Raw genomic sequence first — 54,707 nt, 5'->3', positions numbered from 1 at the left:
GCGTCAGGTTTGTTTGGCACACGGGACATGTGTGCCAAACAAACCTGACGCCAGTGGCCCAGCGGCAAAACCTGACGCCAGTGGCATGCGCCAAATAAGCCTGACGCCAGTGGCACGCCAGCGCCGGCGGCAAAAACGGGTACACAAAGCGTATCGCGACATGTCGCGCGGCTTACCCGCCGCTGACGGGGCGGACGTACCGTAGGGCCCCGTCAGGAGAAGGAGGCATCATGGCAGACGAGAAGAACCTCGACCAGCGCCCCACTCCCGAGGAGCCCCTCGGGCAGACCTACCACCGCGGTCCCGTGATCATGCGCGGGCCCATGATCCCGGCCGACACCACCACGGGCAACCTCCTCGCGCCCGAGGCCTCCACGGACTGGCTGCACATGGACCCGTGGCGCGTCCTGCGCATCCAGGCCGAGTTCGTCGACGGCTTCGGTGCGCTCGCGGAGCTGGGGCCCGCCGTTACCGTCTTTGGCTCGGCGCGCACGCCGCGCACCGACCCGATGTATCGTGCCGCGCGCCACGTGGGCAGAAAGCTCGCCGAGGCGGGCGTGGCCGTGATCACCGGCGGAGGCCCGGGCATCATGGAGGCCGCCAACAGCGGGGCGGCCAAGGCGGGCGGCAAGTCGGTGGGGCTGGGCATCGAGCTGCCGCACGAGCAGGGCATCAACAAGTGGGTCAACCTGGGCATGACCTTCCGCTACTTCTTTGTGCGCAAGACGATGTTCGTCAAGTACTCGAGCGGGGCGATCATCTTCCCGGGTGGCTTCGGCACGCTCGACGAGGCATTCGAGCTGCTCACGCTCGTCCAGACGCACAAGGTGGCGCGCGTCCCCGTGGTGCTCTTCGGCTCCGAGTATTGGGGCGGCCTCATGGACTGGCTCGAGGGGACCGTCCGCGAGTCGGGCAACATCTCGCCGCTCGACCCCGAGCTCGTGGTCGTGACCGACGACGAGGACGAGGCCGTCCGCGTGGCCCTCTCCGAGCTGCGGCGCTAGGCCCTCCCCGCGCGGCGGGACGCGGCGCGGGGAGGCGGGAATCTTACCAAAGCGTCACCCGGCAGTAAGTCCAATCGATTGGTTCCATCCTTCTGAGCTGCAAGAATGGAGTCACCCTCCCAGGAGCGGGCACGCAGGCGACTCGGCGTGCCCGGTCCCTGGGGGGAGGGGCGGCAACGAGGAAGGGGGGCACCATGTTCAAGAGAATGTCCGAGAAGGCCGTTCTTCTCGGCTGCCTGGTAACCTCGACGCTCCTGGGCAGCCTCGCGCTCGCGATGCTCGTGCACGCGGCGACGCTCTAGGCCCGTCTCGCCGGCCTCGGAGCGTGTCCGTTCCGGCTGGCTGTGTAAGGGCGGCGCAAGCATCGGGCAAGGGTTCCCGCTGAGGGCCGCCCGGTGGTGCCCCCGGATGGCAAGATGGACGGGAGGGGGTGCGCATGGGCGAGAAGAACCGGCATGACGTCGCGGATCGCGACCTGAGGGCAAGAAGGGCGCTCGACATCTGCGCGCTTGTGGCGGTGGGGGTCGCGCTCGCGGCCATCTGCCTGCGCTGGGCGCCCGAGGCCTACGCCTGGGCGAGCGACCCCGTTGCGGTGCGGTCCTTCGTCGCTGAGCACGCGATCCTCTCGCGGCTCGTCATCGGCGGCGTCAACGCGCTGCAGATCGCGCTCGCCTTTCTCCCCGGGGAGCCCGTCGAGCTGGCGAGCGGGTACGCCTTCGGCTTCCTCGAGGGCACGCTCGTGTGCATGGCCGCGAGCGCCGTGGCGTCGAGCGCCATCTTCTGGGCGGTGCGTCGCTGGGGCTGGTCGCTCGTGGGCGTCTTCTTTGACCGCTCACATCTCGACCGCTTCTCGTGGCTGCATGACGCCCGGCGGCTCGAGCTCGTGATGCTCGTCGTCTTTCTCATTCCGGGGACGCCCAAGGACTTCCTCACGTACTTTGCCGGGCTCACGGACATGCGCTTCGGGGCGGTGCTGGCCATCACCACGCTCGGCCGCATCCCCTCCATCGTGACGTCCACGGTCGCCGCCTCGGCCTTCGGGAGCGGAGACTACGGGATCGCCGCCATGGCCGTCGTCGTGGCGGTGGCGCTCGCCGCGGCGGGAGGGCTGCTCTATCGCCGCTTCGAGGCCCTCGCCCGCCCGTGACCTGACGGGGGCGACGGGGTCTGGCTTCAATCTTCTGGCTTCAATCTGCCTTTGGCAGAGTGACGGGTTCTGAACGGATGGCCCCGGTCCAGAGGCCGCATTCGTCCAGAACCCGTCACTGAGTCGGGCGCGCCACTGATTGGGCGCGTCACTGAGCTGGGCGCGTCACCGAGTCGGCCGCGTCACAAATCGGGCGCGCCACCGAGTCGGCAGCGCCAGGCTACTCGGCGAGGAGGGCCTCCACGTCGGCGCGCTCCGGCATCGCGGGGATGGCGCCGCGCTTGCGGACGCAGAGGGACGCGACGGCGTTGCCCAGGCGCGCGAAGTCGGCGGCGTCCTCGACGGTCACCTCCGCCGGCGCCTTGCCGCTCTCGCAGAAGCCTGCGAGGAAGCCGCCCCAGAAGGAGTCCCCGGCGCCCGTGGCGTCCACGGCGTCCGCGGGGAAGCCCGGCACCGTGGCGCCGCCGTCGGCAGTGCGCACGTAGGCGCCGCCCGCGCCGAGCGTCACGGCCACGACCTTGGGGCCCTGCGCCAGGAGCGCCGCCGCGGCGGCCTCCGGGTCGGCCTCGCCCGTGAGCAGCTCGCACTCCTCGTCGGAGAGCTTCATGAGGTCCATCTGCGGCACCACGGCGCGCATCTGCTCCACGGCGGCGTCCACCGAAGGCCAGAGGTTCGCGCGGTAGTTGGGGTCGTAGGAGAGGGTGCAGCCGGCCTCGCGCGCGCAGGCGAGCGCGGCGAGCGTGGCGGAGCGGGCGGGCTCGTCGGTGAGCGAGAGCGAGCCCACGTGGAAGACCTTGGACGCGGCGATCACATCGCGCGCGAGCTCATCCTCCGTGATGCGGGTGTCCGCGCCGGGCTTGCGCGCGAAGGAGAACTCGCGCTCGCCGTCCGGAGAGAGCGCCACGAAGGCCAGGGTGGTGAAGGCGTCGGGGTCGGAGATGAGCCCCGTCGTGTCGATGCCCTGCTCCTCGAGGGTGGCGCGCAGGAACTCGCCGTGCATGTCGCAGCCCACCTTGCCCAGGAAGGCGGTCTTGTGGCCGAGCTTCTCCAGCGCCACGAGGACGTTGGCCGGCGCTCCGCCGGCGTTGCGCTCGAAGAGTCGCTGGCCTCCAGCTGAGGTGCCGGCGTCGGTGAAGTCGATGAGGAGCTCGCCCAGTGCGGAGACGGAGAACATCGCGGTGTCCTTTCGCTTGTGTGCGGAATCGATTCCACACCCATTATGCCGCGGCGCGGCCGAGCGCGCCGCTCTTCTCGGCAAGCGGTCCGTGCGGCTACTCGTACGTGCCCGCCACGCCGTCGCCCATCTCCCAGGCGTGCAAAAGTGCCTGTCCCTTTTGCACGTTTTGCACGAGCGTGAGGGTGGGGGAGCGGGGGAACCAGCGGGTGGCAAAGGTGAGCTCGCCGTCGTTGGCAAACACCTCGACGGCTGAGCTATCGACAAGAACGCGTAGATCGCGAAGGCATTTGCAGGGTGCGGTCCTCACGGTCCGCCCGCAGCCGACGGCGTCGTCCGCAAAGCGCAGCGCAAGCTCCGCGCCGTCCCAGGTAATCGCGAGCGCGTCGTCCAGCCAGAGCTCGAGCGGCCCCTCGGGGTGGGCGAGAAGGACGTCGGCTCGATGCTCCCCCAGCGTGAGCGACCCGCCGCCGGCCAGCTCGCGCCGCGCGCCGCGCAGCGCCTCGAGCTCGCGCACCGGCCGCTGGAGCAGCGCCCCGTCCGCGCCGGCCGTAACCTCGCGCGGAACCGTGAGGCAGTGGCACCACGTCATGCCGCCGGGCGCCCCCGCGAAGTCGGCGTCGGGCATGCCCATCCAGCCGATCAGGATGGCGCGGCCGGACTCGTCCACGAAGCTCTGCGGCGCGTAGAAGTCAAAGCCGTGGTCCCAGCGCCGGAACGCCCGGGGGTCGACCTCGGCGTCCGCCGCCAGGCGCTCGCCTGCGGGGAGCGGGACGTAGCCGGACTGGTCGTCCACGCCGTCGGCCCAGGGGCGCTCGGCCATGCCCTGCGGGCAGAACGAGAGCCACTCGCGCCCGTCGAGCTCGATGCGGTCCGGGCACTCCCACATGTAGCCGAAGGGGGACGTCGGGCGGACGGCCCCGGCGTTCTCCCACGCCCGGCCGTCATTCGAGCGCAGCACGAGCGCGAGCCCCCGGTCGTCGAGGTCGCGCGCGCCGAGGAGCATCCACCACGCGCCCCCCTCGCGCCAGACCTTGGGGTCGCGCACGTGGCACGAGCAGAATGTGGGGTAGTCGGCGTTTCTCAGCAGCACGTCCTTCTCGCCGAGCGCAAGGCCTCCGGACGCGGCAGGGTCTGCCGCGGCCTCGACGAGGACCTGTGCCGCGCGCCGTCCCGCGCGCACGTAGTCGAAGTCTCCCGGCTCCTTGACGTTGCCGGTGTAGTAGAGGCGCACGCCGCCCTCGAAGGGGACGGCGCAGCCCGAGTAGGCGCCCGATGCCTCGTCGGGGGTGTCGGGTGCGATGGCCAAGCCCCGGCCGCCCCCCTGCCAGTGGACGAGGTCGCGGCTCCAGAAGTGGCCCCACCCGCGCGGCGCGTCGGGCGCGGGCCAGTCGGGGCTGTACTGGTGGAACACGTGATAGGTGCCGCCCAGCTGGCAGAGGCCGTTGGGGTCGTTGAGCCAGCCGACGGGCGGCATGAGGTGAAAGCCCATTCTCCAGGGATCGTGTGACATGATGGCTCCCGAGTGTGAGGCGGGGCGGCCCGTCCGGCGCGGGCCGCCCCTGTGCGAGGAGGGACGGTCAGGAGAGCTCGACGAGGCTCTCGCCGGCGCGCACGGTCGTGCCAGCATGCGGTGTGACCCTAGTGTAGGCCTCGGCGTTGGTCACGATGACCGGGGTCACCGGGTCGAGTCCCGCGGCGCGGATGGCGTCGAGGTCGACGTCCATGAGGAGCTGGCCGGCCTTAACGTGGTCGCCCACCTTGACGTGCGCGGTGAAGGGCCCGCCCTCGAGGGTCACGGTGTCGATGCCGATGTGCATGAGGACCTCGGCGCCCGCGTCGGTGGTCATGCCGAGGGCGTGGCCGGTCTCGGCGAGCACGGTGACGGTGCCCGCGGCGGGCGCGCAGAGCCTGCCCTCGGTGGGGCGCACGGCGGCTCCGGGACCCATGGCCTCGCTCGCGAAGACAGGGTCGGGGACCTCGGTCATCTTGATGGCGGTGCCCGTCATCGGGGCGAGAAGGACCTCGGCCTGCGCGGCGGGTGCGGCGTCGGCCACCGCGGGGGCGTCCGCGGCCTCGGGCGCGGCCTCGACCGCGGGCTCGGCGTTCTTCTCGCCTGCCGCCTCAGGGTCGCGGTAGAGCGCGTAGGAGATGGCGAAGGCCACGACGCCGGCGATGGCGAACATGATCACGTACTGCACGGGCTGGTTGAGGCAGAGCAGGATGCCAAAGACGCCGGTGACGCCGGAGCCCGCCGCGGCGAGGCCCACGATGGAGGCGAACATGGCGCCCAGGCCGCCGCCGATGCAGCCGGCCACGAAGGGCTTGAAGAAGCGGAGGTTCACGCCGAAGATGGCGGGCTCGGTGATGCCCATGAACGCGGAGAGCGAGGAGGGGAGGGCGAGCGAGCGGACCTTGACGTCCTTGGTCTTGAGCGCCACGGCGAGCGCCGCGCCGGCCTGGCCGATGTTGGCGGCGCTGGCGAGCGGCAGCCAGTAGGTCACGCCGTACGTGGCGATCTGGCCGAGGTCGATCGTGGTGTACATCTGGTGGATGCCGGTGACGACGGTGGGGGCGTAGAGGGCGCCCATGATGAGCGAGCCCAGGCCGAGCGGCAGCGTGAGCAGGAACTGGATGCCGCCGAGGATGGCGTTCTCGGCCCAGACAAAGACGGGCCCGACGGCGAGCATGGTGACATAGGCCGTGACGGCAACGGAGACGAGCGGCGTCACGAAGAGGTCGAAGGCCTCGGGCACCACCTTGTGCAGGCGCTTCTCGATGAAGGCGAGGATGCCGCAGGCGATGACGATGGGGATGACGTGGCCCTGGTAGCCGGTCCACTCGATGGAGTAGAGGCCGGGGATGACGGGGTAGGTCTGGAGCACGCCCTCGGTGGCCACGGTGTTGGCGTTCTGCAGGCCCGGGTTAATGAGCAGCATGCCCACGACCGCGCCGAGGTAGGGGTTGGCGCCGAAGGCCTTGGCCGCGGAGAAGCCGATGAGGATCTGCAGGAACGTGAACGCCGTGTTGGAGACGAGGTTCAGGATCTGGTACCAGGCGTTGTTGGTGTCGAGCGCGATGAAGCCGTTGGAATCCATGAAGGAGAGCGCGCTCATGATGCCCAGGAGCAGGCCGGAGGCCACGATCGCCGGGATGATGGGCACGAAGACGTCACCCAGCAGCTTGATCGCGCGCATGAAGGGGTTGGCCTGCTGCTGCGCGGCGGCCTCCTTCACCTCCGCCTTGGTGGCGGCCGTGATGTGGCCGAGGGCGATGAACTCGTCGTAGACCTTGTTCACTGTGCCCGTGCCGTAGATGACCTGGAGCTGACCGGACGCCTTGAAGTTGCCCTTGGCGCCGGTCGCGTTGTCCACGGCCGCCTGGTCCACCTTGGCGTCGTCCGCGAGCACGAGCCTCAGGCGCGTGGCGCAGTGCGCCGCCGAGACCACGTTGCCCGGACCGCCGATGGCGTCCAGAATCTCCTGAGCCGCCTGCCGATAGTCGAGTGCCATGTGCCCACCTTTCTCTCCGCCTCATCATACCATGTGAGAACGTTCCCATATGGAATCGTTCTCACAATACGGCGAGAAGAACGTGCTGGAGGGGAGTTGCCGCAGACGGCGGGGTTTTGTCGGCGAGCGGTGGTCTGGTCGAGCATGCCCCCGCGCACGGATTTCCGCCGGCGGGGCCGCAGTCCGTGCGCGGGGGCATGCTCGGTCGCACGTTCTTCTCGCCCTGCCCGCGGGGCGCTCGGGATGGCGGGTCGCTGCGGAAAGAGGGGTTATGGCAATCTGGCGCGTCCGCGCGTTGCGCGGACGGGGCCTGTGGCAATCGGCGAGAAGAACGACCTGCGGTTCTTCTCGCCCCTGTTGCGAAAAGCGGGGTCGTGGCAGCCCAATCACTGCCACGACCCCGCTTCTCGCAACGCCCCGCACGCCGCTGCTGCCATAACCCCGCAAATGGCAACGCGGCGTCGGCGCGCGTCCTAGCGCGTGGAGTTCCTCGCCACCACCTCGTAGTCCATCTTGACCTTGCGCGCCACGTACTCCTCGCCGGTCATGAAGCCCACGAGCATCCGGGCGGTCTGCGCGCCGGAGGACTTGTAGTGAAGGTGCACCGTGGTCAGCGTCGGCGTGACGATCTGGGAGATCTCGGAGTCGTCCATGCCCGTCACCACCACGTCTTCGGGGACGCGGTGGCCGTACTCGCGCAGGCAGGTGAGGGCGCCGTAGGCGATGGAGTCGGTGGCGCACACGATGCCGTCGAGCTCGGGGTAGGTCTCGAGCAGGGCCTCCGCCTGCTCGTATCCGGAGTCAACGGTGAACTCCGCGATGCGCATCGCGCGCTCGGGCACCTCCACGCCGGCCTCGACGCATGCGGCGAGAAACCCCTGGCGGCGCATCCGCCCGACGGCGACGTCCTCCTCGAAGACGCCGATGTAGGCCGGACGCCTGGCGGAGCGCAGCGCGATCGAGGCGACCTCCCGCATGCCCTCGTAGTCGTTCTGGAAGACGCACGAGCGGAAGTCCACGTCCTGGTCGAGCACCACGATGGGCACGGGAAGGGAGGAGATCGCCTCCCGATGCTCCTCGGTGATGACGGTGGCGATAAGGATGACGCCGTCCACCTGGTTCTTCTCAGAGAAGAGGCGCAGGAAGTCCACCTCGCGCGAGGCGTTGTTGTCCGTGTTGGCAAGCAGCACCTGGTAGCCGGCGGCGTTGAGCACGGGCGTGATGCCCGCGACCATCCGGCTCACCGAGGCGGAGTTGATCTTGGGGATGATGATCCCCACGACGTTGGTCTTGCCCGTGCGCAGGGTCTTGGCGTGCTGGGAAGGCACGTAGCCGGTCTTCTCGATGACGCGGCGGATGGCGGCGCGCTTCTCCTGGCTGACGTAGCCGTCGTTGAGATAGCGCGAGACCGTCGCCCGCGAGACGCCTGCCATCTGCGCGATCTGGTTGATGTCCATCCTGGGGGACTCCCTTCAACGTAACGAGTGTAGCGCGGGTGGGACCCTTCTCACCAAACACCCATGAAAGGGCAGGTTGAGGCCGCAGGTGGCGCCTCGGGGCGCTATGCTCGTGGCATGGCAGACTACGAGCACATAGTCCACGAGTTCGACCCAGTCTTCGACGAGCGCTCCCGCGTGCTCGTGCTGGGCTCGCTCCCCTCGGCGCTCTCGCGCGAGAACCGCTTCTACTACGGCAACCCGCGCAACCGCTTCTGGCGCGTCGTCGCCGCGTGCGCGGGCGAGCCCGTCCCGGCGGACGGCGACGTCCCGGCCAAGCGCGCGCTGCTCCTGCGCCACGGCATCGCCCTTTGGGACGTCATCGAGAGCTGCGACATCCGCGGGTCGTCGGACGCCTCCATCAGGAACGTGGTTCCGGCCGACGTCCCCCGCATCCTGCGCGCGGCGCCCGTCGAGGCCGTGATCTGCAACGGCGGCACGGCGGGGCGGCTCTATCGGCGGTGGCTGGAGCCCGCGTGCGGCCTTCCTGCGCGGGTGCTGCCGTCCACGAGTCCCGCCAACGCGGCGTGGTCACTCGACCGGCTCGTCGCGCGGTGGAGAGAGGAGCTCGACGGGCTGCTGGGCTGACGGCCGGACGTTCTTGTCGCCTTGGCCCCGCACGGCAGGTCTGCGGGGCCAAGGCGACAAGAACGCCGGGCGCCCGACTCCCCGCGCTAGAACGTCCGCGTGATCTGCCGGATGGCCCCGGCGGCGGTGTCCTCGTCCGGCCCGCTCACGGTCACGACCACGTGCTCGCCCGTGCGCACGCCGAGCATCAGGAGCTGCATGAGCTGCTTGGCGTCCACGACGCGCCCCGCGTGCTCCAGGGTGACGTCGCTCCTCCAGCGCTCGGCCTCGCTTGCCAGCAGGACGGCGAGCTGGATGTGCAGGCCCAGCGGGTCTGTGATGTCGCAGGGTATCTCGTGCATGGGGCGTCCTCTCGGGGGGCGGGGGAAACGGGCCGCCTTGCCCCCACACGATAGCTCTCAACCCTCGCCGAGGGAGAGGGGCTTTCGGCGCGTGGCGAGAAAACCCGCGCAAATGGGGGCGGCCTTCCGAGCGGAGGGAGATGGCGTTACGTCAACTCCGCTTTGAGGAGGGGGCGCATGTTCTCCGTCCGAAATGCTCCTGTGACAAACTAGCCATATATCGCTGATGTATCACCAGCTCTCGGCAGCGCGTCTCGCAGGGAGGCTCGTTCGTGAACATAAAGCAGCTCAGATACGTCGTGGCGATTCTCGCCACGGGGAGCTTCTCTGCCGCTGCCGCGCGTGAGGGCGTCTCGGTCCAGGCGGTCTCCAAGGCCATGTCCGAGCTCGAGGGGGAGACGGGCGCCCCGCTCTTCAACCGCGCGAGCTCCGGGGTGACGCCCACGCCACTCGGCCGCGCCTTCGGCGCACGTGCCAAGCGGGTGCTCGCGGAGTACGACGCGCTCGTAAGCTTCGCCCGGTCAAGCGCTCGCGAGGCCGGCGTCTCGCGCGCCCTGCGCCTCGGTCTCTGCGTGCCCAGGTTCCCTGGCATCGAGCGCATCTGCACGATGATCAGCGTCGTGGCCGGCCGCGCCCTCGGATGCGAGGTCGACGTCGTGCTCACGACCTGCTCGGCCTGCATCGACGAGCTCAGGGAGGGGCGCTTCGACGCCCTCGTGACGGTCGGATCGCTGAAGGAGCGGGGCGTCGTCACGGGGAGCCTCGGCACGATGTCCCCCTACGTGGTTATGGCGGGGTCCAACCCGCTCGCCAAGAAGAGCGAGCTCACGCTCGAGGACATCAACGCGTGCCCCGTCGCCCTCGCGCCGGAGTTCGACCACTTCAACGAGTCCGTCTGCCGCGCCTACGCGGCGCACGGCATGACCTCGGAGCTCGTCGAGATTCCCACGCTCGAGTCGTACGGCGACCTGATGGAGCACAGAAATGGCCTCTCGCTCATCGTGGGAGGAGAGTTCATCGGCCCCTTCGACGGCTGCGTCATGAGGCCGATCGCGCAGAAGGACCGGCTTGCGATCCCCATCTGCCTCTCCTCGCTCGAGGGGGCGAACTTCAGCTACCTCGAGCTCAGCCGCGCCCTCTCCAAGATGAAGATCCTCTCCTAGGGCCTGACAGATTGCCCTGGCACCTTTGTCATGATGACAATGGTGCCAGGGCAATCTGTCAGGTTTGGCGTCTACGCGAGGTACCAGACGAAGCCCCAGGCGGGCAGCTGGAAGGTCTCGAAGCCCATGGTCTCGCCCGTGAGCAGGTTGGTGTATTCGGCGCAGGCCGGCATCCAGACGGTCTTCTCGGCGTCGCAGAAGTTGAAGACCGCGTTGAGCGTGCGGCCCCCGGCGCTCCGGCGGATCCAGAGGATCGAGGGGTCGCTGTAGTCGACGATGCCCACCTCCGCGTCGGCGTCGAAGACGTCCTCGCGCCGGCGGATGGCCTCGAGCTCGCCGAGCGCGTCGAAGATGCGCTCCTGGACGCTGCCCTTCTCGTCAACGCGGTCGACGAGCGACCAGTCGAAGCGGCCGCGATGGATGTAGCGCGAGTCGTCGGCCTTCTCGGGGTCGTCCTTGTAGGCGTAGTCGTTCACCTGGCCGACCTCGTCCCCGCTGTAGATGATCGGCAGGCCGGACTGCGCGAGCAGGTAGGCGTGGAGCATGACGTCCTTGCGGATGGCGACCTCCATCGCCTCCTCGTCGCCCTCGAAGCCCGCCGCCTCGATGCCGCACATGGAGGCCGTGGTGGCGCAGAAGCGGGCGTCGCCGGTCACCGGGTCGGCGTTGTAGAGCTCGCCGCGCGAGGCGCTGCCCGGCACGCGGCCCTGGAAGTAGTCGTTGAGGTAGCGCTTGTGCGGCACCTCCTCCATGCCCCAGGTGCTGAGCGTGGCGTAGTCGAGGCCCCAGCCAATGTCGTCGTGGCAGCGCAGGTAGTTGAGGAAGGTGTACTGGCTGGGCAGCCCGCACACGGCGTCGAGCTGCGAGCGCAGCAGGCGCGTGTCGCGGCAGGCCACGGAGTTCCAGGTGGTGGCCATCGTCGTGACGTTGTAGAGCATGTGGCACTCGGGCTTCTCCACGGTCCCGAAGTAGGGGACCACCTCCACCGGCGCCATGACCACCTCGCCCAGAAGCACGATGCCGGGGCAGACGACCTCGCCGATCATGCGCATCATGCGCACGATGGTGTGGACCTGGGGGAGGTTGCGGCAGTTGGTGCCGAGCTGCTTCCAGATGTAGGGCACGGCGTCGATGCGGATGATGTCCATGCCCTGGTTGGCCAGGTAGAGGAAGTTGTACATCATCTCGTTGAAGACGCGCGGGTTGCGATAGTTGAGGTCCCACTGGTAGGGGTAGAACTGCGTCATCACGGACTGGCCCAGCTCCGGCAGGTAGGTGAAGTGGCCGGGCGCCGTGGTGGGGAAGACCTGCGGCACCTCGCGGGTGTACTGGTCGATCACCGCCTGGTTGCTCTCGAAGAAGTACCGGCTCATGTACTCGCCCTCGCCGGCGCGGGCCCGCCGCGCCCACTCGTGCTCCTCCGAGGTGTGGTTCATGACGAAGTCCATGCAGAGGCTGATGCCGCGCTCGTGGCACTTCTCCGCGAGGTGGGCGAGGTCCTCCATCGTCCCGAGCTCGGGCTTGACGCGACGGAAGTCCTTGACGGCGTAGCCGCCGTCCGAGCGGCTCCTGTCCGCGGGGGTGTCGAGGAACGGCATGAGGTGGAGGTAGTTCACGCCCACGCGCTCGAGGTAGTCCAGGCGGTCCTCCACGCCCCTGATGTTCCCGGCGAAGTTGTCGATGTACATCTGCATGCCGAGCATGTCGCGGCTGCGGTACCACTCGCCGGCGGCCTCGCGCTCGGCGTCGAGGGCGCGCAGCCGCTCGGAGCGCGCGTCGTAGTAGGCCCGCATCTGGTCGAGCAGCTCGGCGAACATGTCGCCGTTGTCATAGAGCTCCATGTAGAGCCAGCGAAGCTCGTCGTGGTGCCGGGCCAGGCGCTCCTGGAAGACGGCGTCGGCCCTCACGCGCTCCGCCTTGGCGACGCGCGGCGCGGCGACGGCCTTCGGCGCCTTTCTCGCGGCGGCCCTCTTGGCGGCGCCCTTCCTGCTGGCCTTCTCCGTCATGGCGGTTCCTTTCGCTCTCCGTATGCTCCCGGACGCATTGTAGCGGCGCCCCCGCCCAGAGGTGAGAACGATTCCGTAGACGTAGGCAACAAGGGGTGGGAACGTTCCCCCACGGCACGTGGCCCTAGGTTGGCGACCACCGATCCCGTCCTTCTCGCCCCGCGCCGCCTTGGGTCCGACCGATCCCGGCCGCAACCGAACGTTGCGCGATAGTTGCTGGGCGCAACCGCCCTGCTCAGCTACAGTGGGGCAAAGCGCGTGAAAGGAGGGCGTCATGATTATGGGACTGGGGCCGACGGAGCTCATGATTCTGATTCCGATTCTCCTTGCCAGGGTGGTGCCCTGGGTCCTGTTCGTCGTGCTGCTGGTGCTCGCCATCCGGTGGTTCCTGCGACAGGAGCGCGTCTCCAAGGACCCCGAGGCCGTGGCGGTGCGCCGCTCACTCGCCGAGGTGCTGCGGGCGCATCGGGAGCGGTGCAAGATGACGCAGGAGCTCGTGGCCGAGAAGGTCGGCGTCTCGCGGCAGGCCGTCTCGAAGTGGGAGCAGGGCGCCTCGGAGCCGTCCACCTCGAATCTCGTGAAGCTCGCGCACCTCTATGGGGTGGATCCCGCCGACCTCCTGCGCGAGGTCGGGGAGTAGCGCACGTCCTTCTCGCCCCGCGCCGCCGCATGCCCCCCTTCCGCGTTTGCACGAGCAAACGCGCCCGGCGCCTGGGCGAGAAGAACCGTGCGGCTCGCCCACCTGCGCAAGCGCAATCGAGTGCCATCCCGCCGCCCCCGCCCGCGGAGTCTGCTCGTGCAAGCGCGCGACGCGCGCCAGGGTGGGACGTCGCGCACTTGGGTATAACAGCCTCAGGCGGCAATCGAGGCGAGGAGGAGCCATGAGCGACGTCATCCAGGGCATGCTCGACCGCAGGAGCATCCGCGCGTACACCGACGAGGTGCCGAGCCGGGAGCTGATCGACCAGGTCGTCGAGGCCGGCCTCTGGGCCGCGAGCGGCATGAACCGCCAGGGCCCCATCATCGTGGCCGTCACGAACCGCGAGCTGCGCGATCGCCTCTCCGCCATGAACGCCGAGGTCATCGGCGACCCCAGCCGCGACCCGTTCTATGGCGCGCCGGTGGTCCTCGTGGTGCTCGCCCCGCGCGGCGAGCGCAACCGCGTCTACGACGGCAGCCTCGTCATGGGCAACCTCATGCTCGCCGCGCACGCGCTGGGGCTCGGCAGCTGCTGGATCCACCGCGCCCGCGAGGAGTTCGACACCCCCGAGGGCAAGGCCATCCTCGCCGAGCTGGGCATCGAGGGCGACTACGAGGGCATCGGCCACTGCATCCTGGGGTACCCGGCCGAGACGCCGGAGCCCAAGCCGAGAAGAGACGGTCGCGTGTTTTACGCGGAGTAGGCCGAGGCGGCCGCGCGTTCTGTTAGCCTAGGAAGGCGCCGGGTTCTTCTCGGCGTCTTTTTTCGTGGACGGGAGTGAGCAACGTGGACCTCAGCCAAGCCATAGAGTGCGCGAGCGCCTTCGTGTTCCCCGGGTTCCTCACGGATGACGCCTCGCTCTCCGCGGAGCGCGCCAAGAACGAGGAGGCGCTCGGGGTCCTGCGCGCCGCGTGGGCGGAGGCGCCCGCCGGCCGCGAGCCGTTCTCGTACGACCTCGTGCTCTCCCTCGCGGACCGCAACCGCGACGTCTGCGACCGCTTTGGCATCGAGAAGCTGCGCGACCTCTCTCCCTCGAGCCTCGCGCGCGGTCTCTCCGCGGCCGACCTCATCCACGCCGTCGCCGTGCTCCAGCACCGCACCGACGCGCAGGTGGCGGCGCTTTCCGGCCCGGACGCGCGCGACCTCAACGTGGCCTGGGTGGACGCTCCGGTCTCCGGCATGGTCGTGGGGATCGACATCGAGACCACCGACCGCGACCCGGCGCGCGGCTACATCATCAACGTGGGCCTGGAGTTCATGACCATCGGGCCCAAGGCCAGGCCGCACGACCCCTTTGCCGGCTACTTCGGCCTGCCCGAGATGTATGCCGAGAAGGGCGTGCCGCTGGCGGACATCCACAAGATCCAGTGGTCCGACCTCGACGGGAAGACCCCCTTCCGCGAGGACAAGCAGGTGCAGAAGGCCCTTCTCGCCGCGCTCACCGCCTACCCGTTCATGGCGCACAACGCCGCCTTCGAGGACTCCTGGTTCATGCTGCACATCGACGGCTACGCCGAGGCCCGCAAGGCCGGGCGCGTGGTGGTTGTGGACTCGCGCGACATCTGCCGCCGCGTGGACCCCGAGACGCGAATCCTGCCCCACGAGCAGAGGCCGGCGTCGCTCGAGAGCTGGGCGCGCCGTCGCGGCACGCTCAAGGCGGGGGAGTCCGAGCGCCACCTCGGCCTCGACGACGTGGAGCTCATGCTCGCCACCGTCCAGGCGGAGTTCACGGCCCGCAACATGCTCGTCTGACGCCCGGGACGCCTTGCTCGGGTACGTACACGCCTGTTCCGGGTACGTACGCGATTCGATGATTGATGTTCTTCTCGCCACCTTTCCCACCTGCGGGTTTTAATCGCATGGTACCGAATTAATTATCAAATTGCGTACGCATCCGGAGGCGGCGTGTACGTACCCGGGAGGGCGTGCGTCGGGAGGCGGCGTGTACGTACCCGGGAGGGCGTGCGTCGGGAGGCGCCCGCCGCGCCGAGAAGTGCTAGGCTGGACGGTCGCATCACAGCCGACCGAAGGAGACCTATGAGCGAGAAGGACTTCGCCGCCGGGCTCGTCGAGTTTGTCCGTGCGTGCCCGAGCGTGTTCCACACCGTCGCCGCCATCCGCGCGCGCCTCGACGCCGCCGGGTTCGCCTACCTTCCCGAGGGCGGGGCGTGGGCCATGGAGGCAGGCGGGCGCTACTACACCGTCCGCAACAACTCGAGCGTCGTGGCGTGGAAGGTCGGGGCCGAGCTCCCCGAGTGCGGCTACCACTTCCAGCTGGCCGCCGCCCACGGTGACTCGCCCACCTACAAGGTGAAGGCGGTGCCCGCGCTCGAGGGGCCGGAGGGGTATCTCCGCCTCGACGTCGAGGCCTACGGCGGCATGCTCGACCACACGTGGCTGGACCGCCCGCTCGGGCTTGCGGGCCGCGTGCTCGTGCGCGACGGCGCGCGCGTGGAGAGCCGTCTCGTGGACATCGCCGACGACGTCTGTCTCATCCCGAGCCTCGCCATCCACCTCGACCGCACGAGCGGGCTCTCGCCCGAGCTCAACCGCGCGGTTGACCTCTGCCCGCTCTTCTCGGCGGGGGAGCTTTCCGCGGGGGCCTTTGACGAGATGGTGGCCGAGGCCGCGGGCTGCGAGCCGGCGGACGTCCTCGCGCGCGACCTCTTCCTCGTGGCCCACGAGGAGCCGCGCGTCTGGGGTCGCGCGCAGGAGTTCGTCTCCGCCGGCCATCTTGACGACCTCCAGTGCGCCTACGTGGCGCTCGAGGCCTTCCTCGCGGCGGAGAACCCGCATGACGTGAGCGTCTACGCGTGCTTTGACAACGAGGAGGTGGGCTCGGGCACCAAGCAGGGGGCGCTCTCGACGCTGCTCGCCGACACGCTCTCCCGCACGAGCGCGGCGCTCGGCCGCACGCCCGAGGAGCACCTGCGCGCGCTTGCCGGCTCCATGCTCGTGAGCTGCGACAACGCGCACGCCGTCCATCCGGCCCACCCCGAGAAGTACGACGCGGCGAACCGCTGCCGGCTCAACGGCGGACTCGTCATCAAGGAGGCGGCCAACCAGCGCTACTGCACGGACGCCTTCAGCCGCGCCGCCCTCGTCGCCGTGCTCGAGCGCGCGGGCGTGCCGTACCAGGCCTTCGCCAACCGCTCCGACGTGCCCGGCGGCTCCACGCTCGGCAACCTCTCCAACACCCAGGTGAGCGTGCACGCCGTGGACGTGGGGCTGCCGCAGCTGGCCATGCACTCCGTGTACGAGACGGCGGGCGCGCGCGACACGGCGCTCGGCATCGCCGCGCTGACGGCGTTCTACGAGGCCGACCTCCGCATCGACGGCGCCGACTCGGTGGAGCTCGCCTAAAAGGGGCCAGGCCCCTTTTAGGCGAGTTTCGCCGCCCTTGTCGGGGCGCAAAAGGGCGCGGGGCCCGTCGAGGACCCCGCGCCCGCCTTCGTGCCGTTGGGTGCGCCCTACTCGTCGCCGAAGCTGATGCCGAGCGCCTTGGCCTCCTTGACGAGGTCGCCCTTGGGGTCGACGTACTTGAGCTTGCCGGCCACGTCCTCGAGCGGCACGCGGCACATCTTGCCGTTGACCTGCGCGATCATGACGCCGAACTTGCCCTTGAGGCAGGCGAGCGCAGCCTCGGCGCCGCACTGCGTGGCGAAGATGCGGTCCTGGGCGTCGGGGGTGCCGCCGCGCTGGGTGTGGCCGGGGATGGCGATGCGGATCTCGCGGCCGGTGCGCTTGTCGATCTCCGCCGCGATGTCGTAGGCGACCGACGGGCTCGTGCGCTCGGCCACGAGCTTCTTGTACTCCTTCTTCGAGAGAGCGGCCTCCTCCTTGGAGATGGCGCCCTCCGCCACCACGACGATGGTGAAGCGCGAGCCGGCCTTGTCGCGGTCCTCGATGACGCGGATGACGTTCTCGATGTCGTAGGGGATCTCGGGGATGAGGATGACGTCGGCGCCGCCGGCCACGCCCGCGTACAGCGGGATCCAGCCGACCTTGTGGCCCATGATCTCGATCACGAAGACGCGGCCGTGGCTCGAGGCGGTGGTGTGGATCTCGTCGATGCAGCGGGTGGCCACCTCGACGGAGCTCGTGAAGCCGAAGGTCATGTCGGTGCCGTAGGTGTCGTTGTCGATGGTCTTGGGCAGCGCGATGACGTTCAGGCCCTCCTGGGAGAGGCGGTTGGCGGTCTTGGTGGAGCCGTTGCCGCCGAGCATGAACAGGCAGTCCAGCTTGAGCTTCTTGTAGGTGTCCTTCATGGCCTGGACCTTGTTGACGCCGTCGGCCTCGGGCGTGTCGAGCAGCTTGAAGGGGGTGCGGCTCGTGCCGAGGACGGTCCCGCCGCGGGTGAGCAGGCCGGAGAAGTCGCGATTGTCCATCATGTGGTAGCGCTCGTAGATGAGGCCCTGGTAGCCGTCCTCGAAGCCGTAGACCTCGACGGGCTCCTTGGACTGGCGGTAGAGCGTCTTGACGATGCCGCGCATGGTGGCGTTGAGCGCCTGGCAGTCGCCGCCGCTCGTGAGAAGACCGACTCGAAGCATGGTGCATCCTTCCCCTCGTGCTCACAGATAGTCAAAGTATGCACCTCGCTCGGCGGGATGCGGAATATTCTCCGCGAGCGGTATCGTTCCCAGCGCGGCAGGGGGATGAGCGAGCCGTTGCCGTCCCGTCCCCCTGCCACGACTGCTACCATGGCGAGAAGAACGTCGAGCCGAGGAGGAACCATGACACCGGACGAGAGGCGAGAGGTGGCCGAGGCCGTGGCGGCGGGACGTCGCGCGCTCACCTCGCTCGAGACGGCGGCGGACGCCCTCAGCAGTGCGAGCAACTGGGGCCTCTTCGACATCCTCGCGGGCGGCATCATCTCGAGCCTGGTCAAGCGCTCGCGGCTCGACGATGCCGAGGAGGCGCTCGAGAGCGCCCGCGCTGACCTCTACGCGTTCACGCGCGAGGTCTCGGACGTGCGCGGCATCGAGGAGCTCCGCGTGAACGTGGGCGGCCTCGCCTCCGCGCTCGACATCCTCGTGGACAACCCCTTCGTCGACCTCTACGTGCAGAAGCGCATCGATGACGCCGAGGAGAACGTGCAGGCGGCGATCAAGGCCACCAGGACGGTGCTCCGCCGCCTCGAGGCGCTGCGGTGAGCGTGCCAATGGCGTCAGGTTCGTTTGGCACGCGTGAGTCCGCGTGCCAAACGAACCTGACGCCATTGGCACGGGCCTGGTACCGGCGGCACGCGTTTCAGTTTGCGAACGCCTGAGGCACGACCGCCCTTCTCGCCATAAAATCTCCCCATCTGTGGTTTTGGGTTCCAGAAAGGGTAGGGCAGATGCAGGAGATTCTCCACGCGCCCCACGAGCAGATCGAGGAGATCCAGCTCGAGGGCATCAAGAAGACCGTGATTGCGTGCTACGAGAACGTGCCGTTCTACAAGAAGAGCTTTGACGAGGCCGGCTTTGACCCGTACGCCGTGAAGGACCTCGACGACCTGCAGAAGGCGCCGTTCGTCACCAAGCAGGACCTGCGCGACAACTACCCCTACGGAATGTTTGCCACCCCGCTCTCCGAGGTGAAGGAGATCCACATGTCCTCCGGCACCACGGGCGTGGCGACGGTGGGCGGCTACACCCAGCACGACCTTGACATCTGGGGCGAGTGCTTCGCGCGCGGCATCGAGTACGCCAACGGCGGCAAGGACGACGTCGTCCATGTCTGCTACGGCTATGGCCTCTTCACCGGTGGCCTGGGCGCGCACTACGGCGGCCTCTACTCCGGCGCCACCACGATCCCCATGTCCGCGGGTAACACCGAGCGCCAGATCCGCGTGCTCAAGGAGATGGGCTCCACGATCATCTGCTGCACGCCGAGCTACGCCATGCACATCGCCGACACCGCGCTCGAGATGGGTATCGACCCGGCGCGCGACTTCCACCTGCGCGCGGGCATCCACGGCGCCGAGCCCTTCTCGGACAACTTCCGCCGCGACCTCGAGCGCAAGCTCAACTACCACGTGCTCGACGTCTACGGCCTCACCGAGACCATGGGCCCGGGCGTTGCCATCGAGTGCTGGGAGCAGAACGGCCTGCACCTGGCCGAGGACCACTTCTACGCGGAGATCATCGACCCCAACACCGGCGAGGTCCTGCCCGACGGCGAGTGGGGCGAGCTCGTGCTCACCACGATCGACCGCGAGGCGTCGCCGGTCGTGCGCTACCGCACGCGCGACATCACGCGCATCCTGCCGGGCGAGTGCGCCTGCGGCTGCACGCACCGCCGCATCGACCGCATCCACGGCCGCACCGACGACATGCTCATCATCCGCGGCGTCAACGTCTTCCCGAGCCAGATCGAGGACGTCATGAAGACCTTCGACCAGGTCTCCTCTTGGTACCAGATCGAGGTCGACACCGACCACCGCTCGCTCGACATGGTCACGCTCAAGGCCGAGGTCAACCCCGACTTCGCCTTCGACTCCGTCGCCGCGGTCGAGCGCCTGCAGAAGGAGATCTCTGCGCGCCTCAAGACGGCCCTTTCCGTGGGCGTCAAGGTCAAGCTCGTTGAGCCCAAGACCATCGCGCGCAGCGAGGGCAAGGCCAAGCGCATCGTCGACCTGCGAAAGGGGATCAAGTAATGATTGATCAGATTACGGTTTTCCTCGAGAACAAGCGCGGCCGCATCGCGTCTCTGTGCCGCACCCTCGGTGACGCCAACATCAACATGGCGGCGCTCTCCGTGGCAGACACCACCGAGTACGGCATCGTGCGCATCATCTGCAGCGACACCGACGCCGCGATCGCCGCGCTCGACGCCGGTGGCTACCGCGCCATCAAGACCAAGGTCATGGCCATCGCCGTGCCGCACCACCCGGGCGGCGCCGCGGACCTGCTCGAGAAGCTCGACGACCTCGATGTGGACATCGAGTACTTCTACTGCTTCTCGACGACCGACGACCTTGCGGTCCTGGCGCTCAAGATCGCCGACCCCGCGAGCGCCGCGGAGGCGAGCTGGGCCATCGAGAAGGCCGGCTTCCACGTCTTCGACCAAGACGAGATCGAGTAGCAAAAAAGGGACGTGTTTTTTCTCTCAGAGATTTTGGGACAGGTCGGGGATGCCATACATTGCTTGTATGGCATCCCCTTCTCTTATGTATTTTACCGTGGCCTCATGGAGCCCTACGATGTGACGAGAAGAACCGCGTCATTGGAGGTGCCGCATGATTCTTGGCATGGGCGTGCCCGAGCTGGCCGTCATTCTCGTCATCGTCCTCGTGATCTTCGGGCCGAAGAACCTGCCCAAGATCGGCTCGGCCATCGGGAAGACCGTCAAGAACGTGCGCGAGGGCATGGAGGAGGGCTCCGGCGACTCGAGCCCCTCCTCCGAGCCCGCCGTCTCTCCCATCGAGGCTTCGGACGCCGAGAAGGACGACGACCTCCGATAGCGCGTCTTCAGGCTGACCCTGCGTCCCCGGGACCTCCTTCCCGCCCGGGGGCGCCCTCATGTCGGGACGATCTGTCGCCTCGGCCCCGCGCGGAGCCTGTGCGGGGCCGAGGCGACACTTCTGGGCCGAGAAACGTCGCGAAGCCCCCGCGCTGTGGGCGTGCGGGGGAGATGCGACAGTCTGCGCGTCCTTCTCGCCCGCGCGACCGACCCTAGTCCAGCTCGCCGAGAAGTGCCACGACGCGCTCCGCGAGCGTCGTGAGCGCGCGGTCAGCCTTCCAGATGACCGCCGCGCGCGTCTCGAGGTCCTTCTCGGTCACGGTCTTGATGAACTGGTCCCCGGTGTCGCACACCCTCAGCATCGAGCGGGGGACGAGCCCCACGCCCATGCCCGTCGCAGCCCAGGCGCAGGTGGTGCGCTCGTCCTCGGTGACGCAGGCAAGACGCGGCTCGAGGTGGCGCGTCGCGAGGGCGTGGCCCACCCGCTCGGAGAGCCGACGGTCGCAGACGAGCGGGCTCGAGGCGAGCTCCTCGAGCGAGACCTCAAGCTCGCCGCCCGTCTCCATCGACGGTGGCATCACGGCGACGAGGGGCTCGGCGGGCGCGTAGCGGCAGCGCAGCCCGGCGCTGGCGAAGGGCGTTCGCACCACGCCGACCTCGGCGATGCCGCTCGTCACGAGTTCGATCACTGCGGGGACGCTCCCCTCGCGGACCTCGAACGACACGCCCTCGCCGCCGGCAAGCTCCCGGAGCCGCGCGCTGGGCACGAGCCCGGCCGCCCCCGCGCAGACCGCGAGGCACGCGGTGCCCGTGAGGCCCTTCCCCACGCCTGAGACCTCGCGCGCCGTGGCGGTGGCCATGGCGAGGATGCGCCCGGCGCGCTCGTAGAGGAGCCTGCCCGCGTCGGTGGGGGTGACGCCGCGCGGCCCTCGGCGGACGAGCTCGCAGCCGAGCTCTCGCTCGAGCTGCGCGAGCTCGTAGGAGAGCGGCGGCTGAGAGATGTGAAGGCGCCTCGCCGCGGCCGTGACCTGCCCCTCCTCGACGATCGCGACGAAGTACTCGAGCTGCTTGAGATTCACGCTTCCTCCCTTGAGGCCATGCGGTATAGAAAGATTGTATCGCTCGCGCGCGGCGCCCCCACGAGCGCGCTGCAAGGGCGAGGGGTGTGGCAGCCCGGGGGGCGATTCGCGCAGCGGTTTCGGGGGTTCTGGCGGTCCCGCGGCTGCCATGACCCCCGACGTCGCAACAGGGGCGAGAAGAACGCGAGGTCGCTCCCGCGGCAAGCTGCCACGACCCCACTTTCCGCAACGCCGCGCCGACCCGCCGCCCTTGCGGCGCCCCATGACGCGTCTCGGCCAAAACCCTGACGCTGCACTCATCTTCGAGTAGTCAATTGTTATGATTCTGTCAAGATGCTTTCGATGGACGGAATAATTGGGTATAACGAACGAGGTAACGAGAAGAGAGGAAAGGAGGGAAGAACATGACCAAGGTCAAGAACATGGGCTCCCGTCAGCGCAAGGTGCTGAGGGCGTGCCACAACGGCTGGTTCATGAGCGGCGAGTATCGCGCGTTCTTCGACGGCCACGAGCGTCGTTTCTGGGCTGACAGCCCCAAGATGCTGTTCAACGACGTTGACCAGTGGTTCTCCGCTCACGAGCAGAACCACGCTGACTCGCACCTGCTCGTCAAGTGCGTCCGCGCGGCGTAGCGCCAGCGCCCATACGAGAGGTCGAGCGGAGCCTGCGGGCTCCATTTTTTTTGCCGCGAGGTTGGGATGCGCCGGACGTGCCAAATAAACCTGACGTCAGTGGCGTGCCAGTGGGGCGGCGTCAGTGGCGCTCGACGTCGGTCGCGTGCGCGAGCATGAGCGCGAGGATGACGGCGAGGCCGCGCCGGAGGCTGTCCTTCTCGACCCACTCCTCGCGCGTGTGGAGGAGGTCCCCCTCCACGGTGCCCACGGTGTGGGCGCAGATTCCCAGCGAGAGCGGTATGTTTGCGTCCGTCGAGGACTCCTGGTGGGTGGGCGTCACGCCGCCGAGCTCGCGCAGCACCTCGTCGGTCCGGGCGATGAGCTCGCCCTGCCCCGCGGGCACGTGCTCGCCGGACGCGGGACGCCGGCCGATGAGCTTGACGTCGATGCGCGAGCCCTTCCGAAGGTGCTCCTCCACGAGCCCCACGAACTTCCCGTACATCAGCTCAAGGCACTCCTCGGACGCGGAGCGGTACTCGACGAGCACGCTCGCGTCCTCGGCTATGGAGTTCACGGTGGTGCCGCCCTCGAACCGACCGACGTTGATGGTGGTCTTGGCGGCGGTGGGGAGCTCCATCGCGTAGAGGTCCTCGATGATGGAGCAGAGCTCCTCGATGGCGTTGTCGCGCCCGAAGTTCTCCCACGAGTGGCCGCCCTGCGTGTGGCACATGACCCGCCAGCGATGCGAGCCGACGGCCGACACCACGTGCATGCCCAGATAGAGGTCGAACGAGGTGAACTCGCGCACGCGGCCGGCGTACTGGCGGAAGAGCTCCCGCGTGCCGGCGAGGTTGCCGAGCCCCTCCTCGCAGGAGTTGGCCACGACGAGCAGCGGCCGGTCGAGGTCGACGCGATTGCGCATGAGGTAGCGGGCCGCGAGGAGCAGTCCCACGAGGTTGGCGGTGTCGTCTCCCACGCCGGGCGCGAGCAGGCGCGTCGCGCTCTCGGCGAGCGGCAGCGGCTCGGTGTCGGGGAAGACGACGTCGGTGTGGGCGGCAAAGACGGCGATTCCGTCGTCGGTCGCGCGGGGGCCGGCGGGCAGCGAGAAGATCACGTTCTTCGCGCCGTCGATGCGCACGGACCCCACGGGCGCGCCTTGCGCGAGCAGCCAGTCGCGGACGAACTCGGCGCGGCGCTCCTCGTGACCGGAGGGGGCGGGAATCTGCGCGAGCGTGCGGAGCAGCTCGAGCTCCTCCTCGTGGCACTCGTCGGCGTAGGCGGTGGCAAGCTGCTTGATCTTCTCGTTCACGATGGCTCCCGGCGCGTCTCATGACAGAGGTGACAGGGTCAATTGTCACACTATTCTCTTATGACAATTGACCCTGTCACCTTTGTCAACCTCTGTCGTGCTTTGCCGAGAAGAACGCGCCGCCCGCGGAGTCGGCTTCCGCCAACATGACGCTTTGGGCGCATACTACCCTGCGGACGGCCGGCATTCCGGCACTCGCGACCCAAGGGGGAGTCACAGCATGGCAGTCAACCGCTTCGTCCTGAACAACATCTCCTACCACGGCTCCGGCGCGATCAAGGAGATCCCCGGCGAGCTCGAGCGCCGCGGATACCAGAAGGCCTTCGTCTGCTCCGACCCCGACCTCGTGAAGTTCGGCGTCGTGGCCAAGGTGACCGACCTTCTCGACGAGGCGGGCATCGCCTGGGAGCTCTACTCGGAGATCAAGCCCAACCCCACCATCAAGAACGTCCAGGACGGCGTCGAGGCGTACAAGGCCTCCGGTGCGGACTGCATCGTCACCATCGGCGGCGGCTCCTCGATGGACACCGCAAAGGGCATCGGCATCATCGTCGCCAACCCCGAGTTCGCCGACGTCGTCTCCCTCGAGGGCGTCGCACCCACCAAGAAGCACGCCGTCTTCACCATCGCCGTGCCCACCACCGCCGGCACCGCGGCCGAGGTCACGATCAACTACGTGATCACCGACCCCGAGAAGGTCCGCAAGTTCGTGTGCGTCGACGTCAACGACATCCCCGACGTTGCCGTGGTCGACCCCGACATGATGGCCTCCATGCCCGCCGGCCTCACCGCCGCCACCGGCATGGACGCGCTCACCCACGCCATCGAGGGCTACACCACCCAGGGCGCCTGGGAGCTCTCCGACATGTTCCACTACAAGGCCATCCAGCTCATCTCTAAGCACCTGCGCGACGCCGTGGCCGAGGCCAAGAGCGGCGTTCCCGGCCCCGGTCGCGAGGGCATGGCGCTCGCCCAGTACATCGCCGGCATGGGCTTCTCCAACGTGGGCCTGGGCATCGACCACGCCATGGCGCACACGCTCTCCGCTCACTACGACACCCCGCACGGTGTGGCCTGCGCCATGCTGCTGCCGGTCGCCATGGAGTACAACAAGCCCGTCGTGACCAAGCGCCTTGCCGAGGTCGCCGTGGCCATGGGCGTTGACACCACCGGCATGAGCGACGACGAGGCCGCCGATGCCGCCATCGCCGCCGTGCGCCAGCTCTCCGCCGACGTCAACATCAAGCCCACGTGCGACGGCCTGGTTGAGGCCGACCTCGACCAGCTGGCCGACGACGCCATCGCCGACGCCTGCTTCCCGGGCAACCCGCGCGAGGCCGACCACGCCGCCGTCGTGGAGCTGTTCCGCAAGGTGATGGCGTAGCGTCCTTACCGTCGCTGGGGCGCCCCGCCCCTTTGCACGCATGTTGCTTCGCGCGTAGCGCTCAGGAAACATGCTTTGCAAAGGGGCGGGGCGCCGCCGTTTCGGGGCTGCTTTACCGCCGGGAAAGAATGTTGCTTCGCGCGTAGCGCTCAGGAAACATGCTTTGCAAAGGGGCGGGGCCCGCCGTTTCGGGGCCGCTTGACGGGGAATAAGAGCAGCGTGGCAATAAGGACGGAGGGGCTGTGGCGGACGTTCGGGACTATCTGGAGCTGCGCGGGGACATCACGCTCGCCGAGCGGCCGTTCAACGACGTGGACAACCTCGTGCTGGCGACGCTCTCCTACCTCGACCTCACGGGCATCGTCGGCGGTCACGGCGAGCCGGGAGCACGCCTCACGGACGCATGCGGCGAGCTGCTCGCCCGCTCGGGCGGGGACGTGGCCGCGCGCGTGCGCTCGCTCGCGACGATCGACGAGCGCTTCGTGGTGGCGGCCGGCGGCTCGGCACGGCTCGGCGACGCCCTCCTGCGCGACTACGTCGACGTGCGCGACGACGAGCGCGTGATGCAGTTCTCCGCCGTCACCGCCGACCTCGACAACGGCGAGACCTACGTCGCCTTCCGAGGCACTGACACCACGCTGGTGGGCTGGCGCGAGAACTTCGTCCTGAGCTTCGCCGTCACGCAGGCGCAGCGCGCCGCCGCCGACTACCTCGCCCGCGAGCTCGAGCGTGCCGCCGCGCGGGGGCGTCGCGTGCGCGTGGGCGGGCACTCGAAGGGCGGGAATCTCGCCGCCTATGCCGCCGCGAGCGCGCCCGTCCTTCTCGCCGCTGCGATCGAGCGCGTCTACAGCAACGACGGGCCCGGCATGGATCGCTCCGTGATGCCCGTGAGCTGCCATGACGTGATGGGGGAGCGCTATACCCGCGTCATCCCCGCCTACAGCGTCGTGGGACGGTTCTTCTCCGACGACGCCCCCGCCACCATCGTGAGGAGCTCCGCGGAGCGAAGCCTTCAGCACGACCCGCTCTCCTGGCAGGTAGGCCCCGCGGGGTTCGTGGAGGCGGACGGGCCTGACCCGGAGTGCCTCGTCGTGGCGCGCTCGTTCTCGGCGTGGCTCGCGCGACTCGACCCCGAGGACCGCCGCCTGCTCACCGACGAGCTCTTCGACGGGCTCTCGGCCGGTGGGGCCACCACCTTCGAGGACCTCTTCGCCACGCCGACGGCCGTCCAGAAGGTCGTCGCCTCGCTGAGGGAGGTCGACCCGCGTACGCGCGACATGATGCGCGGCCTCCTCGGGGAGCTCGTGGGGGCGGGGGCGGCGGCCGCGGGCGAGGCGATCACGGACGCCGCCGCAGACGCGGCGACGCGGGTCGCGCGCCGGGTCGCCGGACTCGTCGGAGCGCCGAGGGCTCAGGGGGAGACGGAAAATTAATCCGCCCTGTGGGACTCCTCCGGAGCGTTTTCCCAGTTGAGCAAAAGCCGTCGCGCCCACAGGGCGGATTAATTTTGACCCCTAGTCGTCTGCCCCGACGACGCCGCCCACGAACATGCTTACGAGCGAGATTACGATCGAGCCGAGGATTGCCGAGAAGAGCGAGTCTATGGCGATGCCGGCGTGGAAGATGTTGCGCGAGAGCCAGCTCGCGAGCTCGAGCACGAACGCGTTGACCACTAGATAGAAGATGCCAAGCGTGGCGATGGTGAAGGGTATGGCGAGCGCCTGCATCACCGGCTTGACGGTGGCGTTGAGCAGCGCGAGCACGAGCGCGCAGACGATCGGCCCCATCCAGGTGCCCCCGACCGGCGCGATCCCGGGCACGAGCCAGATGGCCACCGCGCACGCGATGGCCGTCACGAACCACTTTCCAAGGAAGCCCATCCGATTCTCCTTTCGCCCCTGCGGGTAGGATACCCAAGATCGTGCGCCGCCGCGCATCTCGCCCGGTTGGCGCTATGCTGGGTGCATCCGACAGAGAGGAGCCGCCATGCCCGTCGTCCACACCTACTGCTCCGCGCCCATCGCGCCCGCGGCCCGCGAGGCCCTCAAGTCCGCCTACGGCCGCGCGATCGAGGCCGTCCCCGGCAAGTCCGAGTCCTGGCTCATGTGCCTCTTCGAGGACGACGCCCACATCTACTTCGCGGGGGACGACTCCGAGCCGTGCGCCCTCGTCGACGTGAGCGTGTTCGCGCGCTCCGAGGTGCCCGCGTCCGCATGGGAGCGCTTCACCGAGGAGGCGACGCCCGCGATCTGCCGCGAGCTGGGCGTGGACCCCGCCCGGGTCTACATCCGCTACGGATGGACGCCGAGCTTCGGCTGGAACGGCGCCAACTTCTGATGGGCGAGAAGGGTTTGGGCGAGAAGAACGACGCGGCGCGCCTTGCCGCCTACGACGAGTTCGCGGCCGGCGTGCGCGACGAGCTCGAGGCCACGAAGGCCCGCATGGACGAGCTGGCGGCGGCCGGCAGGGTGAAGTCGGCAACCTACCGGCAGCTCTTCGCCGCGCGCATCACGCTCAAGGAGATCGACGCGCGCCTCCGCGAGCGCGGCCTGTGAGTCGGGGACGGCCCCCAACTCGGAGACCCCCGCGGAAGTGTATCCGTCCGGTGTCCGAATGCCCCTGCGTCGTTGACACTCGGCGACGCCCCGCATAACTTGTGCGTAGTGCAGCAGGCGAGAAGAACGTGGGGGATTGCGTCATGGGCATCAGGGCATGCGTGGTGGGGGCGACGGGATACGCGGGCGTCGAGGTCTGTCGTCTGGTCCTCGGTCACCCCGAGCTCGAGCTGGCCATGGCCACGGACCGCAAGGAGGCCGGCACGCGCCTGGACGCCGTCTACCCGTCGCTCGCGGGCGCGTGCGACGTGGTGCTCTCGCTTCCGGAGCCCGACGCCATCGCCGCGGCGGCCGACGTGGCGTTCCTTGCCGTGCCGCACACCGCGAGCCTCGCGCTCACCCCGGAGCTGCTCGCCCGCGGCGTGCACGTGATCGACCTCTCCGCGGACTACCGCCTGCATGACCCGGCCGTCTACGAGGCCTGGTACGCCACCCCGCACACGAGCCCCGAGCTTCTCGGCCAGACCGTCTACGGCCTGCCGGAGCTCTTCCGCGCCGGCGTGTCCGCGCTCGCCGAGCGCCGCGCCGCCGGGGAGGCCGTGCTCGTGGCCGTGCCGGGCTGCTATCCCACGGCCACGGCGCTCGCCGCCGCGCCCGCCCTCTCCGCCGGCATCGCGACCGGCGACCTCGTGATCGCCGACGCCATCTCCGGCGTCTCCGGCGCCGGCCGCGGCTGCAACGCGCGCACCCACTTCTGCCACGCCAACGAGTCCGTCGAGGCATACGGCGTGGGGCATCACCGCCACACGCCGGAGATCGAGCAGACGCTCTCCGAGATGGCGGGCCGCGAGATGTCCGTGGTCTTCACGCCGCACCTGGCGCCGCTCACGCGCGGCCTCCTCTCCACGGTCTACCTCGAGGCGGCCCCCGATGTCACCGCCGAGGACGTGCAGGCCGCCTACGAGCGCGCCTATGCGGACGAGCCGCTGGTCACGATGCTTCCCGCGGGAAGCATGCCCGCCACCGCGTCCGTCGCCGCCACCGCGCGCGCCCAGGTGGGCGTGGCGCTCGACGCCCGACGACGACGCACGATCGTCGCGTCCTGCGCGATCGACAACCTCGGGAAGGGCGCGGCCGCCCAGGCCGTCCAGTGCGCCAACGTCGTGCTGGGGCTTCCCGAGACCACGGGGCTTCTTGCCCCGGCGCCCCTCATCTAGCACCCGGGAGCGGCGCTCCCGGGCTTCCAAGGGAGAAGAACACATGTCTGACCTTTCACCGCTCGCGGTCCCCGTGGCGCCGGACACGCCCGAGGCCTGCGGCTTCTCGCCCTGCGAGGGCGGCGTCTGCGCCGCCTCCGGCATCAGCGCCGCCGGCGTGTCGGCCGGCTTTCGCAGAAACCCCGAGCGTCTGGACCTGGCGCTCGTGACGGCCGAGGAGCCCTGCGTCGCCGCGGCCACGTTCACGACCAACCGCTTCTGCGCGGCGCCCGTCACGGTGAGTCGCGCCCACGTGGCGGACGGCCGCGCCCGTGCCGTGGTGCTCAACTCCGGCAACGCCAACGCGGCCACCGGTGAGCCAGGCCTGGCCTGCGCCGAGCGCGCCTGCGAGCGCGTGGCCGCCGAGCTGGGCTGTGCCGCCGAGGACGTGCTCGTGTGCTCCACGGGCGTGATCGGCGTGCCGCTGCCGTGGGGGCCCTACGAGGAGGGCGTGCCGGCCGCCGTGGCCGCGCTCGCGCCGAGCGCCGCCGGGGCGCATGACGCCGCCTGCGCCGTCATGACCACGGACACCGTGCCCAAGGAGGTCTCCATCGCGGGCGAGGTCCCGCAGGCGGGCGGCGGCACCGTGACCGTGCACGTGGGCGGCTTCGTCAAGGGCTCGGGCATGATCCAGCCCAACATGGCCACGATGCTCGCCGTGCTCGCCACGGACGCCCCGCTCACGGCCGAGGCCGCGCGCGAGGCCCTCTCCGCCGCCGTGGGACAGAGCTTCAACAAGGTGACCGTTGACTCGGACACCTCCACCAACGACACCTGCATCCTGCTCGCCACCGGTGCGGCGGGCGGCGAGAAGATCGACCTTACGCACCCCGCGTACCCGGCCGTGGCGGCGGCGGTGCGAGCCGCGTGCGTGGAGCTCGCCCGCAAGATCGCCGCGGACGGGGAGGGCTCCACGAAGCTCGTGACCGTGACCGTCACGGGCGCCGCCAGCGAGAAGGATGCGGACACCGTGGCCCGCGCGATCGCCAACTCGCCGCTCGTGAAGACCGCGATCTTCGGCCATGACGCCAACTGGGGCCGCGTGGCGGCCGCCGCGGGCAAGTGCGGCGTGCCCTTCGACCAGTACGCCGTGGACATCGACTTTCTGGGCGTTCCGGTCTGCCGCGCGGGCCTCACCGTCCCCATGGACGAGGAGGACATGCTGCGCCGCTTCGAGGCGCCGGAGATCCCCGTCACCATCGACCTGGGCATGGGCGAGGCGTCAACCCGCGTCTGGACCTGCGACCTCACCCACGACTACGTCACGATCAACGGCGACTACCGCACGTAGCGTGGGCACGGGGCCGAGGCGGCCCTGCCGCCCCACGTTCTTCTCGCCAGCGTATCTAAGGAGCAACCATGAAGCAGCGCGACAGGCAGGAGCGCGAGCGCGCCTCCTCGAAGGTCGACGTCCTGAACGAGGCCCTGCCGTGGATCCACCGCATGGCAGGCAAGACCTTCGTCATCAAGTACGGCGGATCGGCCATGGAGAACCCCGAGCTCTGCCGCCAGGTGGTGGCTGACATCGAGATGCTCAAGCTCTTGGGCATCCGCATCGTGCTCGTCCACGGCGGCGGCAAGGCCATCAGCGCGCACGTGAAGGCGCTGGGCTTTCCCGTGCAGTTCAAGGGCGGCCTGCGCGTGACCGACGACGCCACGATGGAGGCCGTGCGCGAGGTGCTCGTGGGCAAGGTCAACCAGGACCTCGTCTGGGCGCTCAACGAGTACGGGCACAACGCCGTGGGCATCTCCGGCGCGGACGGCAAGACCCTCAAGGCCGAGCCCATCGACCCCGAGCTCGGGCGCGTGGGCCGCATCCGCGAGGTGGACCCGAGCCTCATCGAGACGATCCTCGAGGACGGCTACATCCCGGTGGTGGCCACGGTGGGATGCGCCCCGGACGGCTTCTTCAACATCAACGCGGACGTGGCGGCAGGAAAGATCGCCGAGGCCATGGGCGCCGACAAGCTCATCTACCTCACCGACGTCGACGGCCTCTACGGCGACGTCTCCGACGAGGACTCCCTGATTCAGAGCCTCACGCGCGCCGAGACCCACGAGCTGCTCGACTCCGGAACGCTCGACGGCGGCATGCTGCCCAAGATCCGCTCCATCGCCGAGGCCCTCGACGCGGGGGTCTCCGAGGTCGTCATTCTCAACGGAACCTTCCCGCATTCGCTGCTATTGGAGATCTTCACCGACGCGGGCTGCGGTACCATGTTCACGCAGGACAATGCCTAGGGGAAAGGATGTCCCATGCCAGCTGACGAGAAGCACGACGCGCCGAACTTCTCGACCGTCGAGGAGCGGGTCATGAAGGCGGACGCCGACTACGTCATGCACACCTACGGTCGCTACCCTGTCGAGTTCGTCTCGGGGCACGACGCCACGCTCGTGGACTCCACGGGCAAGGAGTATCTCGACCTGCTCGGCGGCATCGGCTGCGCGAGCCTCGGCCACTGCAACCCCACCGTCGCCGACGCCATCCGCGACCAGCTCGGGCGCGTCTGGCAGACGGGCAACTACTTCTATGACGAGAAGCGCACCCGCCTGGCCGCGGCGCTCTCCACGATGCTCTCCACCACCACCGACGAGGGCGGCCACGTGGTCGGCTCCACCGGCACGCGCTGGCGCACCTTCTTCGCCAACTCCGGCGCCGAGGCCAACGAGGGCGCCATCAAGGTCGCCCGCCGCTGGGGCGAGGTCAAGCTCGGCGGCGCGAGCATCATCGTGACGGCGCGCCAGAGCTTCCACGGCCGCACGCTCGCCACGCTCGCCGCCACGGGCCAGGACAAGTTCCACCGCAGCTTCCGCCCGCTGCCCGAGGGCTTCGTCACCGTGGCCCTGAACGACATCTACGCGCTGCGCGAGCGCGTGGAGCGCGGCGGCGTCTGCGCCGTCATGCTCGAGTGCGTGCAGGGCGAGGGCGGCGTCTGGAACGCCAACTACGACTACCTGCGCGACGTGCGCGACCTCTGCACCGAGAAGGGCATCCTGCTCGTCATCGACGAGGTGCAGACGGGCTTTTATCGCTGTGGCTCCCCGTTCTGCTACCAGCGCTCGGAGATCGAGCCCGACGTGGTGAGCATGGCCAAGGGCATCGCGGACGGGTTCCCCATGGGAGCCGTCGCCGCCCGCGCCAAGGTGGCCGACCTCATGGGCCCCGGGGACCACGGCTCCACGTTCGGCGGCAACCCGCTGGCCTGCGCGGCGGGCCTCGCCTGCGTGAGCGCCCTCACCGACCTGGGCATCGGCGAGCACGTCCTGTCCGTCGGCCGGCACCTGCGCCACCGTCTCACCGCCATGGACCACGTGGTGGAGGTGCGCGGCCACGGCCTCATGCGCGGGGCCGAACTCGACGCGCCGGTCGCCGCCCGCGTGGTGGAGGAGGGCCTCGCCGAGGGGCTGGTGCTCAACCACATCGGCGACTCCATCCTGCGCTTCCTCCCGCCGCTCGTGATCACGCGCGCCGAGGTCGACGACGCCTGTGACCGCCTCGAGAAGATCATCGCGCGCCTGGCGTAGACCTCCATCTAGAGCCGCCGCCATTTCGGGCGGGGTTCGGACGTCCCCTAGGGCGTCCGGGCCCCGCCCGTCCTTCTCGCTGGTCTGCCTGCCCTCGCCCGTCCTTCTCGCCACGCGTATTCCGGGATTTCCGCACATCTCGGTTTACGCGTGCAAAACCTTGAACTATCCCATGCGCAACTTGGAATGTGGGCTCCGTTTGGCTGCAAATCCCAGAATGCGCGTGCCGAGAAGGACGCGGAAACTCCAATGTCCGCCAATCGGGATTTACGCATCCTCGTCCTGCCAGCGCTGTGACGCCGGCCTCAGCTGGGAGAGAAGGACGCTTCGTGCCAGAACGACGTCAGGGTCATCGAGGCGCTGCCGCATCCTTCGCTTGAAGGACGGGCCTTCGTATGGCGCAAACTTCTCAACGAGCTGGGCGAGAAACGCCCGGACGGCCTTTTCGCTGCACGCGTCCTTCTTGGTCACGGGGAAGTAGTCGATTCCGCACAGCTCGTAGTCTCGTGCCCGATCGCAGTCCTCGGCGAGCGCCTCCTCGCTCGCATGGTCCTTCCCCTGGTGCTCGCATGCCGCGTGGTAGAGCGCCCAGTAGAAGTCGGGCCGCATGGTCTGGTGGCTGACGAGATTACTGACCTCGTCAGGCCATTCCAGAGGAGCGTTCTGGAGGGGCCTTTGAAGGTGCATGCCGCCGAGGCGCGGCGGAAGGCAGAACGCAGAACGCGTGATACCACAGCGTCTCCATGGTGGAGCCCGAGCCGTCGTTGGCATACCCTGCCGCCATGTTGGCGAGCGTGTGACCGTGAAGACCGCTCACCGACTCGAGGAATGACGTTGCGTCGGCGACTGACGAGACCGGGGGAAGGTCATAGGCGACCTCTCCCGCGGAGGGGGAGAGGGGGTCGCGCGCGTATGAGCCGCAGAGCTCCATGAGAAAACCGCTGAGTCGAACGAGCGCGGCATTTCTCGTGAGCCGCTCCCTGCGAACCAGCTCGCCAAGGGATTGGGCCGCGCTGAGGAGCGAGAGCCCGGCTGCCTCAACAAACACGTGAACGGGCTCTCCCGCCGCGGTAGGGAGCGGGCCTCCTGTCGAGCTGATGAGTTCCAGGTACGAGCCGTCGGGCAGGCGCGCGAGGTTGGGGACTGCCCGGACGATGCCGCATTGGCTGCGTGACGCATCGTCTGCAAAGCGCAGGGAGACGGGCTGCGCGCGCGTGGGGGCGAGGACGTCTCCGGGAAGAGCTGAGACCAGGCTCGAGGCGTCGATCCGGCCATGGTCGCGCTGGATCGCCCCCCTGTCTGCGGGAATCAGCGCAAGGTCCCCTGTTCTTCGGGCGTGGCGCAGTACCTTCAGGGAGTCCTCGTGCGCAAGGAAGATGTCCATGGGCCTCCTCTCTTCGTGGTGACGGGAGGCTAGCAGACGGGACTTTCACGAAGCTGACGATTCCATTCTTCTGGGCGTGCGTCGGGCTTTCCGCGAGGGGCGTGCGGACTGCTTGGCGCGAGGTCAGGCGTCCGCAAGAAAAAAATGAGGCCGTGTCGTGCGTTTGCGCGAGGGCTTTCGGATTCTCTGGAACTACACGTTTGCTGGCGGCGTTGATGCGGCTGCCCCCCTCATGAGGATGCGCAGACGGCGGTTTTCGCACATCGCGGGTTACGCGTGATAAAACTCAAACTAGTTGACGCGCAATCTCGAAAAAGTATGCCGATGTACGAAAAATCCCCGTTTACGCATCCTTGGGAGAACGCGGAAACGGGGATTGCTGAAAAAGCGAGGCTACGCGTGCCCGTGGAACCGCACCGCTGCCGGCCAAAGCCTACGCCGTGCGCTCCGGGACGCGCAGCATCACGAGGAAGCCCACGACGAAGAGCACCGCGATCGAGAGCACGCCGAGGCTGGAGTTGCCGGTGAGCGCGGTGAACGTGCCCACGAGGAACGTGCCCAGGATGGCGGCGTACTTGCCAAAGATGTCGAAGAAGCCGAAGTACTCGTTGGCGCGCTCCTTAGGGGCCAACTTGCCGAACTCGCTGCGGCTGAGCGCCTGGATGCCGCCCTGGAACATGCCCACGAGGATGGCCAGGAACCAGAACTCGGCGGCCGAGCGCAGGAAGAACGCGGCAAAGAGGGTGATGCCAAAGTAGGCCGCGATGGCGATCAGCAGCATGCGGCGCGTGCCGTACTTCGACGAGAGGCGGCCGTAGATGATGGCGCTCGGGAAGGCCACGAACTGCGTGACGAGAAGCGCGAGCACGAGCTGCGTGGAGTCGATCCCCAGCTCGGTGCCGTAGCTCGTGGAGAGCTTGATGATGGTGTGCACGCCGTCGATGTAGAAGAAGTACGCGATCATGTAGTAGCGGATGGCGCGGTTCGCCCAGATCTCGCGCAGCGTCCCCGCAAGGCCGCGGACGGCGCGGGAGACGGCGTGCGGCTCGCGCGGCTTGAAGTGCCTCTGCTGCACGTTCTTGAGCAGCGGCACCGTGAAGACGGCCCACCACGCGCCGGTGATGACGAACGCGATCTGCATGGCGGTCTGCAGGGTGATGCCGAGCGCCTCGTAGCCCAGGACAACGCCCAGGCAGGCGATGAAGGGCACGCAGCTGCCGATGTAGCCCCACGCGTAGCCCTGGGAGGAGATCTCGTCCATGCGCTCGTCGGTCGTGGTGTCTACAAGAAGCGCGTCGTAGAAGACCATTGACGAGTTCAGCGCCACGGAGGAAATGACGTAGATGATCAGAAATGCGAGCGCCGTGGTCACAAAGCCGAGCGCTACCGTGGCGATGACGCCCGTGCCCACGCAGCCCACGATGAACTTCTTCTTCATGCCCTGCATGTCCGCGATCGAGCCCAGGACGGGCATGAGCAGCGCGATGATGAGCGATGCCACCGTCTCGGCGTAGCTCCACGCCACCACGACCCCGCCGTCGGGGGAGAGGGAGGAGAAGTAAATGGGGATTACGCTCGTGGCGAGAAGAACGAGGGCTGAGTTGCCCACGTCGTAGACGATCCAGCTCTTCTCTGCCTTGGTCATCTTCTGGCTAGCCATGAGGCCCCTCCCGTTGTGGCGACGCAACGTTTCCATGGTAGTCGAGCACGGGGCACGCGTGCGGTAAGAAGTGCGTAAAAGAGTCTGTGCCACCGGCGTCGGGCTTGTCCGTGCCACCGGCGTCAGGTTTGTTTGGCACGCGACTCGCGTGCCAAACAAACCTGACGCCGGTGGCACGGACAAGCCCGACGCCGTGGCATAATCGGGGGAGCACACACGACGAAAGGCGCGCCATGCCCGCGATCCTCACGCACGACCTCTTTGGCCGGGAGTCCCTCGACGAGGTACGGGACCTGCTCGGCTTCAGGACAGATGACGAGACCGACGCGTTCCTCCTGGGCAACCAGGGGCCGGACCCCCTCTTCTACCTGGTGATCGACCCGCTCATGCGCAAGTGGTCCCCACTCGGCAACGCCATGCACGCGGCGCGCCCGGCGCTGCTGATGCTCGCCATGCGCGAGGCCGCCGCCGGCCTCGAGGGCCGCGAGCGCACCCTTGCCCGGGCCTACGTGGCCGGCTTCGCCTGCCACTGGCTGCTCGACTCCACCGTGCACCCCCTCGTCTACCACTGGCAGAACGGCATCTGCGACGCGGGCGTGGAGGGGCTCGACGAGCGCGCCGCCTCGAAGGTCCACGCGGAGGTCGAGCGCGACCTCGACGAGGCGGTGCTCTTCTCGCTCACCGGCCAGACGGTCTCGACGTATCGCCCGCACGCCCACACGCTCGCCGCGAGCCATGAGGTCCTGGCCGCCGTGGACAAGGTGTACTTCTACGTGGCCCTGTGGGTCTATGGAAAGGCCATCGACCCGAGGACCTTCTCCACCGCCGCGATCGAGTTCCGCCTCGTGCAGCGGGTCTTCGACTCGCCGGGCGGCCGCAAGCGCGCGGTCATCGGCACCCTCGAGCGGGCGTTCGGCCGCACGCCCTTCTCGCTCGTCTGCGCGATGTCGCACCGCGACCGCGCCGACGCCCGCTCCGCCTTCGACAACCGCGAGCACGTCGCCTGGGAGAACCCCTTCACGGGCGAGGTCAGCGAGGACGGCTTCTGGGACCTCTGGGACAGGGCCCGCGGCCGGGTGGGCGAGGTGATCTCGGGGCTCTGCTCCCCGGACCTCGACCTCGCCGCCGCGCGCGAGCTCACGGGCGACCTCAGCTTCGAGGGGGCTCCCTCGGCGCCGGACGCGCCCTTCACGTGGTAGCGCGCGCCGCACGCCCGCGCCCGGACACCCCGCCCGCCTCCTCGGAGGCAACCCGCCACGTCATGCAGGCCAACCGGAGCAAGGACACCAAGCCTGAGCTCAAGGTGCGCGCCGCGCTGCGGGAGGCGGGGCTCACGGGCTATCGGCTCCACTGGAAGAAGGCGCCGGGCCACCCCGACGTGTGCTTCCCTGGGCGGCGCGTGGCCATCTTCGTGCACGGGTGCTTCTGGCACCGCTGCCCACACTGCTCCCCCTCGCGCCCCAAGACGCACTCCGCCTTCTGGCAGGACAAGTTCGCGCGCAACCGTGCCCGCGACGCGCGCGACAGCGCCCGCCTCGTGGAGGCGGGCTGGACCGTCGTGGTGGTGTGGGAGTGCCGCCTCAAGGGCGCCCGCCTCGAGCCGACCATGCGCGAGGTGGTCGCGGTGGTGCGCGCGGCGGGGGAGGGCCATCTTCCCGCCCGCGTCATAGAGGTCGGCTCCGCGCCCGCCTGGGTGCTCAGGATGCGCCGCTCGCGCCGCAAAACGCGACGCTCCTAGGTTACGCCCCGACCGCTCGCCCGCCCGCGGGGCCCGGCCGAGACGGCGAGGGTGTAGGCTAGCGGGAGGGGTGATGCGCCCCGCGCAGGATTCGGTCAGGGAGGGCCCGAGATGGCAACATACGTGTTCTCGGACGTGCACGGTCACCGCGCCGCGCTCGAGCGCGCCCTCGACCGCGTGTCACCCTCCGGGGACGACCGCTTCTTCTGCCTGGGCGACATGATCGACCGCGGGCCCGACCCGGTGGGCGTCCTGCGGGTCGTGCGGGGGCTGCCCAACGTGACCGTCCTCATGGGCAACCACGAGGACCTCATGATCGACTGCGTGAACAGCCCCGGGGACGGCCTCGCCGCCATGAACTGGGGGCTCAACGGTGGAGCCATGACCTCCGCCGGCCTCTCCGAGATCGAGGACGACGAGGCGAACGAGCTGCTCGGTTGGGTCGCCGGACTGCCGCGCTGGTCGAGTGCGCGCGTGGCGGGGCGGCTCTTCCTCTTCGTGCACGCCGGCGTGCGGCTCGGCCGCGTCACGCCGGAGGCGTGGGGGGATGCCGCCGTGGAGACGTTCTTCTCGGCGCAGGACCCCGAGGACCTCACGTGGATCAGGGAGGACTTCTGGGGGGCCGCCGAGGGGCTCTCGGGCGGGGACGCGCGCGGCCCCGTCATCGTGGCGGGCCACACCCCGACCCCCTATCTCGAGCGCATGGCCCACGAGGTGGACCGCCCGGCCGTGGGGGAGGACGGGCTCGCCCGGATGGTGCGCGTGGGCGCGGACCGCTGGGACGTGGACAGCGCCGCCGCGGCGGGCGCGGGCCTGGGCCAGGTGCTCGTCCTCAGGCTCGACGACGAGGAGGAGTTCTACGAGCCGGTCCTGGAGGGCGAGTAGCCGCCAGCTTGTGACACAATACTTGCCTAAAAGGGGACAGGCCCCTTTTAGGCAACTTCGAGAGGGAGCATGGGCCTTGAGATGAGCGCCGGCGCGTCGGGTTTCCTCCACGGCGCGCTCGGATTCACAACCGATAAGGACGGCTGGGTCCGCCCGGCGCGCTTCGCGCCGGAGCAGCTGCGCGCCGTGGGGAGCGTCCGCGCCTGGCATCCCGGGCTCTACCGCCAGCTCGCGGTGGCCACGGCGGGCGTCTGCCTCGAGATGGAGACCGACGCCACCCGCCTCACGCTCGAGGCTCGCGTGGACCCCACCCCGCGCGGCGCGGCCTCCGTGCTCGCGGACGTCGAGCGCCACCCGCACGGCCCTCGCCCGCCCTTCGACGGCATATCCGCCGTCGTCGACGGCCGACGCCTCCCGCTCGCCCTGCCTGACGAGAAGAACCTCGTCACGTGGCTCCTCGACGACCCCGCGGCCGGCCCCGAGCCCGGCCTCCAGCACCTCCCCGGCATGGGCGAGCCCCATCACGTCCGGGTCTGGCTGCCGTGCCTCACCTCCTGCGCCGTGCGCACCGTCACCTGCGACGGGACCTACCTCGAGCCCGTGGCCGCGCGCCGCCAGCTCGTCGTGCTCGGAGACTCCATCGCCCAGGGCTTCGTCGCGCGCGACCCCTCGCGCTCCTGGTGCGCGCTTCTCGCCGAGCACCTGGGGCTCGACCTCGTCAACCAGGGCCTGGGCGGCCAGGTCTTCCAGCCCGGCTCGCTCGTCGGCCTCTCCGAGCGCGTGGACGCGGCGGGCGTCGTCGTGGAGTTCGGCGAGAACTACCGCTACGAGCCCTGCCAGGCCGCGCGCGTCGAGCGCGACGTGCGAACCTACCTCTACGAGCTGGCCGAGGCGTTCCCGGACGCGCCGATCTGGGTCCTCACCTGCCCGCCGCACACCGAGGACGTCTACCCCACGCACCCGAGGAGCTGCGCCGCGGAGGTGGACGCGATCGTCCGCGCCGCCGCGGGGGCCCACGCGCGGATGCGCCTCGTGGAGGCCGCGCCGCTGCTCGACGCGGACCGCCTTCCGGAGCTGCTCGCCGACGGCTCCGACCACCCCGGCCCCCTCGGCCAGGAGATGATGGCGGAGCGACTCTCCTTCGTCGTCGACGCGACGCGCGACGACCCCGCCGCGCGCCGCGAGCGCGCGCTCCAGATCGTGGAGGGGTATGGCGACGACGCGCTGCCCCTCGCCGAGTGCCTGCGCCGGGGCGCGGGCGAGGTCCTTCTCGCCGAGAAGGGCGCCGTCGTGGTGGGCCTCTCGGGAGGCATGAGGATCGTGGCCGGCCCGAGCCGCCGCCTCGTGCGCCGGGCGCTCACCTGCCTCGGCGCCGCGGGAGGGACCACCTGCGTCTGCGGCAAGCGCGCGCTCGCTCGCGAGGTGGCCCGCGCCTTCGGGGGCCGGGAGCGAGCCTGCCACGTGGTGGTGTGGCGCGAGGGCGTGCCCCCGACCGACCCCGCCCGCGACATCCGCGTGCTCACCCCGGCCTATGCCGGCGTGGTGCGCGAGCGCTACGCGCACCCGGAGTACCTCGCCCCGGGCGAGCTCGAGGCCGCGCTCGAGGCGGGGAAGTTCCTCGGCGGCTTCGAGGCGGGCAGGATCGTGGGCTTCGTGGGCGAGCACGAGGAGGGCTCGATGGGGATGCTCGAGGTCTTCGAGGGGCACCGGCGCGAGGGCTGGGGGACGGCTCTCGCCGCGGCGAAGGTCTCCGCGCACCTTGCCGCCGGAGAGCTCCCGTGGGCGGAGGTCTGGCCGGACAACGAGGCCTCGCTCGCGCTCGAGCGGTCCATGGGGTTCGAGGTCCGCCCGGCCGAGGCGCTCTGGTTCGTCTCGTAGGCGCCGCGCCACGGGCCGGTAGCAGGTTTTGCGCCCCCGCTCCACCAAGGGTCCACAAATCGATAAATTCTTCGCGTAAAAAAGTCGTGAAATTTGTGCTTTTCGCTGGTAACGCTTACAATGCTCGCCGCGTGACGGGTCGGGACCCGCACGCGTGAGCAACTGTCTGACCGTTTGGAGCATATATGAGCAAGCTGAGGGGCCGTGCGCTCGAGGACGAGTTCTGCGACATCGTGAGGGAGCTGGGCGGTGACGCGGAGGGTCGCGCCGCCGGCGACGCCTACCTCGAGGCCTCGCACCCGATCGTCGAGCACGACGGCACGTCCACGTGGGCGCTCACGCCCAAGGTCCTCGGCACCGCTGAGATCGAGATCCTGACCGAGGCGGCCGAGACCATGGGCCGCATCCTCGAGAAGGTCACCAAGCGCTACCTCGTCGACCCCGACCTGAGGGCCCTCTTCGGGCTTGACCCCCGTGCCGAGGAGCTGACGCTCATCCCCACGGGCTACGAGCAGATCATCCCCTTCGCCCGTCTTGACGTCCTCTTCAACGAGGAGACCGGCGACTTCACCTTCGCCGGCGTGTCCACCGACAGCGCCGTGGGCACCACCGTCGCCGTCGACGTGACCCGCGCCATCCAGCGCACCGAGTCCTATCGCCGCTTCGCCGAGCGCCACCGCTCGATCGAGACCTTCGACATCTCCGACGGCATGATCGCGGCGCTGCGCGAGACCTACTACTCCTGGGCCAACGCCGATGCTGGCACCCACCACCCCGAGCGCCCCGTCGTGGGCATCGTCGACTACGCCGAGAGCGCCTCGGAGGGCGAGTTCGCCGACCTCATCGAGCGCATGGCGGACGAGGGCGTCTTCGCGCGCTTCGTTGACATCCGCGACCTGCGCATCGAGGAGGCCGCGGGCACCCGTCGCCTCGTCGACTCCCAGGGCCCCATCGCCTGCGTCTACCGCCGCGCGCTCGTCGGCGAGATGATCGAGAAGCCCTGCGAGGGCGTCGACGCGCTCGTCGAGGCGGCCCGCCGCGGCCTCGCCTGCGTCATCGGCGGCTTCCGCACCTGGCCGGCGTCCGTGAACTCGCTCTTCGCCGTCCTGCACTCCGAGGCCGTCGAGTCCATCCTCGACCCGATCGAGCTCGCCTTCGTGCGCGCCCACGTCCCCGAGGCCCACGTCCTCACGCGCGACAGCGACGTCAACCGCTACCTCTCCGAGCAGGACGACTGGCTCGTCCGCCCCGCGGGCGCCTATCGCGCCCCGGAGGCCGTCGCCGGCGTCGACCGCATGGACCGCGACGAGTGGTGGCGCGTCCTTCTCGCCGCGTGCGAGGAGGGCGCCACGGTCGAGCGCCTCGACCCGGCCTACCGCACGCCCGTCATCGTGGGCGGCGCCACCCCGCGCCCGGACGGCTCCGACCCGGCCGAGCCCGTCGAGGCCAACAACCTCCTCGGCCTCTTCCTCTTCCGCGGCAAGTTCGGCGGCGTCTACGCCCGCTGCGCCTACGAGGGCGTCATGGGCGAGTGGGGCCACCGCCTCGACATGGGCTGCCTCGTCGTCAACGAGTAGGAGGGCTGATATGGCGGAAGGCGAGAACAGGCTCGCGCCCGGGCTCACGGGGCGGCTCTCCGAGGAGGCGGCCACGGCCGTCAGGGAGCGGCTCGCGTCCGGCGAGCTCTCGCCCTTCGCGTGCCGCGACGCCTCCGCCATCCGCCGCGACTCCTGCGAGCGCGACCGCGACACCTGCGTCCGCCCCGCCTTCGTGCGCGACGCCGAGAAGGTCGTGCACCTCCCGGCGTACAACCGCATGGCGGGAAAGACGCAGGTCTTCTCGTTCCGCGCGAACGACGACCTCGCGCGGCGCGGCCTGCACGTGCAGCTCGTGGCCCGCGTGGCGCGCGACATCGGCCGCGCGCTCGGGCTCAACCTCGACCTCATCGAGGCCATCGCGCTCGCGCACGACCTCGGGCACACGCCCTTCGGCCACGCCGGCGAGCGCTTCCTGAACGACGTCTATCACGCCCGCACGGGGCGCTGGTTCTTCCACAACGTCCAGAGCGTCCGCGTGGTCGACGTGCTCGCCGGGCGCAACGTGAGCCTGCAGACCCTCGACGGCGCCCTCTGCCACAACGGCGAGTTCGAGCAGCAGGTCTTCGAGACGAGCGGCCTCGCGGAGTTCGACACCTTCGACCGCGTGGTCGCCTCCTGCTGGGAGTGCGGCGACGAGACCATCTCCCACCTGCGCCCGATGACGCTCGAGGGCTGCGTCGTGCGCGTCTCCGACATCATCGCCTACGTGGGCAAGGACCGCCAGGATGCCATCCGCGCCGGCCTCTGCTCGGAGGACACCTTCGACGACGGCCTCGGCGGCGCCTACAACGCCTGGGCGCTCTCCTCGTTCGTCGCCGACGTCGTGGAGCACAGCGTGGGCCGCGACCGCATCGAGATGAGCCCGGAGGGCTTTGCCGAGATGCGCCGCGCCAAGCGCGAGAACTACGAGAAGATCTACGGCGCGGGAGAGGTCAACGGAGACTTCTCCGCCGAGGTGCGCGAGCTCTTCTCGGCGCTCTACGAGCACGAGCTCGCGGCCCTTGCGGCCGGCGACGAGTCCGCGGCGGTCTTCGCGCACCACGTGGCGCCCACCGAGCGCCGCCTCGCGCACTACGGCCGCACCTACGACTGGGAGTCCGACCCCGACCAGACCGTCGTGGACTTCATCTCCTCGATGACCGACGACTACTTCATCGCCACCTGCGAGGCGCTCTTCCCCCACGCGGCCGAGCTCTTCCCGCAGCGCGGGTACTTCTCGGCCGGCGTCCGCGCGTAGCCTGACAGAGTCGCCGGGGCGCTCTGTCAGGTCGGGCGCAGCGCCCTCCCTCAACGCGAGAGTGAAACAATACAGACTGTTATAATGTCCCGCTCGGAGCCGGACAGGGGAGGATGCATGGCGCTCGCGAGAAGGACCAAGAGGATTGTGGCCGCGGTGGCGGGTGCGCTCGTCGCGCTCGCGCTTATCGGCCTGGGCTTCGTGGGGAACTTCCTCGTGGACTTCGCGCTCAACCCGCACGCGGAGGTCTCGATGGCCCGCTCGATGGGCTCCGGCAAGGTGGACGGGCTCGAGGGGCACCGGGAGGCGAAGGCCGACGACGCCTACGCCGATCAGGCCGCGGCGTGGTTCGACGCCACGCGCGAGAGCGTCTCCCACCAGGCCGAGGACGGCACGGTCCTTCTCGGTTGGCGGCTCGACGGCGATGACGGAGCCGCGTACTCCGACGGGCACGCCTGGGCCGTGGTCTGCCACGGCTACGTGGGCGAGCCCGCCGACATGGCGAAGTACGCCTACCACTTCGCGCAGATGGGGATGAGCGTGCTCATGCCGGCGGCGCGCGGGCACGAGCGCAACGTCGACACGGGCCTCATCCAGATGGGCTGGCAGGACGCGCACGACCTTATCGGCTGGATCGAGGACATCGTCGCCGCCGACCCCGAGGCCCGCATCATGCTCTTCGGCGCCTCCATGGGCGGCTTCGAGGTCATGGCCGCCTCCGGGCTGGACGGCCTCCCCGAGAGCGTGCGCCTGATCGTGGAGGACTGCGGGTACACGAGCGTGTGGGACGAGTTCGTGGTCCAGCTCGACAACGTCTTCGGCCTGCCGAGCTTCCCGATCCTGAACGTGGCGGACGCGGCGTGCCTGCTTCGCGCGGGCTACACCTTCGAGACCGCCTCGGCGGTGGAGAGCCTTCGCCAGGCGAGCGTCCCCATGCTCTTCATCCACGGCGACGAGGACGACTTCGTGCCCTTCTCGATGCTCGACGAGTGCTACGAGGCATGCGCGAGCGAGCAGAAGGAGAAGCTCGTCGTCCCCGGCGCCGGCCACGGCCTCTCCGCGAGCACCGACCCCGAGCTCTACTGGTCCACGGTTGACGCCTTCGTGAGGAAGCACCTGTCCTAGACGCGCCTCACGCGTTCTGATTGCCAAAGGTCCACCGCGCGGTTTTAACGCGTGGATACGACCACGGCCGCAGCTCGCGGTCAGTTTCCTGTCAGTTTGGAGTAACATTATTGGTTTTAGTATACAAACTATAACAATAAATAGTATACAAAATACGCTATTATAGGACTTCACAGTAAAGTCCGCGCGCGGGTGGCGCTCCGGGATGGGTCCACAGACCCGGAAGGGAGGTTGCCCATGGAACAGTTCTTTGAGCTGCTTCAGCACATACTGAGTGCCGTCTCAACGGCGCTCCTCGTGGCCGAGCGCGCGCTCGGCATTCGCGACCGGTATAGGCGATGGCGGATGGAACGCGAGAAGAGGGATAGGGGCTAGTTGCAGCTAGCCCCTTAACCGAATCACAGCGCCGCCCGTAGAGGCATTTACACGACGGGCTTTGCCGTGCACGGCAAGTATACCCAATTCCACCATATCGCGGGCGTGGTCGGCGGCCCCGCGCGCGATGGCGTACAATCGTTCCCATGGATACCTTGTTCACGCGCGTCGAGACCGCGCGCAAAAACGACAACGCCCCGCTCGCCGCGCGCATGCGGCCCGCCACGCTCGACGGCTACGTCGGCCAGGCGCAGGCCGTGGGCCCGGGCTCGTGGCTCCGGCGCGCCATCGAGCACGACACGCTCTCCTCGGTCATCCTGTACGGCCCCGCCGGCACGGGCAAGACCACGCTCGCGCGCATCATCGCCAACTCCACGCACGCTGAGTTCGTCGAGGTCAGCGCCATCACGGGAACGGTGAAGGATCTCCGGCGCGAGATCGAGGCGGCCGAGTCCCGGCTGCTCACGCTCGGCCGGCGCACCATCCTCTTCGTGGACGAGATCCACCGCTTCAACCGCAGCCAGCAGGACGCGCTGCTGCATGCCGTCGAGGACCGCATCGTGGTCCTCGTGGGCGCCACCACGGAGAACCCCTACTTCGAGGTCAACTCGGCCCTGATTAGCCGCAGCCGCGTCGTGGAGCTCACCGCGCTCGACGACGCGTCGGTCCGCGAGCTCGTGCGCCGCGCCGTGGCGGCCCCGGAGGGCCTGGCCGGGCGCTTCGAGCTCTCGCCCGAGGCGGAGGACGAGGTCGTGACGCTGGCCGGCGGCGACGGCCGGGCGGCCCTCACCTCGCTCGAGCTCGCCTCCCAGATGGTGGACGCCCCGGAGGACGGCGCCGCCGCGGGCGAGAAGGGCGGCCCCGCCCCGCTCCTCATCACGCGCGAGCACGTCGTCGAGGCCAACCCCCGCCGTGGCCTGCCCTACGACAAGTCCGGCGACATGCACTACGACGTCATCTCCGCCTTCATCAAGTCCATGCGCGGCAGCGACCCCGACGCCGTCCTCTACTGGCTCGCTCGCATGCTCGACGCAGGGGAGGACCCCAAGTTCATCGCCCGGCGCATCATGATCTGCGCCTCGGAGGACATCGGCAACGCCGACCCGCAGGCCCTGCTCGTGGCGCATGCCGCCTTCCGCGCCACCGAGGTCATCGGCATGCCCGAGTGCCGCATCAACCTGGCCCAGGCGGCAACCTACCTCGCCCTCGCGCCCAAGTCCAACGCCGCGGAGGCGGGCATAGACGCCGCGCTCGAGGAGGTCCGCCGGGGTCCCCGCCGCGAGGTCCCGAGCCACCTGCGCGACCGGCACCGCCCCGGCTCCGACGAGTACGGCCCCTACCTCTACCCGCACAACTACCCGGGCGGCTGGGTACCCCAGCGCTACCTGCCCGAGGGGCTCGAGCGCGGGTGCTTCTACCAGGCGAGCCCGCGCGGCTGGGAGGCCTGGCGGCAGGAGGCGATCGGCAGGGATGTCGCGGACGCCGAGAAGAGCGGGCATGACGCCGGCTCACTTGGGTAGAATGAGGGTTCGGGGCATCATCTCCCCGAGACGGACGCTCTAAGGAGGGCGCTATGGACTACCTGCAAATCGCTCTGCTCGTGCTGGTCGTCGTCGGGGTGTGGGCCGTCGTCGAGATCGCACTCACCGTGCGCAGCGCCCGCCGCGACATCGAGAAGGTCACCACCTCGGCCAACGACCTCATCGAGCAGGTCCAGCCGGTCGTGGCCAAGCTCGACGGCGTGGTCGACGAGCTCGAGCCCGCCGCCAAGCACATGGCCCCGCTCGCCGAGAGCGCCGAGACCACCATCGCCGCGGCCAGCGTCTCCGTGGAGCGCCTGAACGGCATCCTGGCGGACGTCTCCGCCGTCTCCGGCACCGCCTCGAGCGTCACCGGCGCGGTCAACCGCGTCGCCGAGAGCGCCGCCTCGGGGGTGGCGAGCGTCATGTCCCGGATCACCGGTTCCGGGCCCGCCGAGCACGCCGCCCAGCTCGAGGAGGCCCCCGAGGCCGAGCGCGCCGAGCGCCCGGACCGCGCCCCCGTCCGCTACGTCGACTACGGCGAGGTGTCCGCCGCCGACGCCCCCGCCACCGAGGACACCGAGCAGGAGTAGTGATGACCGAGAAGAACGTGCGCCTTCGCGTCCCCGCGGAGGCCGGATTTGCCCGCTCCGTCCGCATGACGGCCTCGACCCTGGCCGTCTGCTGCGACATGAGCGTCGACGACGTGGAGGACGTGCGCATGGTCGCTGAGGAGGGCTTCGTCTACGCGTGCGCGACGTCCCCGGACGCCGTCGACGTGTCCTTCTCGCTTGCGCCGGACGCCATGACCATGGACTTCTCGCTTGGCGAGGAGGAGCCTGACGACGAGTCGATAGACCTCGTCGAGGTGCTGCTCTCCGCCGTGTGCGACGTGTTCTCGGTCTCCGAGGACGGGCGCGTCCTGCACCTCGTCAAGCGGGCGGGGGACGCCCATGGAGAGTAGGGACCTCTCCGGGCGACGTGGCGCCCGGGCGGGGTCGCGCGCGGGCCGCGCCGCCTGGGACAAGGACCGCACCCGCGAGCTCTTCCGCCGCTACAAGCAGGAGGGGGACGCCGAGGCGCGCGACCAGCTCATCGTGAGCCACCTCAACCTCGTCCGCTTCCTCGCGTCCAAGTTCAAGAACCGCGGCGAGTCCCTCGAGGACCTCGTCCAGGTGGGCACGATCGGCCTCATCAAGGCGATCGACCGCTTCGACCCGGAGCGCGGCCTGGAGTTCACGACCTACGCCACGCCCACGATCATGGGCGAGATCAAGCGCCACTTCCGCGACAAGGGCTGGTCGGTGCGCGTCCCGCGCCGCCTGCAGGAGCTCTCGGCCAAGGTCAACCAGGCCACCGACGAGCTCGTCAACCAGCTGCAGCGCAGCCCCTCGGTGGCCGAGATCGCCGACTACCTGGGCGCCTCGGTCGACGAGGTGCTCGAGGCGATGGAGTCCTCGAGCGCCTACAGCTCGGTGCCGCTCGAGGGCGGCGGGTCCTCCGACGACGAGGAGGCCCCGTCGGTCATCGACCACTACGCGACCGAGGACGCCGACCTCGCCGCCACCGACGACCGCATCGTGCTCGAGCAGGCCGTCGCCGACTTCTCCCCGCGCGAGCGGGAGGTCGTCAAGATGCGCTTCGAGGACGGGCTCACCCAGGTGGAGATCGCGGAGCGCCTGGGCGTCTCGCAGGTCCAGGTCTCGCGCCTCCTGCGCCGCACGCTGCGCCGCATTCAGGACAAGATCGACCCGGAGGGCCGGCTGGCCTGATCTGCCTAGTTGCCTATTTGGGGACAGGCCCCTTTTAGGCAAGTTTGCAGGGATGAAAACTTGCCTAAAGGGGGCCTGTCCCCAAATAGGCAACTAGGCACCCGAACGGGCAACGGGAGGAGAGACATGGATCAGAGGGCGGCGCGGGTGCGCCTTGCCTGCCTCAGGGTGTGGACTGTCGTGGGGGCGATCCTCGTGGCGGCCGTCGTGCTCATGGTGCTGGGGCGCCTCTCGAGCGTGCTTCTGTTCCTCGCGACGGGCTGCCTCATCGCGTACGTGGCCTCGCCGCTCGTCAACTGGCTCGCGCGTCATCGCGTGCCGCGCGGCGTCGCCTCGATCCTGGGCGTCATCGTGGTCGCCCTCGCGGTGGTGCTGCTCTTCTCGCTCATCATCCCGCTGTTCTTCGCCCAGATGACCGACCTGCTGCGCGACCTGCCGGCCCGCATCTCCGAGATGGGGTCGTGGCTCGCCGACCTCGAGCGCCAGCACGACATCCTCAAGCAGATCGGCGAGTACGTGGACACGGGCTCGCTCATCAGCTCACTCCAGAGCATCCTCTCGGGCCTCGTCTCCGCGCTGCTCGGCGCCATCAGCAACGGGCTCGTCCCCGCCGTGAGCAACATCGCGTCGGCGGTCTTCACCGTGTTTCTCGGCCTCGTCTTCGCGTTCTGGCTCGTCTGCGACTACCCGCGCATCAACGACGAGATTTGCCTCGTGCTCGGACCCCGCCGCTCGGAGAACTACCGCGTCACGCTCGCCGTCGTCTCGCGCTCCGTGGGCGGCTACCTGCGCTCCACCCTCATCGACTCCATCATCCAGGGCAGCCTCGCGTGCGTGGGCTTCATGCTCGCCGGCCACCCCTATGCGGGGCTCATGGGCGTGCTCTCCGGCGTGCTGAACTTCATCCCGGTGGTCGGCCCGTCGATCTCGGCGATCGTGGCCACCGGCGTGGCGCTCTTCTACAGCCCCGTCATGGCGTTCTGGACGATGATCGCGGCCATGGTGGCGCAAAACGTCACGGACAACCTCATCGTGCCGCGCATCAACCAGTCCACGATGCAGATTCACCCCGTGCTGTCGCTGCTCGCCATCATGATCGGCTCGGCGCTCCTGGGGCCGCTCGGCATGGTCGTGGCCATACCGCTCTGCGCCATCGCCAAGGGGCTCTTCGTCTTCTACTTCGAGACGCGCACGGGCGAGCAGATCGTGTCCTACGACGGCGCGCTCTTCAAGGGCACGCCCTTCCACGACGCCTCCGGCAACCCCGTCCCCGCGAGCGACGCCCTCGGCGAGGAGCGCTTCGCCGAGTCCGAGATCCTCCCGGCGACGCGCGAGCACGAGTCCGCCACGGCCGCCCCGCGCCCCAAGCACCCGGTCGAGCGCCTCGTCGAGCGCCTTCGCGAGGGCGAGAAGGGCGAGAAGTAGGGGAGCCCCCGTCCTTCTCGCGCCCTTCTCGCCTCACCGCCCCCCCGGTGCCGCGCGGCGCCCAGCTGAAAAACCCGGCGATTGCGTGACGTACCACGCGGAAGGGCTGCTCGCGCTATACTGACAAGGTTGTATGCGCACCAGGACCCGACCGCAGGGGAGCGATATGAGCACCGCCGACTACAAGACCATGACCACCGCCGAGATCCGCGAGGACTTCCTCCGGTTCTTCGAGAGCAAGGGCTGCAAGCTGTATCCCTCGTCGTCGCTTGTGCCCGACGACCCGTCGCTCTTGCTCACCAACGCGGGCATGAACCAGTTCAAGGAGTACTACCAGGGCATCAAGACCATGCCCGAGATCGGCGCCTGCTCCTGCCAGAAGTGCCTGCGCACCAACGACATCGAGAACATCGGCGACGCCACGCACCTCTCGTTCTTCGAGATGCTCGGCAACTTCTCCTTCGGCGGCTACTCCAAGGCCGACGCCATCGCCTGGGCCTACGACTTCATCACGAGCCCCGAGCACCTGGGCCTTCCGCCCGAGCGCCTCTACATGACGGTCTTCGAGAACGACGACGAGGCCATCGAGCTCTGGCACGAGCAGGGCGTCCCCTACGACCACATCTCGCGCCTCGGCGAGAAGGACAACTTCTGGGCCGCCGGCCCCACCGGCCCCTGCGGCCCGTGCTCGGAGATCTACTTCGACCAGGGCGAGGAGTTCGGCTGCGGCGGCCCCGATTGCGGCCCCGGCTGCGACGACTGCGACCGCTTCCTCGAGTTCTGGAACCTCGTCTTCACGCAGTACGACCGCCAGGAGGACGGCTCGCTCCCCGAGCTCCCGCACCGCAACATCGACACCGGCATGGGCCTCGAGCGCATCGCCGCCATCATGCAGCACAAGGGCACCAACTACGACGGCGACCTGCTGAGCACGCTCATCGGCATGGGCGAGCGCCTCTCCGGGCACGCCTACGGCACCGACGCCGCGCGCGACCGCAGCCTGCGCATCGTGGCCGACCACGCCCGCGCCGTCACGTTCATGATCGGCGACGGCATCCTGCCGGGCAACGAGGGCAGGAGCTACGTGCTGCGGCGCCTCCTGCGCCGCGCGGTCTACCATGGCCGCCTCGCGGGCATCAAGGGCGCGTTCCTCGGCTCCTACGTCGAGGAGATCTGCCGCCTCATGGGCGACAACTACCCCGCCATCGTGGAGAGCCGCTCGCTCATCGACGGCATCGTCGCGGCCGAGGAGGAGCGCTTCGGCGCCACGCTCGACGCCGGCGAGGAGCTGCTCGCGGGCGAGCTCGAGCGCCTCGCCGAGGGCGCCACGCTTCCCGGCGACGTGGCCTTCAAGCTGCACGACACCTACGGGTTCCCCATCGACCTCACGCGCGAGATCTGCGCCGCCTCCGGTCATGACGTGGACATGGGTGCCTTTGACGCCTGCATGACCGAGCAGCGCGAGCGCGCCCGCGCCAACGCCAACCGCGACGCCTGGGGCACCTTCAACGACGTCTGGACCGCGCTCTCCGACCGTCTGGCCGACACCGAGTTCTGCGGCTACGACAAGAACGAGGCCCCCGCGCGCGTCCTCGCCATCGTGGCGGACGGCGCCGAGGCCGAGCGCGCCGAGGCGGGCCAGGAGGTCGAGGTCGTCCTCGACGCCACGCCGTTCTACGCCGAGATGGGCGGCCAGGTGGGCGACACCGGCTCCATCACGACGGCCGCCGGCGCGCGCCTGCGCGTCACCGACACCAAGGTCAAGAACGGCCTCTACGCGCACGCGGCCGTGGTCGAGGAGGGCGCGCTCCGCGTGGGCGACGAGGTCACGGCCTCGGTCGACGCGGGCCGCCGCGAGCTCATCCGACGCAACCACACCGCCACGCACCTGCTCGACGCGGCGCTCAAGAAGGTCCTGGGCGACCATGTCTCCCAGGCCGGCTCGCTCGTTGCGCCCGACCGCCTGCGCTTCGACTTCACCCACTTCGAGGCCATGACGGCCGACCAGCTCGCGCGCGTGGAGGGCATGGTCAACGCCCAGATCTTCGCCGCCGAGCCCATCGTCACCCGCGTCATGGGCATCGAGGAGGCCAAGGCCTCCGGCGCCGTCGCCCTCTTCGGCGAGAAGTACGGCGATGTGGTGCGCGTCGTCTCCACCGGCGAGTCCGAGACGCCCTTCTCGCGCGAGCTCTGCGGCGGCACGCACGCGCGCAACACCGCCGACCTCGGCCTCTTCAAGATCGTCTCCGAGGGGTCCGTCGGCTCCAACGCCCGCCGCATCGAGGCCGTGACCTCGATGGGCGCCATCGAGTACGTCGACGAGCGCCTGCTCGCCCTCGACGACGTGGCCCGCGAGCTCAAGTGCCGCCCGGACGCCGTCGCCGAGCGCGTGGCCGCGCTCGAGCACGAGCTGCGCGAGACCAGGAAGGCCCTCGAGGCCGCGACCACCGGCGCCGGCGCCTCGAAGGTCGCCGACGCCTACAAGGCCGCCGTCCAGCTCGATGGCTACAAGGCCGTGGTCGCCCGCATCGACGGCCTCACCGGCAAGGAGATGCGCTCCGCCTGGGACGGCATCCGCGACGCCGCGAACGGCGAGGCCGTGGCCTGCGTCATCGCCTCCGCCACGCCAGACGGCAAGGTCGCCCTTCTCGCCGGCGGTACGGACGGCGCGGTCTCCGCCGGCTTTGCCGCGGGCGCCATCATCAAGGACATCGCCGGCCTCGTGGGCGGCCGCGGCGGCGGGCGCCCCAACATGGCGCAGGCCGGCGGCTCCGACGCCTCCGGCATCGACGCCGCGCTCGACGCCGCGCGCGCCGCGCTCGGGATCTAGCGGCCGTGAGGGTCCTCGCGCTCGACATCGGCGAGGTCCGCGTCGGCGTCGCCGTGAGCGACCCTGCCGGCCGCGTGGCCTCGCCGGTCTGCGTCCTTCCCGCGCAGGAGGTGCTCGCGCACGCGGTCACCTTCCGGCGCGTGCTCGAGGACTGGGAGCCCGAGCTTCTCGTCTGCGGCAGGCCGATGACGCTCGCGGGCGAGGAGGGCCCCCAGGCGGCGCGCGTGCGGGAGCAGGCCGAGCGAATCGCGACGGCGTGCGGTCTTCCGCTGGAGTTTGAGGACGAACGTTTGTCCTCAGCCGAGGCTAAGCGTATCCTGAGGGAACAAGGGCTCAGCGAGCGTGCCATGCGCGGCAAGGTCGACATGGTGGCCGCGAGCCTGTTTCTGCAAGCCTGGCTCGACGCCAGACATAACTGAGAGGGCACGATGGCAACACCCACCAACCCGACCCCGCGGCATGGCGGGTCTCACTTCGGAACGAGCAACCGGGCGCAGGTGCCCCAGTCCGCCCCCGCGTCGCAGCCCGTGAGCCGGCAGCGCAGGCCGCGCGCCCAGGCGGGCGTCCCGTCCCAGGGTGCGACGGCGCCGCGCGCCGCCCTCTCGGGCACGCGCGTCTCGAGCCGCACCGCCGCCGCCACCCGACGCGCCGGCAGCCGCAACGTGCACCACGGCGGCAGGAGCCGCCGCAGGAGTAGGGCGCCCTTCATCGTGCTCGGCCTCGTGGCCGTGGCGGCCGTGCTCGCGGTGGTCTTCGTGATCCTGCCGAGCCTCGGCTCGCAGGAGACCCAGGGCGAGCCCCAGGCCGTCGCCGAGGGCACCGTCGTCTCCGTGAGCGTCCCCGAGGGCTCGGGCGCCTCCGTCGTGGCCGACCTGCTCTACGACGCTGGCCTCATCTCCAACAAGAGCGAGTTCCTCAACCAGGCGCGCCAGATGAACGCCGAGCAGAGCATCAAGAGCGGCAGCTACTCATTCACCGCCGGCTCCGACCTCCCCTCGATCATCAACCAGCTGACGACCGGCCCCAACGCCGAGATCTCGCTCACCATTCCCGAGGGCTACACGCTCGCGCGCATCGCGGCGGCGGTCCAGGAGGTGCTGCCCATCACGTCCGACGAGTTCCTCGCCCAGGCCAAGGCCTCGAACTACGTCGCCGACTACTCGTTCCTCGAGGGCGTGGAGAACGACTCGCTCGAGGGATTCCTCTTCCCCAAGACCTACAGCTTCTCCAGCACCGAGGTCACGGCCGACGAGGTCATTCGTGTGATGCTCGACCAGTTCGAGACCGAGCTCGCCACGCTCGACCTGAGCTACCCCACCTCCGACGGCCTCTCGGTGGCGCAGATGGTCAACCTCGCCTCCATCGTCGAGAAGGAGTCCACGCCGAGCACGCGCGCCCAGGTCGCCTCCGTCTTCTACAACCGCTTGGACAACATGGGCGACCCCAACTACGGCTTCCTGCAGTCAGACGCCACGACCGCCTACTCGGTGGGCCACGACCCCTCCGCCGAGGAGGTCCACGACGAGTCCGACCCCTACAGCACCTACGCCCACCAGGGCCTGCCGCCGACCCCAATCTGCAGCCCGGGCCTCGAGTCGCTGCAGGCGGTCTGCTCGCCCGACATGGACTACATCAACGAGGGCTACTTCTACTTCTTCTTCTGGACCAACGACGCCGGGGAGACCGAGTACGCCTTCAGCAGGACCTACGACGAGCACCTGCAGGCCATTGCCAACAACTCGTAGGGCGCGTCCGATGGGTCTGTTCCGCGCCTGGCGCTACGTGGCGTCGCTCCCCCTCGTCGACGTGGGGGAGCTTGCCGAGAAGAACGTGCGGCTCGTCCTGCTCGACCGCGACAACACCTGCGTGCCGCGCGACGCCTCCTCGGCGCCGCCCGAGGTCGTGGCCTGGCTCGACGCTGCCCGCGCGGCGGGGATCGGGCTCTGCCTCGTCTCCAACAACTTCCACTCGAGCCAGGTGGGCCGCACGGCCCGCGAGCTCGGCGTCGAGGTGGTCGACCACGCCATGAAGCCGGCGCCCTTCGCCCTGCGTCGCGCGATGCGGCTCATGGGCGCCTCGCCCGAGGAGACCGTGATGATCGGCGACCAGGTGTTCACCGACGTCGCCGCCGGCAACCTCGCCGGCGTCCGCACCGTCCTTGTGCGCCCGCAGTCGCGCAGCGACCTCTGGTACACGCACGTCTTCCGCATCTTCGAGCGACTCGCCCTGCGCGGCGTCGCCTTCGAGGGGGAGTGACGCCGGGCGCGTCGCCGGTCACGCCATCGATCACGCCCCCGGCACTCAGTTCCGGATTTGCGCGCTGTGCCCGCGCCGCCCGGCACTCAATTCCGAAACTGCGTGCCAGTCCCGTCTCGTGTGGTCGCTCAGTTCCGGATTTGCGTATCAACCGCGACGCAAGCCCGCACTCAGTTCCGGATTTGAGCACCGGACGGTACTCAGTTCCGGATTTGAGCACCGGGCGGTACTCAGTTCCGGATTTGAGCACCGGCCCGCGCTCAGTTCTGGATTTGCGCACCGTCTCGTCGCCAGAGGGCACTCAGTTCCGCATATGAGCGTCGGGTCGGCGTCGCGTGCGCACTCAGTTCCGGATTTGAGCACCGGACGGTACTCAGTTCCGGATTTGAGCACCGGGCGGTACTCAGTTCCGGATTTGAGCACCGGCCCGCGCTCAGTTCTGGATTTGCGCACCGTCTCGTCGCCAGAGGGCACTCAGTTCCGCATATGAGCGTCGGGTCGGCGTCGCGTGCGCACTCAGTTCCGGATTTGCGTATCGCCCCGCAGATGGAGGGCACTCAGTTCCGGATTTGCGCACCGAGTGATACTCAATTCCGGATTGTGGCCCCTAACGAGCGGCATAGTTAGTCATCCGCTCCCTCGTCGCCTCGGCGATCGCCGCTGCGACCCACTCCTCGTTCTCCCTCTTCTCCCTCCGCGCGTTCCTGAACCTCCTGCCCGGCCCC

Annotated in this window: 51 protein-coding genes; 38 read left to right on the top strand and 13 right to left on the bottom strand. The window is 69.3% G+C overall.

Going from position 1 to position 54,707, the window contains the following annotated elements; all coding sequences use genetic code 11:
- Window positions 1-230 precede the first annotated feature (230 nt).
- Together ACULPM_RS09140 and ACULPM_RS09135 are read left to right on the top strand one after the other, a co-directional pair.
- Window positions 231-1,004, top strand: coding sequence for an LOG family protein (locus tag ACULPM_RS09140; RefSeq protein ID WP_167930331.1), 774 nt, complete (start codon window positions 231-233; stop codon window positions 1,002-1,004).
- Between the two features lie 436 nt (window positions 1,005-1,440).
- Window positions 1,441-2,151 carry a TVP38/TMEM64 family protein gene (locus tag ACULPM_RS09135; RefSeq protein WP_445331685.1) on the top strand — a complete coding sequence of 237 codons (711 nt, stop codon included), beginning with the start codon at window positions 1,441-1,443 and terminating at the stop codon, window positions 2,149-2,151.
- A gap of 220 nt (window positions 2,152-2,371) precedes the next feature.
- On the opposite strand, the gene ACULPM_RS09130 is transcribed toward ACULPM_RS09135, so the two are convergent.
- The 4 genes from ACULPM_RS09130 to ACULPM_RS09115 form a co-directional block, all read right to left on the bottom strand.
- Window positions 2,372-3,325, bottom strand: coding sequence for a carbohydrate kinase family protein (locus ACULPM_RS09130; protein ID WP_445331686.1), 954 nt, complete (start codon window positions 3,323-3,325; stop codon window positions 2,372-2,374).
- A gap of 97 nt (window positions 3,326-3,422) precedes the next feature.
- The gene (locus ACULPM_RS09125; RefSeq protein WP_445331687.1) at window positions 3,423-4,838 is read right to left on the bottom strand and encodes a glycoside hydrolase family 32 protein; all 1,416 of its coding nucleotides are present in this window, start codon (window positions 4,836-4,838) and stop codon (window positions 3,423-3,425) included.
- A 67-nt stretch (window positions 4,839-4,905) separates the two neighbouring features.
- Window positions 4,906-6,837 (bottom strand): glucose PTS transporter subunit IIA, encoded by a 1,932-nt coding sequence (locus ACULPM_RS09120; protein ID WP_445331688.1) that lies wholly within the window; start codon window positions 6,835-6,837, stop codon window positions 4,906-4,908.
- Between the two features lie 473 nt (window positions 6,838-7,310).
- Window positions 7,311-8,294: a LacI family DNA-binding transcriptional regulator gene (locus ACULPM_RS09115; protein WP_445332167.1), complete on the bottom strand. Its 984-nt coding sequence runs from the start codon at window positions 8,292-8,294 to the stop codon at window positions 7,311-7,313.
- Between the two features lie 117 nt (window positions 8,295-8,411).
- Here ACULPM_RS09115 and ACULPM_RS09110 point away from each other — a divergent pair, with 117 nt between their 5' ends.
- Complete coding sequence (locus ACULPM_RS09110) at window positions 8,412-8,921, top strand: DNA-deoxyinosine glycosylase (protein WP_445332168.1); 510 nt, start codon at window positions 8,412-8,414, stop codon at window positions 8,919-8,921.
- 86 nt (window positions 8,922-9,007) lie between these two features.
- On the opposite strand, the gene ACULPM_RS09105 is transcribed toward ACULPM_RS09110, so the two are convergent.
- Window positions 9,008-9,262, bottom strand: coding sequence for an HPr family phosphocarrier protein (locus ACULPM_RS09105; protein ID WP_075280601.1), 255 nt, complete (start codon window positions 9,260-9,262; stop codon window positions 9,008-9,010).
- Between the two features lie 272 nt (window positions 9,263-9,534).
- On the opposite strand from ACULPM_RS09105, the gene ACULPM_RS09100 reads away from it, so the two are divergent.
- Window positions 9,535-10,425 carry a LysR family transcriptional regulator gene (locus ACULPM_RS09100; protein WP_445332169.1) on the top strand — a complete coding sequence of 297 codons (891 nt, stop codon included), beginning with the start codon at window positions 9,535-9,537 and terminating at the stop codon, window positions 10,423-10,425.
- Between the two features lie 71 nt (window positions 10,426-10,496).
- On the opposite strand, the gene ACULPM_RS09095 is transcribed toward ACULPM_RS09100, so the two are convergent.
- Window positions 10,497-12,431 (bottom strand): alpha-amylase family protein, encoded by a 1,935-nt coding sequence (locus ACULPM_RS09095; protein ID WP_445332170.1) that lies wholly within the window; start codon window positions 12,429-12,431, stop codon window positions 10,497-10,499.
- A gap of 274 nt (window positions 12,432-12,705) precedes the next feature.
- On the opposite strand from ACULPM_RS09095, the gene ACULPM_RS09090 reads away from it, so the two are divergent.
- The 4 genes from ACULPM_RS09090 (at window position 12,706) to ACULPM_RS09075 (ending at window position 16,494) form a co-directional block, all read left to right on the top strand.
- Window positions 12,706-13,071 (top strand): helix-turn-helix domain-containing protein, encoded by a 366-nt coding sequence (locus tag ACULPM_RS09090; protein WP_445332171.1) that lies wholly within the window; start codon window positions 12,706-12,708, stop codon window positions 13,069-13,071.
- 241 nt (window positions 13,072-13,312) lie between these two features.
- Window positions 13,313-13,834 carry a nitroreductase family protein gene (locus tag ACULPM_RS09085; RefSeq protein WP_445332172.1) on the top strand — a complete coding sequence of 174 codons (522 nt, stop codon included), beginning with the start codon at window positions 13,313-13,315 and terminating at the stop codon, window positions 13,832-13,834.
- 83 nt (window positions 13,835-13,917) lie between these two features.
- Window positions 13,918-14,883 carry a 3'-5' exonuclease gene (locus ACULPM_RS09080; protein ID WP_445332173.1) on the top strand — a complete coding sequence of 322 codons (966 nt, stop codon included), beginning with the start codon at window positions 13,918-13,920 and terminating at the stop codon, window positions 14,881-14,883.
- Between the two features lie 285 nt (window positions 14,884-15,168).
- Window positions 15,169-16,494: a M18 family aminopeptidase gene (locus tag ACULPM_RS09075; protein ID WP_445332174.1), complete on the top strand. Its 1,326-nt coding sequence runs from the start codon at window positions 15,169-15,171 to the stop codon at window positions 16,492-16,494.
- 107 nt (window positions 16,495-16,601) lie between these two features.
- Here ACULPM_RS09075 and ACULPM_RS09070 read toward each other — a convergent pair whose 3' ends face one another.
- A complete protein-coding gene (locus tag ACULPM_RS09070) occupies window positions 16,602-17,681 on the bottom strand; it encodes a 6-phosphofructokinase (protein ID WP_167930318.1) in 1,080 nt (359 codons plus the stop codon).
- Between the two features lie 183 nt (window positions 17,682-17,864).
- On the opposite strand from ACULPM_RS09070, the gene ACULPM_RS09065 reads away from it, so the two are divergent.
- From ACULPM_RS09065 to tatA, 4 genes are all read left to right on the top strand, one after another.
- Complete coding sequence (locus tag ACULPM_RS09065; RefSeq protein WP_445332175.1) at window positions 17,865-18,284, top strand: hypothetical protein; 420 nt, start codon at window positions 17,865-17,867, stop codon at window positions 18,282-18,284.
- A 185-nt stretch (window positions 18,285-18,469) separates the two neighbouring features.
- A complete protein-coding gene (locus ACULPM_RS09060) occupies window positions 18,470-19,771 on the top strand; it encodes a phenylacetate--CoA ligase family protein (protein ID WP_445332176.1) in 1,302 nt (433 codons plus the stop codon).
- The gene (locus tag ACULPM_RS09055; RefSeq protein WP_167930315.1) at window positions 19,771-20,199 is read left to right on the top strand and encodes an amino acid-binding protein; all 429 of its coding nucleotides are present in this window, start codon (window positions 19,771-19,773) and stop codon (window positions 20,197-20,199) included. The genes ACULPM_RS09060 and ACULPM_RS09055 overlap by 1 nt, the downstream gene beginning before the upstream one ends.
- Window positions 20,200-20,353: 154 nt before the next feature.
- Window positions 20,354-20,578 carry a twin-arginine translocase TatA/TatE family subunit gene (gene tatA, locus ACULPM_RS09050; protein WP_167930314.1) on the top strand — a complete coding sequence of 75 codons (225 nt, stop codon included), beginning with the start codon at window positions 20,354-20,356 and terminating at the stop codon, window positions 20,576-20,578.
- Window positions 20,579-20,789: 211 nt separating this feature from the next.
- Here the strand turns inward: tatA and ACULPM_RS09045 are convergent, their stop codons facing one another.
- Window positions 20,790-21,656, bottom strand: a complete 867-nt coding sequence (locus tag ACULPM_RS09045) for a LysR family transcriptional regulator (RefSeq protein WP_445332177.1) — start codon at window positions 21,654-21,656, stop codon at window positions 20,790-20,792.
- 404 nt (window positions 21,657-22,060) lie between these two features.
- Between ACULPM_RS09045 and ACULPM_RS09040 the strand changes: the two genes are divergently transcribed.
- The gene (locus tag ACULPM_RS09040) at window positions 22,061-22,288 is read left to right on the top strand and encodes a hypothetical protein (RefSeq protein WP_445332178.1); all 228 of its coding nucleotides are present in this window, start codon (window positions 22,061-22,063) and stop codon (window positions 22,286-22,288) included.
- A 121-nt stretch (window positions 22,289-22,409) separates the two neighbouring features.
- On the opposite strand, the gene ACULPM_RS09035 is transcribed toward ACULPM_RS09040, so the two are convergent.
- On the bottom strand, window positions 22,410-23,579 hold the full coding sequence (locus ACULPM_RS09035) for a M20/M25/M40 family metallo-hydrolase (RefSeq protein WP_445332179.1): 1,170 nt from the start codon (window positions 23,577-23,579) through the stop codon (window positions 22,410-22,412).
- Window positions 23,580-23,799: 220 nt separating this feature from the next.
- On the opposite strand from ACULPM_RS09035, the gene fucO reads away from it, so the two are divergent.
- The gene (gene fucO, locus ACULPM_RS09030) at window positions 23,800-24,963 is read left to right on the top strand and encodes a lactaldehyde reductase (protein ID WP_445332180.1); all 1,164 of its coding nucleotides are present in this window, start codon (window positions 23,800-23,802) and stop codon (window positions 24,961-24,963) included.
- A gap of 242 nt (window positions 24,964-25,205) precedes the next feature.
- Window positions 25,206-26,396: an Mbeg1-like protein gene (locus ACULPM_RS09025; protein WP_445332181.1), complete on the top strand. Its 1,191-nt coding sequence runs from the start codon at window positions 25,206-25,208 to the stop codon at window positions 26,394-26,396.
- 81 nt (window positions 26,397-26,477) lie between these two features.
- On the opposite strand, the gene ACULPM_RS09020 is transcribed toward ACULPM_RS09025, so the two are convergent.
- Complete coding sequence (locus tag ACULPM_RS09020; RefSeq protein ID WP_445332182.1) at window positions 26,478-26,843, bottom strand: phage holin family protein; 366 nt, start codon at window positions 26,841-26,843, stop codon at window positions 26,478-26,480.
- 106 nt (window positions 26,844-26,949) lie between these two features.
- Here ACULPM_RS09020 and ACULPM_RS09015 point away from each other — a divergent pair, with 106 nt between their 5' ends.
- The 6 genes from ACULPM_RS09015 to ACULPM_RS08990 all read left to right on the top strand — a co-directional run bounded on the left by ACULPM_RS09015 (window position 26,950) and on the right by ACULPM_RS08990 (window position 32,299).
- Window positions 26,950-27,300 (top strand): hypothetical protein, encoded by a 351-nt coding sequence (locus ACULPM_RS09015; protein WP_445332183.1) that lies wholly within the window; start codon window positions 26,950-26,952, stop codon window positions 27,298-27,300.
- Window positions 27,300-27,518: a hypothetical protein gene (locus ACULPM_RS09010; RefSeq protein ID WP_167930305.1), complete on the top strand. Its 219-nt coding sequence runs from the start codon at window positions 27,300-27,302 to the stop codon at window positions 27,516-27,518. Before ACULPM_RS09015 ends, ACULPM_RS09010 begins: the two co-directional genes overlap by 1 nt.
- A 143-nt stretch (window positions 27,519-27,661) precedes the next feature.
- Window positions 27,662-28,735, top strand: coding sequence for an N-acetyl-gamma-glutamyl-phosphate reductase (gene argC / locus ACULPM_RS09005; protein ID WP_445332184.1), 1,074 nt, complete (start codon window positions 27,662-27,664; stop codon window positions 28,733-28,735).
- A gap of 43 nt (window positions 28,736-28,778) precedes the next feature.
- Window positions 28,779-30,065, top strand: a complete 1,287-nt coding sequence (argJ, locus tag ACULPM_RS09000; protein WP_445332185.1) for a bifunctional glutamate N-acetyltransferase/amino-acid acetyltransferase ArgJ — start codon at window positions 28,779-28,781, stop codon at window positions 30,063-30,065.
- A 68-nt stretch (window positions 30,066-30,133) separates the two neighbouring features.
- Window positions 30,134-31,015 (top strand): acetylglutamate kinase, encoded by an 882-nt coding sequence (gene argB / locus ACULPM_RS08995; protein WP_445332186.1) that lies wholly within the window; start codon window positions 30,134-30,136, stop codon window positions 31,013-31,015.
- A gap of 15 nt (window positions 31,016-31,030) precedes the next feature.
- A complete protein-coding gene (locus ACULPM_RS08990) occupies window positions 31,031-32,299 on the top strand; it encodes an acetylornithine/succinylornithine family transaminase (RefSeq protein ID WP_445332187.1) in 1,269 nt (422 codons plus the stop codon).
- Window positions 32,300-32,566: 267 nt separating this feature from the next.
- On the opposite strand, the gene ACULPM_RS08985 is transcribed toward ACULPM_RS08990, so the two are convergent.
- From ACULPM_RS08985 to ACULPM_RS08975, 3 genes are all read right to left on the bottom strand, one after another.
- Window positions 32,567-32,908 (bottom strand): hypothetical protein, encoded by a 342-nt coding sequence (locus tag ACULPM_RS08985; protein ID WP_445332188.1) that lies wholly within the window; start codon window positions 32,906-32,908, stop codon window positions 32,567-32,569.
- Between the two features lie 31 nt (window positions 32,909-32,939).
- A complete protein-coding gene (locus tag ACULPM_RS08980; protein WP_445332189.1) occupies window positions 32,940-33,683 on the bottom strand; it encodes a hypothetical protein in 744 nt (247 codons plus the stop codon).
- Window positions 33,684-34,116: 433 nt separating this feature from the next.
- Window positions 34,117-35,343, bottom strand: coding sequence for an MFS transporter (locus ACULPM_RS08975; protein WP_445332190.1), 1,227 nt, complete (start codon window positions 35,341-35,343; stop codon window positions 34,117-34,119).
- 233 nt (window positions 35,344-35,576) lie between these two features.
- Here ACULPM_RS08975 and ACULPM_RS08970 point away from each other — a divergent pair, with 233 nt between their 5' ends.
- The 17 genes from ACULPM_RS08970 to ACULPM_RS08890 all read left to right on the top strand — a co-directional run bounded on the left by ACULPM_RS08970 (window position 35,577) and on the right by ACULPM_RS08890 (window position 53,982).
- Window positions 35,577-36,542 carry a hypothetical protein gene (locus ACULPM_RS08970; RefSeq protein ID WP_445332257.1) on the top strand — a complete coding sequence of 322 codons (966 nt, stop codon included), beginning with the start codon at window positions 35,577-35,579 and terminating at the stop codon, window positions 36,540-36,542.
- Entirely contained in the window at window positions 36,536-37,081 is a 546-nt protein-coding gene (locus ACULPM_RS08965) for a very short patch repair endonuclease (protein ID WP_445332258.1), read from the top strand. Before ACULPM_RS08970 ends, ACULPM_RS08965 begins: the two co-directional genes overlap by 7 nt.
- A gap of 111 nt (window positions 37,082-37,192) precedes the next feature.
- Window positions 37,193-37,966, top strand: a complete 774-nt coding sequence (locus ACULPM_RS08960; protein WP_445332259.1) for a metallophosphoesterase family protein — start codon at window positions 37,193-37,195, stop codon at window positions 37,964-37,966.
- A 69-nt stretch (window positions 37,967-38,035) separates the two neighbouring features.
- A complete protein-coding gene (locus ACULPM_RS08955) occupies window positions 38,036-39,844 on the top strand; it encodes a GNAT family N-acetyltransferase (protein ID WP_445332260.1) in 1,809 nt (602 codons plus the stop codon).
- A gap of 185 nt (window positions 39,845-40,029) precedes the next feature.
- Complete coding sequence (locus tag ACULPM_RS08950; protein WP_167930296.1) at window positions 40,030-41,421, top strand: hypothetical protein; 1,392 nt, start codon at window positions 40,030-40,032, stop codon at window positions 41,419-41,421.
- 10 nt (window positions 41,422-41,431) lie between these two features.
- Window positions 41,432-42,679 carry a deoxyguanosinetriphosphate triphosphohydrolase family protein gene (locus ACULPM_RS08945; RefSeq protein ID WP_167930295.1) on the top strand — a complete coding sequence of 416 codons (1,248 nt, stop codon included), beginning with the start codon at window positions 41,432-41,434 and terminating at the stop codon, window positions 42,677-42,679.
- Window positions 42,680-42,796: 117 nt separating this feature from the next.
- The gene (locus tag ACULPM_RS08940; RefSeq protein WP_167930294.1) at window positions 42,797-43,804 is read left to right on the top strand and encodes an alpha/beta hydrolase; all 1,008 of its coding nucleotides are present in this window, start codon (window positions 42,797-42,799) and stop codon (window positions 43,802-43,804) included.
- Window positions 43,805-44,041: 237 nt separating this feature from the next.
- Complete coding sequence (locus ACULPM_RS08935) at window positions 44,042-44,179, top strand: hypothetical protein (protein WP_167930293.1); 138 nt, start codon at window positions 44,042-44,044, stop codon at window positions 44,177-44,179.
- A gap of 146 nt (window positions 44,180-44,325) precedes the next feature.
- Window positions 44,326-45,699: a replication-associated recombination protein A gene (locus ACULPM_RS08930; protein ID WP_445332261.1), complete on the top strand. Its 1,374-nt coding sequence runs from the start codon at window positions 44,326-44,328 to the stop codon at window positions 45,697-45,699.
- Window positions 45,700-45,752: 53 nt separating this feature from the next.
- Window positions 45,753-46,292, top strand: coding sequence for a hypothetical protein (locus ACULPM_RS08925; RefSeq protein WP_445332262.1), 540 nt, complete (start codon window positions 45,753-45,755; stop codon window positions 46,290-46,292).
- A gap of 2 nt (window positions 46,293-46,294) precedes the next feature.
- A complete protein-coding gene (locus ACULPM_RS08920) occupies window positions 46,295-46,663 on the top strand; it encodes an ATP-binding protein (RefSeq protein WP_445332263.1) in 369 nt (122 codons plus the stop codon).
- Window positions 46,653-47,471, top strand: coding sequence for a SigB/SigF/SigG family RNA polymerase sigma factor (locus ACULPM_RS08915; RefSeq protein WP_167930289.1), 819 nt, complete (start codon window positions 46,653-46,655; stop codon window positions 47,469-47,471). Before ACULPM_RS08920 ends, ACULPM_RS08915 begins: the two co-directional genes overlap by 11 nt.
- 126 nt (window positions 47,472-47,597) lie before the next feature.
- Entirely contained in the window at window positions 47,598-48,896 is a 1,299-nt protein-coding gene (locus tag ACULPM_RS08910) for an AI-2E family transporter (RefSeq protein ID WP_167930288.1), read from the top strand.
- Window positions 48,897-49,062: 166 nt separating this feature from the next.
- Entirely contained in the window at window positions 49,063-51,726 is a 2,664-nt protein-coding gene (alaS, locus tag ACULPM_RS08905; RefSeq protein ID WP_445332264.1) for an alanine--tRNA ligase, read from the top strand.
- Window positions 51,727-51,731: 5 nt separating this feature from the next.
- Window positions 51,732-52,145, top strand: a complete 414-nt coding sequence (gene ruvX, locus ACULPM_RS08900) for a Holliday junction resolvase RuvX (RefSeq protein WP_167930286.1) — start codon at window positions 51,732-51,734, stop codon at window positions 52,143-52,145.
- Between the two features lie 9 nt (window positions 52,146-52,154).
- Window positions 52,155-53,471, top strand: a complete 1,317-nt coding sequence (gene mltG / locus ACULPM_RS08895; RefSeq protein ID WP_445332265.1) for an endolytic transglycosylase MltG — start codon at window positions 52,155-52,157, stop codon at window positions 53,469-53,471.
- 10 nt (window positions 53,472-53,481) lie between these two features.
- The gene (locus ACULPM_RS08890; protein WP_445332266.1) at window positions 53,482-53,982 is read left to right on the top strand and encodes a YqeG family HAD IIIA-type phosphatase; all 501 of its coding nucleotides are present in this window, start codon (window positions 53,482-53,484) and stop codon (window positions 53,980-53,982) included.
- Window positions 53,983-54,707 lie beyond the last annotated feature (725 nt).

The sequence above is a fragment of the Thermophilibacter sp. ZX-H3 genome, from assembly GCF_052599055.1.
The sequence above is the reverse complement of the archived record's forward strand: the minus strand, read 5'-3'. Positions and strand labels throughout refer to the sequence as shown.

What these genes read in the sequence shown, in the direction of transcription:
- ACULPM_RS09140 (WP_167930331.1), top strand. Translation starts at nt 231, where the DNA reads ATGGCAGACGAGAAGAACCTCGACCAGCGCCCCACTCCCGAGGAGCCC.
- ACULPM_RS09135 (WP_445331685.1), top strand. Translation starts at nt 1,441, where the DNA reads ATGGGCGAGAAGAACCGGCATGACGTCGCGGATCGCGACCTGAGGGCA.
- ACULPM_RS09130 (WP_445331686.1), bottom strand. Translation starts at nt 3,325, where the DNA reads ATGTTCTCCGTCTCCGCACTGGGCGAGCTCCTCATCGACTTCACCGAC.
- ACULPM_RS09125 (WP_445331687.1), bottom strand. Translation starts at nt 4,838, where the DNA reads ATGTCACACGATCCCTGGAGAATGGGCTTTCACCTCATGCCGCCCGTC.
- ACULPM_RS09120 (WP_445331688.1), bottom strand. Translation starts at nt 6,837, where the DNA reads ATGGCACTCGACTATCGGCAGGCGGCTCAGGAGATTCTGGACGCCATC.
- ACULPM_RS09115 (WP_445332167.1), bottom strand. Translation starts at nt 8,294, where the DNA reads ATGGACATCAACCAGATCGCGCAGATGGCAGGCGTCTCGCGGGCGACG.
- ACULPM_RS09110 (WP_445332168.1), top strand. Translation starts at nt 8,412, where the DNA reads ATGGCAGACTACGAGCACATAGTCCACGAGTTCGACCCAGTCTTCGAC.
- ACULPM_RS09105 (WP_075280601.1), bottom strand. Translation starts at nt 9,262, where the DNA reads ATGCACGAGATACCCTGCGACATCACAGACCCGCTGGGCCTGCACATC.
- ACULPM_RS09095 (WP_445332170.1), bottom strand. Translation starts at nt 12,431, where the DNA reads ATGACGGAGAAGGCCAGCAGGAAGGGCGCCGCCAAGAGGGCCGCCGCG.
- ACULPM_RS09090 (WP_445332171.1), top strand. Translation starts at nt 12,706, where the DNA reads ATGATTATGGGACTGGGGCCGACGGAGCTCATGATTCTGATTCCGATT.
- ACULPM_RS09085 (WP_445332172.1), top strand. Translation starts at nt 13,313, where the DNA reads ATGAGCGACGTCATCCAGGGCATGCTCGACCGCAGGAGCATCCGCGCG.
- ACULPM_RS09075 (WP_445332174.1), top strand. Translation starts at nt 15,169, where the DNA reads ATGAGCGAGAAGGACTTCGCCGCCGGGCTCGTCGAGTTTGTCCGTGCG.
- ACULPM_RS09070 (WP_167930318.1), bottom strand. Translation starts at nt 17,681, where the DNA reads ATGCTTCGAGTCGGTCTTCTCACGAGCGGCGGCGACTGCCAGGCGCTC.
- ACULPM_RS09065 (WP_445332175.1), top strand. Translation starts at nt 17,865, where the DNA reads ATGACACCGGACGAGAGGCGAGAGGTGGCCGAGGCCGTGGCGGCGGGA.
- ACULPM_RS09060 (WP_445332176.1), top strand. Translation starts at nt 18,470, where the DNA reads ATGCAGGAGATTCTCCACGCGCCCCACGAGCAGATCGAGGAGATCCAG.
- ACULPM_RS09055 (WP_167930315.1), top strand. Translation starts at nt 19,771, where the DNA reads ATGATTGATCAGATTACGGTTTTCCTCGAGAACAAGCGCGGCCGCATC.
- tatA (WP_167930314.1), top strand. Translation starts at nt 20,354, where the DNA reads ATGATTCTTGGCATGGGCGTGCCCGAGCTGGCCGTCATTCTCGTCATC.
- ACULPM_RS09040 (WP_445332178.1), top strand. Translation starts at nt 22,061, where the DNA reads ATGACCAAGGTCAAGAACATGGGCTCCCGTCAGCGCAAGGTGCTGAGG.
- fucO (WP_445332180.1), top strand. Translation starts at nt 23,800, where the DNA reads ATGGCAGTCAACCGCTTCGTCCTGAACAACATCTCCTACCACGGCTCC.
- ACULPM_RS09020 (WP_445332182.1), bottom strand. Translation starts at nt 26,843, where the DNA reads ATGGGCTTCCTTGGAAAGTGGTTCGTGACGGCCATCGCGTGCGCGGTG.
- ACULPM_RS09015 (WP_445332183.1), top strand. Translation starts at nt 26,950, where the DNA reads ATGCCCGTCGTCCACACCTACTGCTCCGCGCCCATCGCGCCCGCGGCC.
- ACULPM_RS09010 (WP_167930305.1), top strand. Translation starts at nt 27,300, where the DNA reads ATGGGCGAGAAGGGTTTGGGCGAGAAGAACGACGCGGCGCGCCTTGCC.
- argC (WP_445332184.1), top strand. Translation starts at nt 27,662, where the DNA reads ATGGGCATCAGGGCATGCGTGGTGGGGGCGACGGGATACGCGGGCGTC.
- argJ (WP_445332185.1), top strand. Translation starts at nt 28,779, where the DNA reads ATGTCTGACCTTTCACCGCTCGCGGTCCCCGTGGCGCCGGACACGCCC.
- argB (WP_445332186.1), top strand. Translation starts at nt 30,134, where the DNA reads ATGAAGCAGCGCGACAGGCAGGAGCGCGAGCGCGCCTCCTCGAAGGTC.
- ACULPM_RS08990 (WP_445332187.1), top strand. Translation starts at nt 31,031, where the DNA reads ATGCCAGCTGACGAGAAGCACGACGCGCCGAACTTCTCGACCGTCGAG.
- ACULPM_RS08985 (WP_445332188.1), bottom strand. Translation starts at nt 32,908, where the DNA reads ATGCGGCCCGACTTCTACTGGGCGCTCTACCACGCGGCATGCGAGCAC.
- ACULPM_RS08980 (WP_445332189.1), bottom strand. Translation starts at nt 33,683, where the DNA reads ATGGACATCTTCCTTGCGCACGAGGACTCCCTGAAGGTACTGCGCCAC.
- ACULPM_RS08975 (WP_445332190.1), bottom strand. Translation starts at nt 35,343, where the DNA reads ATGGCTAGCCAGAAGATGACCAAGGCAGAGAAGAGCTGGATCGTCTAC.
- ACULPM_RS08970 (WP_445332257.1), top strand. Translation starts at nt 35,577, where the DNA reads ATGCCCGCGATCCTCACGCACGACCTCTTTGGCCGGGAGTCCCTCGAC.
- ACULPM_RS08960 (WP_445332259.1), top strand. Translation starts at nt 37,193, where the DNA reads ATGGCAACATACGTGTTCTCGGACGTGCACGGTCACCGCGCCGCGCTC.
- ACULPM_RS08955 (WP_445332260.1), top strand. Translation starts at nt 38,036, where the DNA reads ATGGGCCTTGAGATGAGCGCCGGCGCGTCGGGTTTCCTCCACGGCGCG.
- ACULPM_RS08950 (WP_167930296.1), top strand. Translation starts at nt 40,030, where the DNA reads ATGAGCAAGCTGAGGGGCCGTGCGCTCGAGGACGAGTTCTGCGACATC.
- ACULPM_RS08945 (WP_167930295.1), top strand. Translation starts at nt 41,432, where the DNA reads ATGGCGGAAGGCGAGAACAGGCTCGCGCCCGGGCTCACGGGGCGGCTC.
- ACULPM_RS08940 (WP_167930294.1), top strand. Translation starts at nt 42,797, where the DNA reads ATGGCGCTCGCGAGAAGGACCAAGAGGATTGTGGCCGCGGTGGCGGGT.
- ACULPM_RS08935 (WP_167930293.1), top strand. Translation starts at nt 44,042, where the DNA reads ATGGAACAGTTCTTTGAGCTGCTTCAGCACATACTGAGTGCCGTCTCA.
- ACULPM_RS08930 (WP_445332261.1), top strand. Translation starts at nt 44,326, where the DNA reads ATGGATACCTTGTTCACGCGCGTCGAGACCGCGCGCAAAAACGACAAC.
- ACULPM_RS08925 (WP_445332262.1), top strand. Translation starts at nt 45,753, where the DNA reads ATGGACTACCTGCAAATCGCTCTGCTCGTGCTGGTCGTCGTCGGGGTG.
- ACULPM_RS08920 (WP_445332263.1), top strand. Translation starts at nt 46,295, where the DNA reads ATGACCGAGAAGAACGTGCGCCTTCGCGTCCCCGCGGAGGCCGGATTT.
- ACULPM_RS08915 (WP_167930289.1), top strand. Translation starts at nt 46,653, where the DNA reads ATGGAGAGTAGGGACCTCTCCGGGCGACGTGGCGCCCGGGCGGGGTCG.
- ACULPM_RS08910 (WP_167930288.1), top strand. Translation starts at nt 47,598, where the DNA reads ATGGATCAGAGGGCGGCGCGGGTGCGCCTTGCCTGCCTCAGGGTGTGG.
- alaS (WP_445332264.1), top strand. Translation starts at nt 49,063, where the DNA reads ATGAGCACCGCCGACTACAAGACCATGACCACCGCCGAGATCCGCGAG.
- mltG (WP_445332265.1), top strand. Translation starts at nt 52,155, where the DNA reads ATGGCAACACCCACCAACCCGACCCCGCGGCATGGCGGGTCTCACTTC.
- ACULPM_RS08890 (WP_445332266.1), top strand. Translation starts at nt 53,482, where the DNA reads ATGGGTCTGTTCCGCGCCTGGCGCTACGTGGCGTCGCTCCCCCTCGTC.